Here is a 57,116-nt window from a genome sequence, read left to right on the forward strand (position 1 = left end):
TTTGTCGGTTTTCCGTTGAGCCCGTTCTGGGCGATCGAAACCGGGTACTTTGATCTGGGTCGTTTTGGCTACAGCGGCGCACAGTCTGACATCCCCTGGGCACAATCCCGTAGCAGAGGCCTGAACCTGGATTTGGTGGGCACACTGCCCATTACTGACCGCTGGTCTTTGCTCGGTCGTGTGGGCGCAGCCTATGCAGAAACCAAAGAAAATTACAGCGGCATTGCTTCACAAACCACGCGCGATACCAATTACAAATTTGGTTTTGGTACGGAATACGCATTCACCCCTGCTGTAACCATGCGGCTGGAAGGCGAACGCTACCGCATCAACAAAATCATGGGCAACCGATCTGATGTGGATGTGGTCTCGCTGTCCCTGATTTACCGCTTTGGCGGATCAACCCCCACAACCAAAACAGCGTACACGCCTTATGTGCCCCCAGAGCCCGCCCCCATGGTGGCACAAGCCCCTGTGGTAGCGCCAGAGCCGCCTCCCCCTGCACCAGCGCCTCCTCCACCCAAGCCTTGGGTCAAAGTGAAGCTGGAAGCCGACTCGCTGTTTGGCTTTGATCAGGACAGCTTGCAAGCCGACGGCAAAAAATCTCTGGACAAACTGTTGGATGAGCTGAAAAGCGTCAATCTCGAGATGCTCCAGATCACGGGACACAGCGACCGTTTGGGCAGTAAGGCGTACAACACCAAACTGTCCACACGCCGTGCCGAGGCCGTGCAGAACTACTTGGTGCAAATCGGTGGCATTCCTGCCAGCAAAGTCACTGCAACGGGTGTAGGTTCCAGCCAACCCGAAACCAAGCCCGGCGAGTGCAAAGGCAACAAGCCTACTCAGGCCCTGATCACCTGCCTGCGTATTGACCGTCGTGTAGTCGTGGAAGTCACAGGTTCACAACAACAACCCTGAGCGTTCATGAAAAAGCCTGCACCTTGTCAAAGGTGCAGGCTTTTCTATGGGAACTGCCGTTTGTTGAAGGCCCTGATGGCAACTTGTTAAAGGCGTCTGCCCTGTATCACACGCACCAAAATCACCACCACGGCGATGACCAGAAGAATGTGGATGAACCCGCCCATGGTGTAGGACGATACCAAGCCCACGAGCCACAGCACCAGCAAAATAACCGCAATTGTTTCAAGCATGGTGACAGCTCACTTCTTGGGTTTTGCTTTGGATTTGTCAACTTCATGACCAATCACGCCGCCCACCGCAGCGCCGCCGACTGTACCCGCCGTGCTGCCTCCGGTCAGGATCGAGCCACCAATGCCCCCTACGCCAGCACCAATGGCCGTGCTTTTTTCCTGTTGCGTCATGCCAGCACATGCGGACAGGCCCATGGACGCCATGGCCAGCGCCACAGCGCCCATGTTTCTTGGGGTGTATTTCTTGAACATTGCAGAACTCCTTTTGTCGACATGTGGGATGGCTTGGCCCCTGTCAGCACGGATTCAGTGCAAACAGACCAAGTCAGTTCAGCATAGAAACTCGAGGGGCCCATGTCTGTGAATTGGTTCACGTTGGCCTCTTCAAAGTGAACAAATAGGTCGCGCAGGCAAAGCCGCAAACGTCGCACTCGTCGAGTGCCCAACAGAGAAACTTCAACAAAGGGTGCGATTCATGCGATCGCCCATCGCCCATAAAAAAACGCACCCGAAGGTGCGCCAGATTCTGAATGGACTTGATCAAGTCAGATTCAAAACGGGATGTCGTCATCCATGTCGTCAAAGCTGCTGGCCGCTGGCTTGGGCGCAGGCGCCGGACGCTGTGCGGGAGCTGCGGCTGGGCGAGCGGCCGGGGCCGACTGCCGTGGGGCATAACCGCCGCCACCACCGCCGTCTTCTGCGGGGCCACCCATGCCCTGGCGGCTGCCCAGCATCTGCATGCTGTCAGCACGGATGTCGGTGGCGTACTTTTCGACGCCGTTTTTGTCGGTGTATTTACGGGTGCGCAAGCTGCCCTCGACATACACTTGGCTGCCCTTGCGCAAGTACTGGCCTGCGATTTCGGCCAATTTGGCAAAAAAGCTGATGCTGTGCCACTCTGTGGCCTCGCGCATTTCACCCGTGGCCTTGTCCTTGTAACGGTCGGTGGTGGCCACACGGATGCTGGTGACCGCATCGCCAGAAGGCAAATAACGGGTTTCTGGGTCGGCCCCCAAATTGCCGACGATGATGACTTTGTTGACAGATGCCATGAAAACTCCTCGATGATGTTCGAATTATGCGGCCTTTAATTGGCCTTTGACTCGGCTCAGGCCGCTTGAATAGTGCCTGCAACTCGGCCCGGCGCCTGCATCGGCCACGCCACCACCAACCAGCTCAGCATGGCCACACTGCAACACAAGAACAAGGCCGGACTGCCCCAGGCCTTGACCAAGCCCCCCCCCAGCCAGCCCCCCACAAAAAAGCCCAGCGACTGCAAGGTGTTGTACACCCCCATGGCAGTGCCGCGCACCTCGGCAGGTGCCAGGCGCGAAGCCAGGCTGGGCTGGGTGGCCTCCAGCACGTTGAAGCCGCTGAAAAACACAAACATCAAACCCGCCATGGGCCACAAGCGGGCGGTGGCCGAGGATTGCAGCAGCAAACCCAGCTGCACCAGCGCAATCAGGGCAATGGCCAACAGGAACACCTTTTTCAGGTGCCCACGCCGCTCCATGGCAAACACACCGCCCATCAACACAAACGAGCCCAGCACGGCGGGCAAATAGACATGCCAGTGCTCGGCCTTGGGCAAACCGGCTTGCACCAGCATGGCGGGCACGGCCACCCACATGGCCAATTGCACGGCATGCAACACAAACACCCCGAAATTCAGTCGCAAAAGACCGGCATGGCTCAGCACGGTTTTGAGGCTGCCCCGCGCTTTGGCGGCCACCGGCGCCGGGGCTGCTGGCGCCCCCCACACCACCACGATCACCCCCAACAAAGCCAGGATGCCGGTCAACCCAAACAGGCCCGACAGGCCAATGGCCGCAGCCAGCAAGGGCGCCACCACCAAAGACAGTGCAAACATCAGACCAATGCTGGCCCCCACCAGCGCCATGGCTTTGGTGCGCACCTCGTCGCGCGTCAAATCGGCCAGTAAGGCCGTCACGGCTGCTGACACGGCGCCCGCCCCTTGCAAACTGCGCCCAAGCAGCAAGCCGGTCAGATCGGTGGCGCCAGCCGCCCAAAAACTGCCCAAAGCGAAAATCACCAGCCCCAGCACAATCACCCGCTTGCGCCCGAACCGGTCCGACGCCATGCCAAAAGGCAACTGCAAAAAGCCTTGCGTCAGGCCGTAAATGCCCATGGCCAAGCCCAGCAAAGCCGGGTCTTCGCCTCCTGGGTATTTGCGCGCCTCCAGGGCAAAGACCGGCAAAACCAGAAACAGGCCCAGCATGCGCAGGGCAAAAATCGAAGCCAGCGAGGCGCTGGCACGGCGCTCCAAGGGCGTCATTGCATTGGATGGCGCGGGAGCTGTGGCAGAAATGGCTTGAGAATGGGTCACAAGAACAAGAAGCGGGAGGCTTGTCTGGAAAAGCCGTGATTGTCCCTGATTGACGGGCTGACATGTCAAAAAGAAGGCCGACGGGGATAATCAAAGGTTTTGCTGAACCGACGCGCACCGTGAACCTTGCCCCAACACCCTCTTTGCCTGACGAACCTCAAGAAGCGCGTTATCTGGCGTCAGCGCTGCGGCAAACCCACATCAGCGTGCGCGGTGCCCGCACCCACAACCTGAAAAACATCGACCTCGACATCCCACGCAACCAGCTGGTGGTGATCACCGGCTTGTCGGGCTCTGGCAAGTCGAGCCTGGCCTTTGACACCCTGTACGCCGAAGGCCAGCGCCGCTATGTGGAAAGCCTGTCGGCCTATGCCCGGCAGTTTTTGCAGCTGATGGACAAGCCCGATGTGGACCTGATCGAGGGCCTGTCGCCTGCGATTTCCATCGAGCAAAAAGCCACCAGCCACAACCCGCGCTCCACCGTGGGCACCGTGACCGAGATCCACGACTACCTGCGCTTGCTGTACGCCCGCGCCGGAACGCCCTATTGCCCCGACCACAACCTGCCCCTGCAAGCGCAAACCGTGAGCCAGATGGTGGACGCCGTGCTGGCCCTGCCCGAAGACATCAAGCTCATGATCCTCGCGCCCATTGCGCGTGAGAAAAAAGGCGAGTTCGAGAAAGTGTTTGAGCAGATGCAGGCGCTGGGCTATGTGCGCTTTCGCATCAATGGCCAGACGGTGGAAGTCGAAAACCTGCCCACGCTCAAGAAAACCGAAAAGCACAACATCGACGTGGTGGTGGACCGCATCAAAGTGCGGTCGGAAGAGGATGCGAAGGCACGCGACGCCCTGCGCCAGCGACTGGCCGAAAGCTTTGAGGCCGCGCTGCAACTGGCAGAACACCGCGCAGTGGCACTCGAGATGGACACGGGGAAAGAACACCTGTTCAACGCCAAATTCTCCTGCCCGGTGTGCACGTATTCGATCAGCGAGCTGGAACCACGCCTGTTCTCGTTCAACTCGCCCATGGGCGCGTGCCCGACCTGCGACGGCATTGGCAGCATGGCGTTTTTTGACCCGGAGCGCGTGGTGGCCTTTCCGTCGCTCAGCTTGGCCAGCGGTGCCATCAAGGGCTGGGACCGGCGCAACGGTTTTTATTTCAGCATGCTCGAAAGCCTGGCCAAGCATTACCAGTTCGACATCGAAGCGCCGTTTGAAAAACTCGCGCCGATTCACCAACAGGTCTTGCTGCACGGCTCGGGGCTAGAGGAAATCAAGTTCAGCTACACGATGGAGTCCGGCGCCTCGCAAGGCAAAAAGGTCAGCAAGAAGCACCCCTTTGAAGGGATCATCCCCAACATGACGCGGCGCTACCGCGAGACCGACTCGGCCGTGGTGCGCGAAGACCTGGCGCGTTACCGCAACATGCAGGCCTGCACCAGCTGCCAGGGCACGCGACTGCGCCGCGAGGCCCGCCATGTGCGCATTGGCGAAGGCGCGCAGGCCCGCGCCATCTTCGAGATCAGCCACATCACCCTTGGCGAGTCGCAGCAGTATTTTCAGGGCCTGAAAATGCACGGGGCCAAGGCCGAGATCGCCGACAAGGTGGTGCGCGAGATTGCACTGCGTCTGAAGTTCTTGAACGACGTGGGTCTGAATTATTTGAGCCTGGACCGCAGCGCCGACACCCTGAGTGGTGGCGAGTCGCAACGCATTCGCCTGGCCAGTCAGATTGGCTCCGGCCTCACGGGCGTGATGTATGTGCTGGACGAGCCCAGCATCGGCCTGCACCAGCGCGACAACGACCGCCTGATCGGCACGCTGCAACACCTGCGCGACATCGGCAACAGCGTGCTGGTGGTCGAGCACGACGAAGACATGATCCGCGTGGCCGACCACGTCATCGACATGGGGCCTGGCGCGGGCGTGCACGGCGGGCGCGTGATGGCGCAGGGCACCTGCGCCGACATTTTGGCTGCGCCCGATTCGGTCACCGGCCAATACATGTCGGGTCGCAAAAAGATCGAGATCCCCAAACGCCACAAGGCGGGCAAGGATTTCATCGAGATCGTGGGCGCCAAAGGCAACAACCTGAAAAACGTGAACGTGAAGTTCCCGGTGGGGCTACTGACTTGCGTGACGGGTGTTTCGGGTTCGGGCAAATCGACGCTGGTCAACGACACGCTGTATGCCGCAGCTGCTCACCAGATCCACCGTGCCCACGATGAAGCCGCAGCGCACGAAGAAATCAAAGGGCTGGAGCATTTCGACAAAGTCATCAACGTCGACCAGTCTCCCATTGGCCGCACGCCACGCAGCAACCCCGCCACCTACACGGGCCTGTTCACCCACATCCGCGAGCTGATGGCCGAAGTGCCCGCCGCACGCGAGCGCGGTTACGGCCCCGGGCGTTTCAGCTTCAACGTGACCGGTGGCCGCTGCGAAGCCTGCCAGGGCGACGGCATGGTGAAAGTGGAGATGCACTTTTTGCCCGACGTGTACGTGCCCTGCGACGTGTGCCACGGCATGCGCTACAACCGCGAAACGCTCGAAGTGCAATACAAGGGCCAGAACATCGCGCAGATTTTGAACATGACGGTGGAAGCCGCGCACCAGTTCTTCAGCGCCGTGCCCAACATCGCGCGCAAGCTGCAAACCCTGCTGGATGTCGGCCTGACTTACATCCGTTTGGGCCAAAGCGCGACCACGCTCTCGGGGGGCGAGGCGCAACGCGTCAAGCTCGCACTCGAATTGTCCAAGCGCGACACCGGCCGCACGCTCTACATCTTGGACGAGCCCACCACAGGCCTGCACTTTGCCGATATCGACCTGCTGCTCAAAGTCTTGCACCAGCTGCGCGACGCGGGCAACACCATCGTCATCATCGAACACAACCTCGACGTGATCAAAACCGCCGACTGGCTGATCGACATGGGGCCGGAAGGTGGCGCGGGTGGCGGCACGGTGCTGGGCGAAGGCACACCCGAGAAGCTGGCCAAAAACAAAGCAAGCTTCACGGGGCATTACTTGGCGCGATTGCTCTGTTAATTCGGCCCCAAAATGTTTGCATTAACGCTTTTTTGTGGGAGCGGCGCCCTCGCCGCGATGGCGCATCGCAGACCACCACACATCGCCCCGAGGGCGGGGCTCCCACTCTGATCGTAGAGCTGATCGCCATGCCCAAGACAAGCCTTTCACTTCAAACTTCACAGGGCCGGATCAATAAAACGCTGGCCAGGCCACCCACACCGCTTCATCCATCCCTTTTTTGAAACTTCAAGCCTCCATGAAAACCGTCATCCGTGCTTTTTTCAGAACCTTGCGCACCGTGCTGGGCCCCGTCATGCTGCTCAAAGAGCGCCTGACCCAACCCGCTGGCGTGGTGCGCGAACCAGCGGCGCAAGCCAGCGTAGACCAGCAGTGCCAAAGCCTGGCGCTGTACCAGTTCAGCACCTGCCCGTTTTGCATCAAGGTGCGCCAGGAAATGCGCCGCCTCTCGCTGCCCATTGAAAAGCGCGACGCCCAGCACGACAGCGCCCACCGCGAACAACTGTTGCTAGGCAGCGGGGCCACCAAAGTCCCGTGTCTCCAGATCACCGAAGCGAATGGCCAGATCCGCTGGCTGCAGGATTCGGCCGCGATCGCGGCTTATCTGCGCGAGCGTTTTGCTTGAGGGCGAAACCCATAAAAACCTGCCTCAGGCAGGTTGGTGGCTTCAGCCTCAACATGACTGCGCTGAGCAGATAGCCGTGTCGGACCTTAAAGCTCAAACCCGTTGGACACTTGCGCATCGAAGATTGACAAGGCCGCCCCCATGTACCAAGCACCGAACAGGCTCATTAAAAAAGTGCCCTGTTCGGCAAGCTTGCCAAGACAAAGCACCGTCCAGAAATTACGCATACTGGCGGGATGCAAGAAATGACACCCAAAACAGGTCCGGTAGGACGCGATAAAGCACCCCGCCGCATCTTGATCTGCGTGACTGGGCTATCTCCGCAAATCGTCACCGAAACATTGTTCGCCCTAAGCGTATGCCAAATCCCTCCGTGGATACCCGACGAAATCCGCCTCATCACCACGCAGCGTGGCGCAGACAACGCTCGACTGACCCTGCTGTCGGACAACCCCGGTTGGTTCCACCGCCTGTGCCGCGACTGGCAACTGCCCCCCATTGCCTTTGACGCTTCGCACATCGAAGTGCTTCAAGACGCCCACGGCAAGCCGCTGGAGGACATCCGCGACGACCAAGACAACCAACGTGCTGCCGACGGCATTGCCGACCTGGTGCGCCGCATGACCGAAGACGACAACACCGAAATCCACGCCTCGATTGCAGGTGGGCGCAAAACCATGGGCTTTTTTATGGGCTACGCCATGAGCCTGTGGGGACGCCCACAAGACAAACTCTCGCATGTGCTGATCTCGGCCCCTTTTGAATCGCGGCCCGAATTTTTTTACCCCACGCCCACACCGCACGTCATCCCGGCACGCGCCCCGGGCCAAGACCCCTTGGACGCCAGCACAGCCAAAGTCTGGCTGGGCGACATTCCCTTTGTGCGCCTGCGCGGCCTGTTGCCGACCAGCATCACCCAACAAAACAGCGGCTTTGCCCAAGCCGTGGCAGCCGCTAACCAAGCGCTGGACCAAATCGACCTTGAAATCGACATCGCCCAATCTTGCGTGCGCGTCAACCAGCAAAGCATCGCCCTGCCCCCCATGCAAATGGGTCTGATCAGCCTGCTGGCCTGGCGCTGCCAACAACAACTTCCCCCGCTGACCGCGCCACTCAAAGACATCAACGACCCCGAATGGAAAACCTTGGCACACCACGCGCTGCGTCAAGCCATGGGCGAGATGCACATTCCAGACAAACTCGATGCCCGATTGAGCGACGATAAGCCCATCGGGGACACCTTCATCCAACAGCTTTCCAAAATGGAAAAAACCCTGCGTGACAGCGGCGCACTGCCCCTGAGCGGCCTGATTGCCCGCACCAACATCGGCACCCGAAGCCGCCAACAAGGCTACAGCCTGAACCTGCAAGCCGAGCGCGTGCGCATTACCAAACCCTGACCATGTATCGGCAAGCTTGCCGAACCAAAAAACACCAATTTATTAACTTATAGTCACTTTAATTAATTCATTAGTGACCAAAAAAATGCAAACACGGCAACTCCAAATTCAGTTCCACACCCCCGCGTTTCTGGGCGATGCCACCCAAAGCGGCCGCTGGCGCACCCCGCCCTTCAAAGCTCAATTGCGCCAATGGTGGCGCGTGGCCTATGCGACGCAGCAGCAGTTCGCGGTCAACGTACGAGAAATGCGCGACATCGAAGGGCGTCTGTTTGGGCATGCTTGGCTGGAAGACGACCGGGACGAAGACAACAACAAAGTCGCCGCACGCAAAAGCCTGGTGCGCATTCGCCTGAACCAATGGAGTGAAGGGCAAGAAACACAATGGGCAGGACAAGACCCGCTGGTGCAACACCCGAACGTGCACGACAGAGACGGCAGACAAAAACCTGTAGGTGCACAGCTTTACATGGGCTTTGGCCCCCTGATCTTTGACAGGGGCACCGCCCTGAAGGCGCATGCGGCCATCCAAGCCAATGAGCAAGCCCAACTGTCCATCGCTTTCCCGGACGAGCACGCCAACACACTGGACCAAGCTCTCTGGCTCATGAACCTGTACGGCACCGTGGGTGGGCGCAGCCGCAACGGCTGGGGCGCTTACAGCCTGCATCGCACCGACGGTCAGACCATGCCCAACATCGAAACGCCTGGCCAAGCCCTCGCCAAATGTCTGAGCTTGGACTGGCCTCATGCATTGGGTACAGACAGCCAAGGAGCGCTGGTCTGGCAGACACTGCCCCACAAAGACTGGGCTGGCCTGATGAAAACACTGGCCCAAATCAAGATCGGATTGCGCACCCAATTTGTGTTCACGACCGGCAAAACACAAAACCCAGAAGACCGCCACTGGCTGAGCTACCCCGTCACCAACCACACCGTCACCAGCTGGAGCAACAACGCCCGCCTGCCGAACAGCCTGCGCTTCAAAGTGCGGCCTACATCCGACGGGCAATTGGTCGGGGTCGTCTTCCACATGCCACACAAGCCGCCCGCTGAATTTGGCTCCAGCCCCCAAACCCTCGAACGCATCTGGCGACAAGTCCACAGCCATTTGGACCAAACCGCCACCTTGAAACGCATCGCCGCCTGAACACCATGACCCACCCCACCACACCAGACAACGTTTGGCACACCAAAATTGCCGCCCGCATCCACGACCCGGCCGAAAAAGCGCTGGTCCTCATGCGCGACCCGGCCGGCCACGAAAACGGCACCTCGCTGGCGCTCAGCCGCCTCATGGGCCTGCGCAACTACAGCGAAACCGAAGACGCCGATCAGCGCACGCTCAGCGCCCTGCTGTTCAAAGCCAGCTTGCCCACGGGCATGTACAAAACCGTGCAGCGCGCCGACTGGTGGGCCGCCGCCGCAGACCGCCCGCAATGGCCCATGCAAGCGCTGGACGTCACCACGAAGACGGGCAAAGAAGTCACCCTCAAAGTGGCTCCTGGCTCGCAAGTGCGTTTCAGCAGCCAACCCGTGCTGATTCACCCGCTGACTGGCCAACAAATCGACTTGGGCCAACTCAAAGACACCGAAGTGGCGGACATCAAAGACCGCAGCCTGGACCACCACCTGGGCTTGCTCAAAGCACTGGGCATTCAGGGCGACCAGCCGCACGACATGCGCCGCACCCTGCTGGCCCTGTGGCGCTTTGCCCCCGAAATGAGCGAAGAGCAAAACAACGGCACTTTGGGTGCCCTGTGGCACCAACTGCCCGCCGACACCCGCGTGCCCGACCACAGCATCTGGGACCACCTGGACCTGACCAGCGCCTTTGCCGGAGCCTTCGCGGCCGACTCGCATCAAGAAGTCGCCTTGCTCACCGTCTCCCTCGGCCCGGTGCAAAGCTTCATCGCCGCCGCACGCTCCACCAGCGACCTGTGGGCCGGATCGCACCTGCTGTCTCGCCTGGCTTGGGAATGCATGCGCCCCCTGTGCGAAGCGCTCGGGCCAGACGCCGTGCTGTTTCCCCGCCTGCGCGGCATCCCGCAAGTGGACCAGTGGCTGCGTGACCAAATGCACCTGCCCGCAGACCTGTTCAAAGACTGCGAATGGCAAAAGGGTGCCACCGACGCCAACCCCCTGTTCAGCGCCGCCCTGCCCAACCGCTTTGTGGCCGTGGTTCCCGCATCGCAAGCACAAGCCATTGCCCAGCAGTGCGAACAAGCCGTGCGCGACTGGCTGCAATCCACTGGCCAGGATGTGGTCAAACGCCTGCTCGACGCCGCAGGCCTGAATACTGGGGCCGAGCAGCACTGCCACCAACAAATGCGCGAGCAACTTGCGGGCTTTCCCGAGGTGCATTGGGCCGCCGTGCCGTTTTCGCTCATCCACCCGCGCAACGCCGACAAACAAAACGACCTCGACACCACCCAGCTGAGTGCGGCCATGGCCCCGTTCTTTGGCGTGGCACCCGACCAGCCCAGCGGCTTTCTGGCCAGCCCCGCTTGGCAAGTGCTCAAAGACGACATGGCTTGGGACGACCGCACCACTTTCTGGTCGCCCAACCCCGGCACGCTCTACCCGGCGGTGTTTGACTTGGCCGAACGCGCCCTGGCCGCCGCGAAAGCCTCGCGCACCTTTGCGCAACTGCCACAACACGGATGGCGCTGCTCCCTCACGGGCGAAAGCGAATGGCTCACCACCGACCCGGCGCAATTGCAAAAGTCTTACCGCCAGCAAAAAGACACCCTCTGGGCCAAGGTCCACCAGGCCAAAAAATCCTGGGCCAAAGCCGGTGAACACCTGGGCGGCTTGTCGGCGCTCAAACGCCTGTGGCCTACCGTGTTTGCCGACCAAGTCAGCCAAGCCACGGGCAAGGCTTGCGGGCGTTTTGTGGTCAGCACCCACACCATGGCGCTGGCCAGCCAAATGGAACAATGGCTGCAACGCGGTGCCCACACCGCACCGGGTTTTTCTGACACCACTGAAAAATTTAAAGCCGAACCCGTGGCCCTGCCCAGTCGCCTAATTCGACAAGCCCAGCGAGACGGCTTCAGTGAGAACGTTGTGAGCGACATCAAACGCTTACCCGGCCTGCTTGAAGCGGCCCGTGACCAAGACGATCCACAAGTGCTCATTGAGGTGCAAGGCATCGTCAAAAACACGCTCCAACAAGGCCACGCTGCGAGCGACAAACCATTTCAACTCGAAACCTACTACAGCCTGATCATGATGGACGGCGACCGCATGGGTGCCATCCTCTCGGGCGACACCGCCACCCACACCGCCATCCCCTACCGCGACAGCTTTCACCCCAACGTGCAAAAAGGCTTTGACGCGCAAGCGGCCCAACACAAAGCCCTCAAGGCCTACGGCCAGCAGCCCCGCGCCATCAGCCCCAACCGGCACCTGGCCATCTCGGGCGCACTCAACGACTTCTCGCAAATCGTGGTGCGCCATGTCGTGGAACAAGAACACCTGGGCCGCGTGATTTACGCCGGGGGTGACGACGTGCTGGCCATGCTGCCCACGGCCGACCTGCTCAGCACCATGCAACGCCTGCGCCACGCCTACAGCGGCAGCGCCCCGCAAGACGCGCAAACCGACTGGGGCATGGTGCGTGACCGCCAAGGCGATGTGCGTGAGCGGCTGGTGCTCAACAAAGGTTTTGCCTGGCTCAACGGCCGACTCATGCGCATGATGGGCGAACACGCCACCGCGTCGACCGGCGCCATCGTGGCCCACCACCAAGCCCCGCTGGGTGCTGTGCTGCAAGAGTTACGCGCTGCCGAAAAACGCGCCAAAAACGAGGGCGGCAGAAATGCTTTCTCCATCACCATCGTCAAACGCTCGGGCGGTGCGCTCTACTTGACCGAAAAATGGGGCGAACCCGTCAACCTGCTGCAGGACCTGATCGGCTTTTTGCGTGCTGATGGCACCAGCCGCCGTGCCGTCTACAACAGCCTGGAGTGGATGCGCGACCTGCCCGAACCCACCGGCTCGGCCACAACCGAGATGCTGGCCAGTTTGTTGGCCTACCAACTCGACCGTCAAGCCAAAGGCGATGCGAAGCACAACGCACCCGACTTGGCCCATCGCCTGGCCCAACTCTGCGCCGAACAAAAAAGCAAAGGCCTGAACTGGCTCGCCAACTTCATGGGCGTGGCCGAATTTTTGGCCCGAGAAACCCGCGCAGGCACCACCACGGCCAACACCCACACCACCAACGAATCCACAGAAACCAACGCATGAGCGCCGCCACCCCACACCCCACCGAACACCGCTTCATCGAGCCACTCGACGTGCTCTTTTTGCGCGGCAACAAACTCTTTGGCGACCCCGGCAGCCACGGCGAATCGCTGGTGCCCCCTTGGCCATCGGCCGCTGCAGGCGCATTGCGCAGCCACCTGCTGGCGCAAGACGGCACCGACCTGGCCGCCTTTGCCAAAGGCCAAATCACCCACCCCAGCCTGGGCACACCCGCTGCACCAGGCCCTTTTGCACTCACCGACTTCACGCTGGCCCGCCAGCTTGACGATGGCTCGCTGCAAACCCTGCACGCACTGCCCGCCGACCTGGTCGTGACCGACAAAGACGGTGACGCCAAACACATCCAAAGCTTGCGCCCCCAAACGCCGCACACGGGCCTGCTCAGCTCCAGCGGCTTTGCCCAGGTGCCCGTGCTGGCCGAAACCGAACGGCGCAAAGCCACCAGCGGCCTGTGGCTCAGCCAAACAGGCTGGCAGCGCTACCTGAACGGCCAATTGCCCAACGCCGAACACGACCTCGTCAAAACCAGCGAACTGTGGGCCATCGACTCGCGCGTGGGCATTGGCCTGAACGCCGACACCCGCAGCGCCGACGACGGCAAACTCTTCACCACCCAAGCCGTGGCTTTCAAACCCCGCGTCGGCTTTGTGGCCAGCGTGCGCGGTGCCACCTTGCCCGCGCAAGGCAGCCTGCGCTTGGGCGGTGACGGCCGCGCCGCCAGCAGCCAAAGCGTGGACCACCAAGCCCCGCAGGCCGACCTGCACGCCATCGCCACCCAAGGCCGCTGCCGCGTCGTGCTCACCACCCCCGGCTTGTTTGCCCAAGGCTGGCTGCCCAACGGCTTTCAACTCGAAGCCGACGGCCACCACTGGCTCACGCTGCAAGGCGTGCGTGCCCGCCTGGTCTGCGCCACCGTGCCGCGCTCAGAAACCATCTCGGGCTGGGACTTGGCCGCTAACAACGGAAAAGGGCAACCCAAAGCAGCCCTGCGCAGCGCCCCTAGCGGCAGCGTCTATTGGCTCGACCAACTGCAAGCCACACCCGAAGCGCTCGGCAAGCTTGCCGACAACGGCTTTTGGTCGGATGCCTGTGAAGATACGCACCGCCGCGCCGAAGGCTTCAACCGCTTTGCCTTTGCCGCCTACGACTGCATCTGACCGCCCAACACCTGCCACACCCGCAACACCCAACACCCTCATTTCAAGCTCCAAGGACTTCTCATGTTTGAACAAAAAGCCGCCGTTTTTCTGTACGCCGTCAGCCCCGTGCACATGGGCGCAGGCCAAGCCATTGGCGTCATCGACAACCCCATTCAGCGCGAACGCCACACCGGCCACCCCTGCTTTGCAGGCAGCGGCATCAAAGGCGCGGTGCGCCACAGCTTCAAAAGCCTGGGCGGTGACGAAAACCACATCACCCGCCTGTTTGGTCCCGAATCGGGCAGCGCCGAGCTGCACGCCGGAGCCGTCAGCTTTGGCGACGCCCAAATCGTGGCCCTGCCCGTGCGCAGCTTGAAAGGCGGCTTTGTTTACGCCACCTGCCCCCAAGCCATCGCCCGCGCCCAGCGCCTGCTGGCCCACCTGGGCCTGGCACGCCATTGGCCTACCCTGCCCGAAGTGGCACAAGGCCACTGCCTCACGGTCCACGCCACCCAACTCGGCGGCAGCAGCGGCAACCAACTGCACCTCGAAGCCTTTGAATACGCCGCCGCCGACAAAGCCTGCGCCGCCCTGAACACCATCGCCCAAGATCTGGCAAACGCTGCCATGCCAGCAGGCGACGGTTACAGCTTCTTCCGAGAAAAAATGGCCAAAGACCTGGTCGTGCTCAGCGACAGCGACTTTGACTACTTCAGCCAACACGCCATGCTGATCGAGCCCCATGTGCGCATCGACGACACCACCGGCACCGCCAGCGACGGCGGCCTGTTTTACACCGAAAACCTGCCGCCCGAAGCACTGCTGATCGCCCCGCTCTTGGCCAGCCAAACCCGCAGCGCCAAAGAAGAAAAACTTGACGCCCAAATCGTCATGGCCCACATGAAAGCCGTGCTGCACAGCCAACTGCTGCAAGTGGGCGGCGACGCCACCACCGGGCGCGGCCTGGTGGCTGCCACGGTGCTCACCGCTTAAGCCCAAGGAGCCGAAACATGAACGCCCCCAAAACCCTGAGCCTTGGCAGCAAAACCAGCGGCACTGCCCCAACGCCAACACCCAGCACTCAATCCACCGCCCCCCTGACGCTCGAACAACAGCGTGCGCAAGACGCATGGAACCAATGCGAAAAGTACGAGAAAGAACACGTCAACATCGCCAAAGGCCTGCCCGCGCTCATCATGAACAGCGGCCTCATGCAAGTGCTGGCCTTTTGCCATGAAAAAGGCAAAGCCAATGAACTGGTAGCGACCCACCTGCGCACCTGGCTCAACCAACGCTTCAACGGTGTCGCCCGCGACCCCGGTTTTGAGCTGTTCATGCAATCGCTGCTCAAAGCCAACCCCGCCGACTACCAAGCCATCACCACCGAAGCCTTCGCCTGGCTGCGCTGGATGCGCCAAATGTCTTCAGCCCGCGTGAAGCAAGACCAGAAAGCCTGACATGCCCATTGCCGCCGTACCCGAATACCTGGGCAAAGATTTCAGCCAAGCCTCACCCGGCTTGCGATTTGGCATGTACCTGCCCCTGTGGGGCACCAACCAGCGCAGCAAAGAACTGCTCTGGAGCACCCACGACATCGCCTACGAAGTGCGTGGCCAGCAGCAGCAAGAGCGCGAAGTCAAAAAAGAAAACAAAGTCACCGCCCTGCAACAGGCCTGCGCATTGAGCGCCGCCGACAAGCACATTGGCAAAGCCATGTTTCAACGTCAAAACCAAATCTTTGACCACATGCCCCCTGCTCAAGGCCTGCGCCTGCACGCCACCGCCGTAGCCCCGTTCACCACCGGGCTGGGCAATGAGCACCCGCTCGAAAACGGCTTTGCTTTCCTCAACCCCTACGGCCTGCCTTATTTGGCAGCCAGCGGGGTCAAAGGCGTGCTGCGCACAGCCGCCAAAGAACTGGCCAGCGGCCAATGGGACAGCCAAGAATGGCACCACGCTCAAGATCTGCGCCACGAAGTCCACAACAAACAAGGCCAACGCCTGTTTGACGCCAGCGACCTCGACGTGCTCTTTGGCAGCGAAGCCCTGGACGGTGAAAACCACCTGCGCGGCGTGCTCAGCTTTTGGGACGTGATCCCGCAAATCGAAGGCAACAGCCTCATGGTCGAAATCATGACGCCGCACCAAAGCCATTACTACCAAGACAAAGACGTTGCAGGCAGCAACAGCCCACACGACAGCGGCTCACCCAACCCCATCAGCTTTTTAACGGTGCCGCCCAAGTCGCAATTTGCCTTCCATGTGGTGTGCGACAGCGCCCGCTTGGAACACCTGGCCCCCGACTTGGCCAACAAGGACCGCTGGAAAGCACTGCTGACCGAAGCCTTTGAACACGCCTTTGGCTGGCTGGGCTTTGGGGCCAAAACCTCGGTGGGCTACGGGGCCATGGACCGCGACACCAAGGCCGAAGCCAAACTGGCCAACGCCCAAGTGCAAGCACAAGCCGCCGCCGAGCAAGCCGCCAAAATGGCCAGCCTGAGCGACAACGCCCGCCAAATCGAAACCTTTGTACAAACCTGCCAACAAAAGCTGGTTGCCATGGGTGCCAACGGCAAAAAAGACAAAGCCAACACCGACCTGCACGCCAAAGCCCGCGCCCTGTCCAAAGCCGCCCTTGAGGGTGCCGACTGGACCGCCGAAGAAAAGCGTTCCGCCGCCGAAGCGCTGGCCGAATGGCTGCCCCAGGTTGTCGAAGTGGACATGAAAGACGAGCGCAAAAAGCTCAAACTCGCCGTGCTGCGGGGCGAAGCCTGAGCCCATGACAACCTATTTCATCAGCCGCCACCCCGGTGCCAAGGCATGGGCCGCAGAGCAAGGCCTGCGCATCGACCAGCATCTGACCCATCTGGACACAGCGCTCATTCAGCGTGGCGACACCGTCATCGGCACCCTGCCTGTGCACCTGGCCGCTGCCGTCTGCAGCCAAGGCGCACGGTTTTTCAACCTCAGCCTGGACCTGCCCGCCCACTGGCGCGGACGCGAACTCAGTGCCGACGAACTGCGCCAATGCCATGCACGGCTTGAAGCTTTTCACGTCTCGCCCAGCCCATTGCCCGAATTGACCACTTCACCATGACCACCCCTGCCGCCATCCACCCCATCCAACTCATGCTCGTCTCCGAGCAAGCCGCGCCCAACTTGCTGCCCGCGCTGGACCCGGCCATTAAGCCCCGTGAAGCCGTGCTGCTGGTCAGTCAAAAAATGGCGCACCGCGCCCAGGCGCTGCAAGCTGTGCTGCAAGAGTCGGGCATCAAAACCCAAAGCGTGCCCCTGCCCGACGAGCACAACATGGCCGCACTCGAAAGCATCCTGATGGACGTCGCCACACAACGCGACGGCCAAGCCATCGCGCTGAACGTGACCGGCGGCAACAAACTCATGGCCCTGGCCGCACAAGCCGTGGCCCAGGCGGCAGGCTGGCCCGCGTTTTATGTCGATGTGGACACCGACCAAATCATCTGGCTCGACAAAACCCGGCCCGCCCAAGCCCTGACCCAGCAACTGCGCCTGCGCCACTACCTGCGTGGCTACGGCTTCACCCTGGCCGAAGGCATCGAACGGCCCCAGCCCAACACCGCCTGGCAAACCCTGCTGCAAGACCTGATCATCAACGTCGGCTCACTCGAAGAAGCCATTGGCCAACTCAACCACCTGAGCCAAGAAGCCCAACGCAGCCTGCGCGTCACCCTCAGCCCCCGCCAGCGCGAGCACCACGGCCTGGACGCGCTGCTGCGCAAGTTCGAGCAAGCCCAAGTCCTCAAACGCCAAGGCGACACGCTCGTCTTTGCCACCGAAGCCGCCCGCAGCTTTGCCAACGGCGGCTGGATCGAGCACCACGTCTACCAAAGCGTGAGCCAAGTCACGGGCGACCTGGCCATCCGCGACAAAGCGGCCAACCTGCAAGTACTGGGCGACAGCGGCCAGCCCAACGAAATCGACGTCGCCTTCATGGCCCGCAACCGCCTGTTCATGGTCGAGTGCAAAACCGCCCGCATGAACCACGAAGGTGACCTCAAGGCCAACGACACCCTGTACAAACTGGCCGAAAACTGCCGCCGCATCGGCGGCCTGGGCACACGCGGCATGCTGGCCACCTACCGCCCCCTGCGCGAATCCGAGCAACGCCTGGCCAAAGCCCTGAACATCGAAGTCGTGGCCGGCCGCGACCTGAACCGCCTGGGCGAGCGCCTCAAACAGTGGGTCAAACCCAAAGCCTGACCCGGCACGCCACTCAACAGACTCGCCATGCACAGCATCACCCGCATCACCACCACCCTGCAAGCCACCCAAACCGTGGCCTGGCCCCACTTTGCGGGCAGCACACTGCGCGGTGCCTTTGGCCGGGCCTTGCGCCAAGCCACTTGCATTACCGGCCAAGACAAATGCACAGGCTGCCCCCTGCGCCACAGCTGTGCCTATGGCGTGGTGTTTGACCCTGCGGCCCCTGCCCAGCCGCTGCACCCCTCCTTCAGAGACGGCCTGCCGCGCTATCTGGTGCAACCCCCAGCGCTGGGCGCATGCCAACTGCACGCCGGGCAAACCCAAAGCTTTGATTTGCTGCTCATGCCCGGCACCCAAGCGCACCATGGCCTGATCGAACACACGCTGCGCAACGCCGTCGAAAAAGAACTCTTTGCGCCCGGCGTGTTCAAGTTGCTGGGCATACAAATCAACCCAGTCCCCATGCCGCCAGCATCGGCACAAACACGCGCCCCCTTAAGTGGCCCAGCGGCAACCCACATCATCTTGCGCTGGCTCACCCCCATGCGCCTGCAGCACCAAGGCAGACCCGTCTTCAAAGCCCAACAACTGGATGCGCTCGGCCTGGTGCGCGCCTTGCTGCGCAGGCAATTGCAGTGGCAGCAAATCAGCGTTCAAAAGCCCGAAGCGTGCACGCCAACACCTTCGCAGCAAGATCTGCTGAGCCATGCACAAGCTTGCACGCTCGACACGCGCCAACTGCAGTGGCACGACATCCAAAGGCACTCGGGTCCCCAAAATCAAAAACTGCCTTTGGGTGGGTTGATCGGCAGCGCCAGCTTGAGTGGCCCCACAGCAGACTTGCAGGCATTGCTGCCCCTGCTGCAAATGGGTGAGCAACTGCACATCGGCAAGGAAACCGTCATGGGCTTGGGGCGCTACCGACTCGGCGCTTAAGCCAAAAGGGTTTGTGCCTCTTGCCGTGCTGCATGTTCAAACGCAGGCCTGAAATCTGCAATTTCAGCGGCTTGCAAACCCACATCGGCTGACGTGGCCACCTCTTTCCACCGCACAACAGCAGCCAGCACCTCAGCCAGCACCGTTTGAGCTTGGCCGGGCGTCAACTCAAATCGAAACGCCTGTGCCATCAACTGTTGCACCGAGGTGATCGGCCCCGTGTCCTCGCTCAACCAGGTTTTCGACTCTGGCGCCTTGTCAGGGAACGGATTCAAATCAAACGCAGGCGACAAGTGCCACAAGTTGTAGCCGCTGTACAAAAAGCCGATGTTTTGCAGATGGTCGTCCACATTGGTGATCAGGTGGTTGAACACCAATCTGCGCCACAACTGCCGCGCATCGCGGGTGTAGTCGTCACATTTAGCCCGCATCACATCCAAAATCTCGGTATACGAATGCTCGTCATCACGACGCGCTTGGAGCAAGCTGGCACCCGACATGTAGGGAATGCGCTGATGCTCAGGCGTTCGGTCAAAGCGTTTGACAACCGCCACCGGGGCACCCTGCACCATCACCACCCGCGCCGCAGCGGTGTCGATGCCCGCCAAGCGGGCCAAGTGCAAGGCCAACACCTCGCCACGCGTCACGGCGCGCTCGTCACCCACACTGGGGAATTTGGCCAAACACAACGAGCCATCTGTGTCTTGCAGCGTGCATTTGGGGCGCATACCGCCCAAAGATGTGCCCTTGCCCTGCAGATACGCCAAGTCTGCACTCGTCTCTTGACTCAGCTCCACGGCACGCGATGCGCTCAGGATTTTCTCCAACTCCAAAAACGCGGGTGTGGTGCGCTCACCATCGGCCACGCTGCGCAGGTATTGACCTTGTTCGTTGCGCAAACGCAGCGCCCCCACGCGGCTGAAATCATCCACCGCAGCCAAATAATCCAGTTCGGTCAGTGGTGCCAGTGCCGCATCTTTGGCCCGAGCCTTTGCGTGCGCACGCGCAATCACCCGGCGGCCCCAGGCGTCAGGCTCGGTGTCGGCCAATGCCCCCCAAAAACAGCTGTCGTTTGGGGTTGGTGGCTTGTGTAATTGATAACCCATGGTGCGGCTGAGATCGGGCGACACATCAAAACAGCGTGGGTGCGACAACCACGCAGGGCTGTACGCAAACTGAGAAAACTCGCGTTGTCCGTCTTTGACAAAAATGAGTCGTCCCAGCGGGCTCTCGGCCTGCCCCAAAAAAACATCCAAGTTCTTGCGCACAGGCCCCGATTTGAAAGCACTGGGTGTTGCCATCAAAACGCCCCAGACTCTGGTGTTTTGCGCGACTTGCGCACCCGCTGGGGCAACTGCTCGTCCATCAAGGCCAGACCAATGGTGTCTTGGGGCGTATCGAGCAACTGGTCCAGCTGGCCCAGCTCGCCAAAAACCTGCATCGCCCGGGCGAAATGCACCAGCGCCGTGCCGGGGTGGCCCGCCTCCATGCGTCTGACTGTGGTTACCGACGCACCAATGCGCTCGGCCAAGTCTTGTTGAGAAAAATGCCTGCGCCGCCGCGCCAGCGACATGGCCTGCCCCAAACGCGCAAGGCTGCGCGTGACGGGCAAAGGGAGCGTATCGCGTTCATTCATAAAAAGTATTTTATAACTCTCAAAACAATTTAAGTGTTCATATTAGACGTTTTAAATTTCATTCCTGCAAGGCCTACCCATCGGCAAGCTTGCCAAATTGCGGGCCAGCGCCAAAGCGCCCGACACTGACCGACATGAACACACGCCACCTGTTCCTTGTGGGTTACGACATCCGCGAAAACCCCATCCGCCGCCGCGCACTGCGCGACGTGCAACACCACGCGCTGGGTGGGCAAAAGTCTTTTTACGAATGCTGGCTCAGCGTAGGCGAGTTGCAAACCCTGCTGGCCCAAATGCGCCAGCGCATCCACGACAACACCGACCGCGTGGTCTTCATTCGCCTGGACGGCCGCAGCCAAAGCCTGCAACTGGGCCAAGCCGAGCCCATTGACAGCGCCGACTACTTCCACATCGCCTGAACACCCTCACCGAAAGCCCCGTATGAGCACCCTCTACATCGACCGTCAAGGCAGCCAACTCAACGTTCAGACCGGCGTGCTGCACATCACCACGCCCAACGGCGAGGCCGACCGCCGCCTGCCCCTCAAATACCTGGACCGCATCGTCTTGCGCACCGACACGCAACTCAGCAGCAAAGTGCTGTGCGCCCTGGCCGACAGCGGGGTCAACCTCATTGCACTGGGCGGGCGCGGGGGCCAAAAAATTGCGCAAATCACCGGCACCCCCCACAACGACGCCCGCCGCCGCTGGCAACAAGTGCTAACGCTCAGCCAGCCACAGGCCTGCGTTAAGTTAGCGCACGGCATCATTCACAGCAAAGTCAAACGCCAACGCGCCACGCTGCAACACATGGCAGCGCTCAGGCCCGACATCCGCAAGCCTCTGTTTGACGGGCAGCAGCGCCTGGCGGGCATCTTGGCCACGCTGCAAAGCGCAGACACAAACACCCACTCGCTGGACCAACTGCGGGGGCTCGAAGGTGCCGCTGCTGCCATGTACTTTGAAGCCTACTTCAGCGCATTTGCCCCGGCACTGGGTGCCACGGGCCGCAACCGCCGCCCACCGCGTGACCCGGTCAACGCCGTGCTGTCGCTCAGCTACACCATGCTGTACGCCCAAGCCACCGCCGCCTGCTGGGCCGCTGGGCTGGACCCGGCTTTGGGCGCTCTGCACACCCTGAGCCACGGCCGGGCCGCGCTGGCCTGCGACCTGATGGAGCCCTATCGTCCGCTGATTGACCTGTGGGTCTGGCACCAGTTTCGCCAAGGCAACTTGCGCCCCGAGCACTTTGGCCACGACGGCGCGGGTGCCTGCCTGCTGAGCAAAGCAGGCCGGGGGCACTTCTACCCCGCTTGGGAACAACAAGCCCACCACCACCAACGCAGCTTGCTGCGCTACGCCCGCGCCATGGACAAGGCCCTGCAAAACGGCAGCCCCCAAGCCGCTTGGTCACACCTGTGGGACAGCCCTGCCGACCACGTCGCCGACACCGTCACACAAACCACCCAGCCGAACGGATTGGACTGAACCATGCAACACCACGCCCTGCACACCCCCGCCATGAACGCCCTGCCCCTTTACCTGCACAACGGCAGCGCCCAGCGCTTGGACCTGGACGCTGCCCAGCGCCTGCGCATTGAGCGCAAAGATTTGCCCGAGCGGCGCATTCCGCTGCACCACGTCTCACGAATCGTGTGCAGCAGCACGCTGGACATCAGCGCCCGCGCCCTCATGGCTTGCATGAAAAGCGGCATTCCCCTGGCCGTGGTGGACACCAACGGCGAAACCCTGGGCTGGTGCTTGGGCGCACGCCGCAAAGAAACCAGCTTGCGCCAACTGCTGACCCACGCCCTGGACGACCAAGCCTGGCCCACCCACTACACCGAATGGCTGGCTCAGCAACACGCCGCCACCGCCGCGCAAACTTTGCTTTTGTGCGGCGTACCCACCACCGCCGCTGCCCGCCACAACCCCAGAACCGCGCTGTGCAACGCCCACTTTGTGAAACACAGTCAAGGCTGCGCCCAACAAGTAGACGCCCTGGCATTGCTGGCCCAACACGAGTTGGCCGCTCAACTGGCCCAAGCCACCAGCGCCCCCGAGCTGCTGGCCTGGCACCGCCCGGGGCTCAACCTGATCGAAGACTTGGGGCAAGTCATTGGCCTGCACGCCCACACCGACCTGCACCACGCGCCGCTGTTGCCCGAAGCCGACAAGCTCACGCCCTGGGCGATTCGCCATTACGAGCGCCACGCCGCCCACTGGCAGCAGCGCATCGGGCAGCTCATGTACGCGTTTGAACAATTTTTACGCAGTCACTGGCTGTGAGCCCACCACACGAGCGCCATGACCATGCCCCCAAAAACCCATCTCATTCAACAAATCCCCCACAGCCACGCCCAACGCTGGCTGCTGGCCCACGACATCCGCGATAAAAAACGGCTGCAACGCGTCTGGCGCTTTTTGCGGCAAGAAGGCGTGCGCTTGCAGTACTCGGTTTACCTGCTGGCGGGTACGCGCCAACACGTCGAAACAATCATCGACCGCCTGCGCGAACTCATTGATGAAGGTGCAGACGATGTGCGCATCTACCCCCTGACCGAAAACACCCGCATCTGGGGCCTGGGCACACAATTTAATGATGACGGCAACACGCTGTGCGATGCATTCATGGATAAACTCAAGCAAGCGGATATTGGCGCACCCGAAACGATGGCAAACGACGACCCCAGGCTCAGCTTTTCATGACACGAATTCATTGGCAGGCGATCACGCAAGTGCTTGTTGTCATTCGATTTTTTGACGTGAGGAGCCAAACCGCAGCCCCGAATATCAGGGGATTAAGACATCTTAGCGATCATCCGATTTCGGTCAACATAGCCAAACCGCAGCCCCGAATATCAGGGGATTAAGACGGTTAACCCATTCAATCTTTGCAGCCCAATAGCCAAACCGCAGCCCCGAATATCAGGGGATTAAGACGCTTGGCCGTCGTACAGGTTAAAGAATGCCAGCGCCAAACCGCAGCCCCGAATATCAGGGGATTAAGACAACCGGATGCTGTGCAGCACTGGCTTGCTAGGCTGCCAAACCGCAGCCCCGAATATCAGGGGATTAAGACAATCGCCGGGGTTTTTGCTGTTGCGGTCATGGCCAAACCGCAGCCCCGAATATCAGGGGATTAAGACGCGTTGTCTTTAGCTAGGAGCTGAGCTTTATAGGCCAAACCGCAGCCCCGAATATCAGGGGATTAAGACGCCATGGGCTAGTCCAATCGTTAATCACTGTAAGGCCAAACCGCAGCCCCGAATATCAGGGGATTAAGACGCATGTGGACGCGGTGCCCATGATTGTTAAATTGCCAAACCGCAGCCCCGAATATCAGGGGATTAAGACTCTTGCAACTGTACCATATTGTAAATGATACTAGCCAAACCGCAGCCCCGAATATCAGGGGATTAAGACCCGCCCAGGCCTCCACCGATTTTATTTGGAGCGCCAAACCGCAGCCCCGAATATCAGGGGATTAAGACGCCATGACAAGGGCGATGATGCACAGTGCCACAGCCAAACCGCAGCCCCGAATATCAGGGGATTAAGACCCATGTTGTTTACTCCTATTTGTTGCGTGTGCCGCCAAACCGCAGCCCCGAATATCAGGGGATTAAGACTTCCCTCAAGCGTTGCACTTCTTCCAGGTCTTTTGCCAAACCGCAGCCCCGAATATCAGGGGATTAAGACGTTTTTCTTTGTCGCTAAGATTGTTGCCGCCGCGCCAAACCGCAGCCCCGAATATCAGGGGATTAAGACATCCAGATAGCCAGTACCGTTCGCCCATCGGGCGCCAAACCGCAGCCCCGAATATCAGGGGATTAAGACCCTTTTACCGCGTACCCTACAGCCAGCAGTGTGCCAAACCGCAGCCCCGAATATCAGGGGATTAAGACAGAGAATATATTATCTCAGGCATTCAATATAGGCAGCCAAACCGCAGCCCCGAATATCAGGGGATTAAGACTTCGGGGCTTGAGCAACGGCAACGGCCGAAAAGCCAAACCGCAGCCCCGAATATCAGGGGATTAAGACAGATATCTATGTACTGTCCGTGTTTACCACTCCGCCAAACCGCAGCCCCGAATATCAGGGGATTAAGACCCAAAATCCTGCTGTTCAGACCAACGATAGACGCCAAACCGCAGCCCCGAATATCAGGGGATTAAGACCATAGTTAGTTTTACAGTGATCGATGATTTCTTGCCAAACCGCAGCCCCGAATATCAGGGGATTAAGACAAATTTCATTTGCTTTAATATCGACCAAACCTTGGCCAAACCGCAGCCCCGAATATCAGGGGATTAAGACGCATACTTGGCCATGTTCTCGCGCAGCACCGAGCCAAACCGCAGCCCCGAATATCAGGGGATTAAGACCAAGTTGGTCACACCGGCCACTGCCGAGTTCACGCCAAACCGCAGCCCCGAATATCAGGGGATTAAGACCCTTGGAAAGGTTGGAGACTTGCAATCGCTTGCGCCAAACCGCAGCCCCGAATATCAGGGGATTAAGACTCCGACTGCCGGCCCAATCATCACAATTATCATAAGCCAAACCGCAGCCCCGAATATCAGGGGATTAAGACGCGGGTTGCTTGACACTGATCAACCCCGGTACAGCCAAACCGCAGCCCCGAATATCAGGGGATTAAGACGGCCTCATTTGTTTCATCAATCAGCGAGTTTCTGTCAAACCGCAGCCCCGAATATCAGGGGATTAAGACGTGTGGGGTATGTGAAATCTGCTTTTGTGGTACGCCAAACCGCAGCCCCGAATATCAGGGGATTAAGACGATGCTTTGTTCCCAACTGCCTCAATTTCGTATAGCTAAACCGCAGCCCCGAATATCAGGGGATTAAGACAGCCAAAAGTTTTTGCGCGTCCCCTTTGGAAACAGCCAAACCGCAGCCCCGAATATCAGGGGATTAAGACCTATCAGGCACATTAGCACAATCAAGACTTCCGCCAAACCGCAGCCCCGAATATCAGGGGATTAAGACATTTGCGCACTTTACAGCTTCGTCTGCGAGGTCGCCAAACCGCAGCCCCGAATATCAGGGGATTAAGACACGTCGGCACCCTTCACGTCGCTGAAAAGGTCGCCAAACCGCAGCCCCGAATATCAGGGGATTAAGACCCCAGAACTTTGAGGCTGCTTCATCCATCGCCCGGAACGCCAAACCGCAGCCCCGAATATCAGGGGATTAAGACTTCTGGCCCACTGGCCAGTTGAGTGGTGATGGTAAGGGCCAAACCGCAGCCCCGAATATCAGGGGATTAACAGGCTATTGAAATACCGCCACACAGAAAGCGCCAGTTCAGCACCTGCCCGTTTTGCATCAAGGTGCGCCAGGAAATGCGCCGCCTCTCGCTGCCCATTGAAAAGCGCGACGCCCAGCACGACAGCGCCCACCGCGAACAACTGTTGCTAGGCAGCGGCGCCACCAAAGTCCCGTGTCTCCAGATCACCGAAGCGAATGGCCAGATCCGCTGGCTGCAGGATTCGGCCGCGATCGCGGCTTATCTGCGCGAGCGTTTTGCGGTGCCATTGGCTTGACCCATGTCATTCCGCGTTCATGTTGGACCAGCACAATAGGGTTTTCAGGGAGAACAACATGAACACACCACGCACCCACTACGACACCTTCAGCCGTGCACTGCACTGGCTCACAGCCATCGTGGTCATCGCCGCCTTCATCCTCGGGCCTGAGCACTTTGGCCGCGAAATGCGCCAAGGTCTGGACCCGGCCACACGCTGGGACATCGTGGTGCACGAATCGCTGGGTGTGCTGGTGGTGGTGCTGACGCTGCTGCGCCTGCTGTGGGTGGCGGTGCGCCCAAGCAAACCCCAATTTGAGATGTCCAAGTGGATGCAGCTGACCGCCAAATCCACGCACGGCTTGTTGTGGCTCATGCTCTTGGCCGTGCCGGTGAGCGCCTTTCTGGCCCTGGGCAGTGAAGGCCACCCTCTGACCTTGTTGGGTGGCATCCGCGTCAACGAGATGCCTTTCATTGCCCAGTCACCGCTTGCTGATCTGGCTGATTGGGGTGATGTGCACGGTCTGCTGGGCGACATGATTTTGTGGTTGTCAGGCCTGCATGCAGTGGCTGCGATCTTTCACCACGTTTTGCTCAAGGACGGCGTTTTAATTTCCATGTTGCCTTCACGCCGTTGAGCGCTGCCCCTGCGCATGGAAACCGAACTCAAACTCACCTTGTCCGAGCCAGACCTGCCGCGTCTGCTGGACCACCCATTGCTGACGGCACAAGGCACAAGGCAACACCTGCTCAACACCTATTTCGACACGCCCGATCTGGCCCTGCAACAACGCCGCATGGCCGTGCGCGAAAGGCGGTCAGGCGAGCGATGGCTGTTGACCGTCAAGACCGCAGGCCAAAGCACAGGTGGCTTGTCACGCAGGCAGGAATGGGAAGGTCCGACCACCCCCGGAGCGTTGCAGTTCGATCAGCTGGTGAATGACGCCGCGCTGAGCCAAACGTTGATGACCCTTCGCCCAAGACTGCAAGCCATGTTCTGCACCGACTTTGAACGCCAGCGCTGGCTCATCACCCACGCAGGTGCTGAAATCGAAGTCGCCCTCGACCAGGGCCGCATCCATGTGCCCGGCACCGCTCTGAGCGAGCCGCTGCTGGAGTTGGAATTGGAACTTTTGAGTGGCCCGGAAGAGGCCCTGCTGGCACTGGCCGAGGTGCTGCGCCAGGCACCTCAAGGCCCCGTGACGCTTGCGCCCAGTGATGCGAGCAAGGCGCAGCGGGGCATGGCGCTTTGGCGGCGGGCTTAAAGAGCCAAGTTAGCCGTCGTAGGCACGTCGAAACCTGCAAGTTGCGCCCATGCCCGATAGACCCAAAACGCCTCATCGGTGTTGAAGCCATGCCGCAAGGCCTCGGGGCTGAAGCCGGTGATGCGGCGGGTCTCGCGGATGAAATGGCTTTGGTCAGAAAACCCGTTGTCCAAAGCGATCTGCGCCCAGTCGACACGATCTTCGAGCATGGCCTCCATCACCGCAAAAAATGCAGCCTCACCCCTGACGGAGCCTTGCAACTTGCGCAAGGACCAACCCGTCCACTGCTTGATGCGACGTTCGGACTGTCGCAAGCTGCGCCCCCATCCGGTGCCTGCAGCCCGCATGGCCAAAGACGCCATCCACGGGGCGAACGCTTGCGCCCAGTTGCGCTGCGGGCCTGCAGGTGTGAATCGGTCCACCTCCCGGTCATTCCACAGGGGCAGCAAATCTTCAAAAAAAGTATGCACACGACTGTCGGTGTGACCACCCTCGCGCATGCGCTGACATGCCGCCAGCAAGGCCGCAGGCAAGACACTGCGCGCATCGACGATTTGGTTGCTCAAATCCTGTGGCGACACCCCCGTGAGCGCCCACCAGGCATCCGGATAAAAAAGGACCATCACGCCATCCGCTTGAGGCCCGTACAAAACACTGCGGGGCGAACTGTGTGGGCCTGTCACCGTTATCGCGGGCAGGCTCTGGCGAGGAGCCTGGGGGTCAAATGGCGTACTGGCATCCAACACTTCGGCCGAGCCCTCGAACATGCAAGCGATCGCACAGATCGGACCGGCAGGGTAGTGCCCCCAGCGCTGTGACGCATTCAAACCCACCGCGCTGCGGGCTATCGCCGCACGCACACAAGCACTCAGGCCCCATGGCGGCAGCCAAGTTTGTAGGGGTGCAAAGTTGTGAGCAGGGGCATCGCAAGACATATGCAAAGTATAGGTAAGACAACATTCATGCAAAACCAATACCCCCAAGGTGTCGATTCGATTCAAGACGGCCAGCCAGTGACCGCGCAAGATCAGGCCATGGACACCACACACACCCCCCATCACCACACATCCCCCACCCAGCCCATGCACACCATCCCCCCAGGCCCAGCTGCCCGCTTATGGGGTTTGAACCACCTGCGCACCATGCGAGCCGACTATTTGGGGTTTGTCGGGCGCTTGCAAAGCCAGCACCCAGACATCGCGCATGTGCAAGTCTTGAACGAGCACATCGTCCACGTCTTTCATCCTGACTGGGTCCGCGAAGTGTTGGTCGACCAATCCGATGCACTGATCCGCTGGGAACGTGCGACCGAAATCTTCAGTGTCGCCATGGGGCAAAGCGTGCTGGTGACCGAAGGCACCTCATGGCAGCGCCAGCGCCGCATGCTGCAGCCGGGCTTCACCCCCAAGCGGGTGACAGGCTACGCCGCGTTGATGACGTCCGCAGCGCAAGACGCGCTGGCCGACCTGGCCCAACGCCCGACAGAACAAAGCGTGGACATGGATGCGCTCATGACCACCATGACGCTGGATGTGATTTTGCGTGCCTTATTCGGCTCGCACCTGGTCAGGGATGCCCGCACTATTGCCGAGGCCATCCAGACCTTGAGCCATTCGGGCATCGAGGAGATGTTCAAACCGTTTTCATGGCCGCTTTGGATGCCCCTGCCTTCGGTGCGCAAAGTGCGCCATGCCAAACAAACGCTGGACCGCGTGATCCAGCAACACATTCAGGCCCAACCATCAGCGCAACAGCAAGACAGCGAAGACCTGCTGACCATGCTGCAACAAGCCCGCGACCCCGTGCACCCAGAACAAGGTCTGAGCGCGCAAGAACTGCACGATCAGACCATGGTGATGTTCCAGGCCGGTCATGAAACCACGGCCACGGCCATGACCTGGTGGAGCGGGCTGATCGCACGTCACCCTGAAGTGGCCGAGCGCATCCACGCCGAAGTCGATGCGGTGTTGCAAGGCAAAACCCCAACGCCTGACAGCTTGCAGCAACTGCCGTGGCTGCAAGCCAGCCTCAAAGAAGCCATGCGCCTGTACCCACCCGCAGCGGTCTTGATGACCCGACGCGCCATCAAGGATGTGAAGGTCGGGCCATGGACATTGCCAAAAGGTCAGTTGATCGCTTTCACCCCCTACGTCATTCAACGCGATCCACGCTGGTTCGAATCTCCCGCTGAATTCAAGCCAGAACGCTTTTTGCCCGGCGCACCCACCATGCCTCGCGGTGTGTGGATGCCCTTTGGCACCGGCCCCCGGGTGTGCATTGGCCAGCACTTTGCCCTGCTCGAAATGGGTCTGATCGCGGCCATGCTGATGCAGCGTTTCCGATTGGAATGGCCTGAAGGTACGCCATGGCCCCAAGGCGATTTGGCGGTGACTTTGCGGCCTGCGCAAGCCATTCGGTTGAAACTGCATCCCAGAATGTCACAGCCCCGTTGAGAGGAACACTCTGGAGGCGGTCTACCCGCCTCGAAACATCATGCCCCCTGAACCACGGTCAGCAAAGTCTGACCATTCGCCACCAGCTTCTCGCCCTCTGAATCCACCGTAAACAAATCACAGCTGGTGAACACTTGTGCTTTGCCGGGTTTGACCACCCGCGCTCGGGCAATGAACTTCTGACCCACGGCAGGGCGCAAGCAGTTGACTGAAAAGTTGGCGGCCAACAAATTCGGCCCCGCCACGGTTCCGGCTGCAAAGCCGCAGGCGGTGTCGATGAGTGTGCCGATCAGGCCTGCATGCAAATAACCCGAGTACTGCCCCACCTCTGCACGCCAGGGCATCTGGATCTCGACAAATCCAGGTTCGGCCACCGTCACCTCGATGCCGCACCAGCGGTTGAACTCGGCCATGGCGTTGATTTTTTTCAGCATGTCCAGTGGGCTCATGGTTTTTTCCTGGCTTGGGTTTTGAACCATCCGATGTGGTCCATCAGTTTTTGGCGCAGTGCTTGTTGCTCGTTCAAGAGCTGGTCAATCTCGGCGACACGCTTCAGGATCGCGTCGATCATGTCTTGCGCTGACAGCTTGCCCGTTTTGAAGCGCGGCAAATACTCGGCAATGAAGGGCAGCGAGAACCCCATCTCCCGCGACATGGCAATGAAGATGACGTGATTCACGGTTTTTTCGTCGTACACACGGTAGCCATTGGCCAATCGCTGGCTTTCAATCAGGCCGTCGGCCTCGTACCGCCGCAAGCGGTGCACCGACACCTGGGTCTTGGCAGAGAGTTCTGAAATGCGCATGAATTCAGTCTAGCAACGCTTGCACAGCGCAAGGGTTATGGCCTTTGACGCATGGGCGACAAGCCAAAGCGACCGCTGCGCTCCAGGTGATACCCCCTCAGCAGTCACTGGTGTACAAAACACACTTCAACCGGAGCCCCGATGACTGCACACACTGCCTTGCCCCACGCCCAACCCGCCGATGTGGGCTTGTGCCCCGAGCGCACCCAACGATTGATGGACGTGCTGCGCCGCGAAGTGGCCAGTGGCAGGTTACCCGGTGCCGTGGCCATGGTCGCTCGGCGCGGCCAGATCGGGTTGTTCGAGGCCGTGGGCCAGCAAGACCCCGCCACGGGCGCGCCGATGAAAACCGACAGCATCTTCCGCATCTATTCGATGACCAAGCCGGTCGTGTCGGTGGCAGTGATGATGCTGGTCGAGCGCGGGCAGCTGCTCTTGAGCGACCCGGTCAGCCGCTGGTTGCCTGAATATGCCAACCAGCAAGTGGCCACGGCCCAAGGCTTGGAACCCGTGCGGCAAGAAGCCACGGTGCAAGACCTGCTGCGCCACACGGCGGGGCTGACCTATGAATTTTTGGGTGACTCGGCCGTGCAGCGCCAATACGGCGAGGTGAAGATCGCCTCACGCGAGCGGACCAATGCCGAGTTCTCGCAAACGCTGGCCTCTGTGCCGCTGCAGTTCCAGCCCGGCACCGTGTGGGCCTACAGCCGCGCCACCGATGTACTGGGCAGGCTGGTCGAGGTGGTCAGCGGGCAAGGCTTGGGCGCATTTTTGCAAGCTGAAATCTTTGGCCCGCTGGGCATGGTGGACACGGGCTTTGCCGTGCCGCCTGATCAGCAGCACCGAATTGCCGAGCCCTTTGCGCACGACCCCGATGGCGGTGTGCCGATGAAAGTGCTGGAGCCGCGCCAAGTGCCCGCCACGGAAGGCGGCGGCGGAGGCCTGATGTCCACCGCCATTGACTACACCCGCTTTTTGCAGTGCCTGCGCAACCGGGGTGAATTGAACGGCGTGCGCCTGCTCGGCCCCCACACGGTGGACTACATGACCGCCGACCATTTGGGCGGCATGCCGTCCGACGGCACCTTGCTGCCACCGGGCCACGGCTTTGGCCTCGGGTTTGCGGTACGCACCCATTTGGGCTTGTCGCCTGTGCCTGGCTCGGTGGGCTTGTATTACTGGGGCGGCATCGCGGGCACCACCTTTTTTGTGGACCCGGCGCTCGACATGGTCGCCATGCTGATGGTCCAGGCGCCCAACCAAAGAGATTACTATCGACCCCTGTTTCGTGACTTGGTGTATGCAGCGCTGGTTTAACGGCAGCCGAGCATCATGGACTTGAAAAAAATGTTCTGAGATGCCCTCGGACCATAGCGATCATTTCATCCATCATGATCCGCTCAACCCGCCCGCCAATCTCAACGGACACGCGTGTCATGTGCGCGCCTGTTTCAATGCAGGTCAGAAACACATTCTGTGCCCTATCAGCTCTGAGATTTGGAACGAACTGACTGACTTTGTCCACCCATTCCTGGGCATGACGCAAGTTGTCTTTTCTGTCTATGGCCCTCAACTCTGACCAACCTTGAGAATCCATCCAGATGGCTCTGTAAGTGGCATTGGTTTTGACATAGTCGTGGTAGCCATACACAACGTCCTCGATATAGACAAGAAACGACTCAACACTGTCAACCTGACTCAGGAGTTGCGTGTTTTGCTCATAAAAATAATCCAGATATCTTTCCAATAGCGCTTGGATGATTTCTTCCCGATTGCTGAAGTACTGATACACGCTGGCATTGGCCATGCCTGATGCGGCAGCAATGTCGGTGATTTTTAGGTTTGCCGCCCCCACCTCCAGAATGCACGCCTCTGCTGCGGCCAGGATTTTCTCCAAGCGTTCTTTGGATCGATCCTGCGAGGGCTTGCGCCTTGAAGTGCCATCGCTTTTTGGTGGCGAAGAACTCTCGTCAACCGAGGCGGAATCCGACGCCAATTTTTCGGAATCTCTTGTGCTGTTGACCATAACTATCTCACCCTCCTGAATCAAACAAATCTTTCAAGCGTGTTGATCGTATGGGCAGTGGGCACATCGGGTATTCAGACGTGTGTGAAATCCACATTTTTTTCATGACATACCCCCACATATTTCAAAAAATTTACCATATTAGACAGAAATTTCGGGCTTTTCTACTCTTCAAATTAGTCATAAATGACACTTCATACACCTTCAACTATCTTTAGAAATAAGGGAAAACAACTATTCATGACTACTTGTCACGTTAATACTTCGCGGCTAACATCAACATGACAAGTTGTCGCATTTGAAGGTATTCCAGTATGGTCGACCGGTAAATTGCCCAACTGTGCACACAAGAACACGTCTGCAGCCCAAGCCTTCAGGGCTGACGACTGTCAACACGACATACCTGCCGCGCAAGCGCGCAAAGCCGGATACGCATACAACGCAAGGAGACCACCGATGAAATTGAAGACCCCAAGCCCTTGGCGCACACTTGCCCTGACTGTCAGCCTGAGCCTTGGCACGAACGCCGTGATGGCCGCCGTAGGTGAACAAGAGGCAGCCAAATTGGCTAAAGAACTCACGCCAATTGGCGCTGAAAGGGCGGGAAACAAAGACGCCAGCATCCCGGAGTGGAGTGGCGGATTACCCAAGGGCAAACACAAAACAGGTGAGCCACGCAACGATCCTTTTGCCGCAGACAAGCCGCTCTACAGCATTGATGCGAGCAACGTCGAAAAATACAAAGACAAGCTGTCTGCGGGTCAAATCGAGTTGATCAAAACCCGCAAGGGTTACCGCATGGATGTTTATCCCACCCGTCGCAGTTGCGGTTATCCGGAAGCGGTCTACAGCCAAACCAAAAATAACGCCACTCAGGCCAAACTCACATCCGATGGCCTGGACAATCTTGCGCAAGCTGTAGGTGGTGGCTTCCCGTTTCCGATACCAACCAACGGCGCTGAAGCGGTTTGGAATCACCGATTGCGCTGGCAAGGAGAGGGACGCATCGAACACTACCAAACCAACTTCATCAATGCAGACGGCAGTTTTTACAGCCTGGCTCAAGATCAATGGGTAACGATGCCCTTTGCATCGAGTAAAGCCAAATCACCCGAGGATGTTCAGGATGTTTTGCAGAAACTGCTGAACGTGGCCACCAGCCCCGCGTCTCGTGCTGGCGAGGTCATTCTGGGGCACTTCTTCATGTCAAAGCCCAACGATGCATGGATGTATTTCCCGGGTCAAAGGCGGGTGCGCCGTTTGCCGAACTTGGCTTATGACAATCCGATTCCTGGCTACGAGAACCTCGAAACGGTTGATCAATACCCCATGTTCTCGGGTCAACTGGACCGCTACGACTGGAAGTTGGTCGGTAAAAAAGAGATGTACGTGCCCTACAACAATTTCAAGTTGGTGGCCAAGCGCCCCATCAAGGACATCTATGAAGGGCAGTATCCCAAGCGGGATTTGATGCGCTACGAACTCCACCGCGTCTGGAAAGTCGAGGCCACAGTCAAGGCCGGCAAACGACATGTGTTTGCAAAGCGCGAGTTTTACCTGGACGAAGACACCTGGATGCTCCTCAATGCCGATCAGTACGACGCGCAAGGCAAGCTGTGGCGCGTAATGGAGGCCTCGATCTACCCCGCTGTTGAATTGGGAGCGTGCGTGAGCCAGGAATTCATGTCTTGGGATCTGAATGTCAACCGCTATATCGCCGAGAACGCCACACAGGAGTCCAAAGCCACGGACTGGTTGGCGGGTGCCGAAGGCCGCATTGACCCGAAACGCTTTGAATCCGAAGAGCTGCGCCGCTTTGGTGATCGGTAAAAAATTCCCAAATCAAAATCAGGAGACAAGCCATGCATAAAAAACACAAGTTCACCCATAAGAAATTGGCCTGGGTGTGTGCGGCATTCACGGCCAGCATGAGTCCGCTGGCACACGCTGTAAAGTTTGAAATGGACAACGGCATCACCGGCAGTTTTGATTCCACCCTCAGCTTTGGCATGCAGCAACGCCTGAAATCGCCCAATACCCGGATGATCGGCAACGACAGTGGCGGAACTGGCGCCACCTCAGGTGCACTGGGCACTTTGGTCAATGGCGATGCAAGCACTGCCAACCCGGACATCAATTTCACCAACTCTGACGACGGCAACCTGAACTACAAGAAAGGGGCTGTGGTTTCATCTGTGGTCAAAGGAACGCATGAATTGTTTTTGCGGGAGCAAGGCAATTGGTCCATGTTGGGACGGTTCACCTGGTCAAGTGATTTGTCTGCTCGCAACACCAGTCGAAGCCCTCTGGATAATGAGGCGGCCAATGCCCTGAAAAAAGACATCAGTCTGCTTGACCTCTGGATTGCCAAAGATCTCGATTTGGCTGGGAATTCAGCCAAGCTGAAGCTGGGCAATCAAGTCATCAGTTGGGGCGAAGACATCTTCATCCTGGGCGGCATCAACTCGATCAACGCACTGGACTTGCGCAAATACCATATCCCCGGTACGCAATTGAAAGAAATCTTCATCCCTGCCCCGATGGCCTCGCTGAGCACAAGCCTGGGCAAAGGATTCTCTACAGAAGCCTACTACCAGTTTGCATGGAACGGCATGAAGCTCGACCCGGCAGGCACATTCTGGTCAACCGCAGACTTTGTCGGAGCTGGTGGAAGACGCGGAGGCTATTTTCCAACCAGCTCGTTTTTGGGTGTTGGTGATTTTGATCCGACACGCGCCAGAGATCTCGCCAGTGTTGCGGCAGGTCGTGTTCCGATTGAAACGCAAAAGCCACAAAGAGGGGGACAGTACGGCGTGAACCTGCGGTACAAACCCACCTCAGCTGATACAGACTATGCGGCTTATTACATGCGGTATCACGACAAAATGCCCTTCATCGGCTACAAATCCAATGGTCTCGGAACACCCAACGCCATTGGCCTTTCAGCCCTTGAGCAATACGGCGAGAACCTGGATCTGTTTGGCGTTTCGATGAATACCAAGATGGGTGACTGGGCTTTCGGTGCAGAGTTGTCATACCGTCCCAAGGACAGTGTGGCGATTGACCCCACGGTGCCATTTTCCGGACGTCATAGCCTTTATGAGAAATCCAATGGGTACACAACTGCTGCGCTGGCAAACGGTTATGTGAGTGAAAAGAAATACCAGCTGCAAGCCACTGCATTCCGATTTCTACCCACTGAGTTGACCAGGGCGCTGGGCGCCTCCGAAGGCTACATGATGGCGGAAGTGGCCTATACAAATTACCCTCAGCTGGATCTTTCTGGCGCAGTGCCTTATTACATCACCGACTATTCCCTGCCCACCAAAAGTTCTTGGGGCTACGTCGCTGAGATCGGTCTGAGCTACGCCAACTTCATGAATTCAGGTTGGACCATGAGCCCGGTTGTGGATTTCTTTCATGATGTAAGAGGCACAAGTCCCAATGCCATTCCCTTTGTGCAGGGTCGAAAAGCCCTTGCATTGGCAATGAACTTCGACTACCAGAACAAGATCAAAGCCAGCATTGGCTACACCACGTTCTTTGGTGGTGGAACGAAAAACCTGATGAGCGACCGCGATGTCATGAGCGTCATGATGTCCTATTCATTCTGAGCTGAATGAGCCCGATTTTTCCGGCATGAGGGCCGGAAAAATTTATTCCCCCTATGACTTGACATGTGAACCGGCCTTCGGCTCGGTGGAATGCGAACGTGACAACACAAACAAGCTTGATGCAAAGACTGGAAGATTTCTTCTTCCACTTCAGAAAGACCATCCTTGCTGCGCTGGCCGTTTTCACGGTGTTGATGGGTGTGTTGGCTTCACAGCTGCACATGACAGCCGGTTTTGACAAGCAGCTGCCGCTGGGTCACGAATACACCGACACCTTCTTTCAATACCGCGATCAACTGTTCGGTTCAAACCGCATCATGGTCGCGGTGAGGTCAACCCAAAAAGACATCTGGGACGCAGCTTCGCTGAAAAAGCTGCACGAGGCCACACAAGCCTTGATGAATTTGCCCGGCATCGACAAACGCTCGGTTCAATCGCTGTGGACACCCAACACCCGGGTCTATGAATTGACAGAAGAAGGGTTTGAAGCCGAAGACGTCATTGACGGCAATGTGACACCCGACCGGCTGGATGCGGCACAAATTAACCGGATCAAAGCAAGGGTTGTCCGTGGGGGATATATCGGCAACCTTGTGGCCAACGACGGCACGGCCGCCATGATTGTCGCGGACCTGCTTGAAGAAGATCCACAAACGAAGCAAAAGCTCGACTATCTGAAACTGGCGCATCAAATCGAACAAGAAGTTCGCGTGCCACTGCAAACGCCTGAACATGCCATCCACATCGTTGGGTTTGCCAAACAAATTGGGGACATCGCCGACGGTGCCAAAGGGGTCCTGGTCTTTTTTGCATTGGCCATTGTGCTGACGGCCCTGTCGGTTTACTGGTACTGCCGATCCGTTTCATTGACGCTTTTGGCCCTGGGCTGTTCGATGGTCTCCGTGATCTGGCAGTTTGGCACCCTGCGTCTGCTGGGCTTCGGGCTCGACCCCCTGGCCATTCTGGTGCCCTTCCTGGTCTTTGCCATCGGTGTGTCCCACGGCATCCAGCAAATCAATGCCATTGCCAAGGCCTTGGCGTCTGGCGCCCATCCGATGGCGGCGGCCAAAGCCAGTTTCACGGGCCTGTTCATACCCGGAAGCTTGGCTCTTGTGACCGCTTTTGTGGGCTTCATCACCTTGATCATCATCCCCATCCCGATGATCAGGGAGTTGTCGATTGCCGCGTCGATTGGGGTCGGCTACAAAATCGTGACCAATCTGATCATGCTGCCTTTGGTGGCTTCTTACATCCAATTCCCAAGCACCTACGCTCAGCAACAGGAGGCACTGCAAAATCAGCGCAGCCGTCTCGTTGAAAAACTCGGCTGGATGGCCGAACTGCGCAACGTGCGCTATGTGATGGCTTTGACAGCGGTGCTCTTTGGCGTGGCCGTTTGGCAAAGTCAGGGCCGACACATCGGTGCCTTGCAAGCAGGTGCCCCGGAATTGCGCAGCGAGTCGAGATACAACCAAGACATCGATGCGATTGTTCAACGCTTTGACCTCGGCATGGAAGTGTTGACGGTGGTTTTTGAAACACCCGCCGATTCCTGCAATCAATACGAGGTCGTGAACTACATCGACCAATTCACGCAGCACATCTCGCAGGTACCCGGCGTGCTGACGGTCTCATCCATCTCGAGCTTGGCCAAGTTCGCCAACGCCGGCCTGAACGAAGGTCATCCGAAAATGACCGCCCTGCCCAGAGACAGCCAAGCCTTGCAAATCGCCGTGGGCTACTTGCCAGAAGCCGGTGGTTTGTTCAACCGGGCATGCACCATGATGGCGGCCAACATCTACCTGAGCGACCACAAAGCCACCACCATCCAACCCGTGATGGAAGCGGTCAAACGTTTTCGCACGGATTTCGATGGCCAAGACCAAGGCGTCAAGCCTCGCCTGGCCTCGGGCAATGTCGGCTTGATGGCCGCGATCAATGAAGAGGTCGAGCAGCGCGAAATCGCCATGATGCTGTATGTCTACGCCGCCATCGTGGGCCTGGTTCTGCTGGCCTACAGGGACTGGCGTGCCATGCTCGCTTGTTGCCTGCCTTTGACCTTGGCCACATTCCTGGGTTACTGGTTCATGAAGTCACTCGACATTGGCCTGACCGTGGCCACCCTGCCAGTGATGGTTCTGGCGACAGGCATTGGCGTGGACTACGCCTTCTACATCTACAACCGCTTGCTGGCCCATTTGGTGGCAGGCGCCAACATGAAGTCCGCAATTCAGGGGGCGCTGCGCGAAGTGGGCATTGCGACCATTTTCACGGCCATCACCTTGTCCGTGGGCGTGGCCACATGGGCTTTCTCTGACCTCAAATTCCAAGCGGACATGGGCATCTTGCTGACCTTCATGTTCATGATCAACATGATCATGGCCATCACCGTACTGCCCGCTTTTGCTGTCGCACTCGATGCACTTTTCCCACGCACGAAGCCGATCAAAGCAACGGCCCTTGCCCATTGAAAGCCTATCCATGAAACATCCACTCGCAATGCTTGGCCTGTGGCTGGCCATCGCCTCATCCGCTTTCAGTGCACAAGGGCAGAACACACCCGTGAAAGAAGATGCACAACACCGATGGACCCACGCCCCCTCAAAGGTGGATCCGATGCGCGGGGTGTTTTTTGCCGCCACCCAGGCTGGCCAACGCATCGTGGCCGTGGGTGATCATGGGCTGGTGGTTTTGTCAGAAGATGGCAAAACATTCAAGCAAGCTCAAAAAGTACCCACCCGATCACCCTTGACCTCGGTGCATTTCCACGATGCCAAGCAAGGGTGGATCACTGGACACGATGGCACCATCCTGGGCACACGCGATGGCGGCGAGCATTGGGACATCTTGCGACAAGAGCGCGGTAAAGACGAGGTTTTGCTGTCCATCTGGTTTGCTGACGCACAACACGGCTTTGCTGTGGGGCAATTCGGTCTTGCACTCGAAACCCAAGATGGCGGCAAAACCTGGGAAAGACGAACCCTCTCCACACAAACGCATGTGGCTGAAAAACATTTGATCCATCTGTTTCCCGGACGCCAAGGCATGCTGTTCATCGCTGCAGAGTCGGGCACCATTTTCCGATCTGCCGATTCAGGCAAAACCTGGCAAGCCATTCAAACCGCGAACAAAGGCTCTTTCTGGACCGGCAAGGCCTTGAGCGATGGCAGTCTGCTGGCAGCGGGCATGCGCGGCCATGTCTACCGCAGCCAAGACCAGGGCTTGAGCTGGACTGCCGCTGTCAGTGGCACGCAGCAATCCCTGACCGTCATTCATGAGCGCCAGGACGCCAGTGTGCTGATCACCGGAACCGGTGGCACGCTGTTGCAGCGCGCAGGGGTTCATCAAGACTTCAAGCTTCAAACCCGGGGGGACAACGCCAGCCTGACCGGCGTTGTGAGCCACGCCTCTGGCGACGTCTTTGTCTCGACTGCAGGCATTTTGCGCAACGATTGAACAACCCAGCCCCCCTTCCAACACACCGAACAACGCCCATGACCGAAGCCACACCCGCATCCGATTCACAAACCCTGTCCATTGAGCGCATCCAAGCTGTTTTTCAGGCACAAAAATCGGCCTTTGACAAAGCCCCTTACCCCAGCGCACTCCAACGACGCCAACAACTCAAGGCCATCAAGAAACAAATCAGCCGCTACCAGGATGTGCTCGCGCACGCGATGCATCAGGATTTTGGTTGCCGCTCGCATGCCGAATCCAAGATGCTGGATTTGCTGGGTTCCACGTTGGAGGCCAATCACGCCATCTCGCATGTCAAGCACTGGATGAAACCCAGTCGACGCGGCACAGAGCTGCTTTTTCTTACCAACAAACTGGAAGTGCGATATCAACCCAAAGGTGTGGTTGGCGTCATCGTGCCGTGGAATTTCCCTGTTTACCTCGCGCTGGGACCCTTGATTGCAGCCATCGCTGCGGGCAACAGGGTGATGGTCAAAATGCCGGAAATCACCCCCCACACCAACGCGGCCCTGGAAAAAATGCTCACCGACATATTCTCGGAAGACGAGGTCTTTTTGATCGGAGAAGAGTTGAGGACGCCAGGTGATTTCACCGCCTTGCCTTTTGACCACCTGATCTTCACAGGCTCACCTGCAGTGGGAAAAATCGTGATGCGCCAGGCGGCCGACAACTTGACGCCCGTCACACTGGAGCTCGGTGGCAAATCACCTGCTGTTGTGAGCCGCCACTACCCCATTGCCGATGCCGCCAAACGCATTACCCATGGCAAAGCCACCAATGCCGGGCAGATCTGTGTCTCGCCCGATTACGCCATGGTGCCGCGCGAGAGCATGGGGGCATTTGTCGAGGCCGTCCAGGCCAGCTATGCCCAACTGTTTAAAGGCTCCGTCCGGGACAACCACGACTACACCTGGATCATCAACGATCGACATTTGGCCCGCATCCAGGAACTGCTGGCCGATGCCGTGAGCAAAGGTGCAACCGTTGTCGCTTGCGCCGCGTATGACTCGGCACAGGACCGCCGCAACATGCCCCTGCATGTGGTGACCGATTGCACGCACGACATGCGCATCATGCAAGAAGAAATCTTCGGTCCTGTTTTGCCTGTGGTGTCTTATGACACAGCCCAAGAAGTGATCGCCTTCATCAACGCCAGGGCACGTCCCTTGGCCTTGTATTGCTTCAGTCACAACCAGGCTGAACGTCGTCAGTTGCTGGAGCAAACCCATTCTGGCGGCGTCACCATCAACGACTGGGGGTGGCATGTGGTTAACCATGACGCCCCATTTGGCGGTGTCGGCAATTCCGGCATGGGGACCTACCACGGCGAAGAGGGTTTTTGTGAACTCTCACACGCCAAAACGGTTTTCAAGCGGCACCGATTTTTCCCCATCGGCCTGTTTTATCCCCCTTACGGAAATTTTGTTCAGCGCCTGGCCCTTCGACTGTTTTTGGGCTCGGCCGATCCCAAGCTGTAACCGGTCGTGCTGATCGTTCCACCATTCAACTTCTCTTAACGCCATGAAACATTCACCCCTCTTTACGAAGCGGCGCTTCTTGAAATTTTCGCTATTGGGCGTTGCTGGCGCAGCCACCTTGGTGGCGGGTGCCGGGGCCTACATCACTCAGACCAACCGCTACCGACAACGCTACGGCAGGTTGCTGGTGCTCGATGGCCATCTGGCAGACATAGCCCACACACTGGCCGAAGCTTGTGTGCCAAAGCGGCCAGGTTTTCCAGACATCGAGCAAGCTGAAGTAGTCAAACGGCTCGATGAGGAATTGTTTTTTGTGAGCGACAACATCAGCAGCGATCTCAAAGCTGCCTTTTACCTCCTTGAGATGTTTCCTCTTGCGTATGGTCACCTGTCGCGCTTTTCAAGGTTGACGGTTGAGGAGCGTAAACAAGTGCTCTCGGCAGCATCCGACACCCAGGACGACACGCTGCGCGCAGTGATTGCCAACCTGTCGGCCATGATGCGTTGGTACTACTACGGCCACCCGTCCACATGGAAAGTCATTGGCTATGACGGCCCCTTCGCCAACCTGCCAGAAAAACACAGCGAACAGCGCGTTCTCTATGCCAAGCTGGTCCACGAAACTGACTCTACTATCCAAGCGAAAAAGCCATGACAAATAAAGTTCACCAATACACCGATTACGGCCAACTGACTGAAATCGTGGCCGAGGTCTGCATCATCGGATCAGGATGCGGAGGCGCCACTGTGGCGCATCGACTGGCAGAGGCTGGCATGGATGTGGTCATTCTTGAAAAAGGCGGTTACTACCCTGCATCCACCTTTGACAACAGAGAACTCAACCAAGCCGGCAAAGTCGATGCTGAGCGTGATCTGTCCACAGATACCAACGGGTCCACCATGTTGACCTATGGTGAGTTGGTGGGAGGCACATCGGTTCATTACTGGGCCGACAGTTATCGAACCCCCGCAGACCGTCTTGAATTGTGGCGAACACGCTATGGCATGACAGGTCACAGCGCAGAAGTGCTTGATCCAATTTTTGCGGATATCGAAAAGCGTCATCACATCGAGGAAGCTGAGCCCTTTCGTTACAACCGCATGAACCAGTTGTTCAAGGAAGCTGTCGATGCCCTTGGCTGGGAAAGTGCCCCCATCAAACAAGCCCGAAAGGGCTGCGCTGGTTCGGGCCATTGCATGCAAGGTTGCGCCATTGATGCCAAGCAAAGTCAATTGGTCACCAACATCCCTTCTTCCATGGCTTTGGGTGCAAGGGTCTACGCAGACCTGAAAGCCGAAGACTTTGTGTTTGAGGGCCATCACATCACGCAACTGAATGCGCAGGTAATTGATCGCGCCCGGAATCGACCCAGCGGCCAAAAGATCACCGTCAAAGCCAAGCATTTTGTGGTGGCAGCAGGCGGCTTCAATTCACCCGCATTTTTACTGGCACAACCTCGGCTGCGTGACACATTGCCCGCATTGGGCAAGCATTTCGGCATGAATCCCTGCACCTACGCGCACGGCCTCTACGATGAACCGATCATCTTGTGGCGCAACATACCTGCAGCCTATGGCGTTGAAGGTTTCCGCCAAGCCCGCTACGACGCGAAAGGACAATACATTGAAGGGGGGTATTTGCTGGTACCGGATCAAATTCAACCGGCTCTGATGGCTTACACCATCCCGGGCTTTGATGACGGTGCGGCTGAATGGATGGAAAAGCTGCCCAATGTAGGGGGCGCCATTGGCTGGCTGGATGACCACCCGGATGAGTTGGGAGAAATGAAACTGGACAGCAACGGCGTTCGGCAAATTCACTACCCATACGGACCCACAACCCAAAAAATGTTGCGTGACTTGATGAAAAAAGCCGCCATTGTGAATTTCAAGGCAGGCGCCAGAAAAGTCATGCTCGGTGATTTGAAGCGAACCACGCTGACATCCCTGTCGGAACTGGACCGCATTGACAGCATCGAGATCAAGCCTGGCAGCTTGACGCTGGTTGCACCTCACCCATTTGGCGGTTGCCGCATGGGGCCAGACCCCAAAACGTCCGTCACCGACTCCAATCACCGGGTGCATGGCGTCGACAATCTTTTTGTCGCCGATCCATCTGTTTTCCCGACAGGCCCCTCTGTCGATCCAAGTGTCACGATCATGGCCTTCAGCTACATCGCAGCTGAACAGATCGCACAAGCCATGGGTAAAAAAACACTCCCTGTCAAGACCTCCTGATGTGCGCCTGTTTCTCGTTGAATCGGCTCAGGATTGGCGAGTCAAACCGATTAACATCGACTGGATGAGGCTTTGGTGACCTCGTGCCGTTAATCGGCTGTTGACCGTCATGCCCCTGGACTCATGCCGGGGCTGAAGCGGCCGACCTAAGAGCAACGCTGATCTGCAATCATTTGAAAATTTTGGAAACAAAACCATGACCACATCCGGCCTCATGATGAACCGCCCTTTGCTCATTTCGGGCATCCTCGAACACGGCGCGGCCCAATTCGGCGACCAGGAAATCGTCTCGCGCGAGACCCACGGCCCACTGCACCGCACCACCTATGCCGAGACCGCGAGGCGGGCGCGGCAGCTGGCCAACGCTTTGGCCCAGATGGGCCTGAAAGCAGGCAGCGCGGTTGGCTCCATCGCCTGGAACAACCACCGCCACCTGGAAGCGTATTACGCCGTTTCGGGCAGCGGCATGGTCATGCACACCTGCAACCCGCGCCTGCACCCCCAGCAACTGATCTATGTGATCAACCACGCCGAAGACGAGGTGGTGCTGTTTGACGCCACCTTTGCGCCCCTGGTCAAAGGCATTGCTGCGCATTGCCCCAAAGTGCGCGCCTGGGTCTGCCTGGCCGATGCGGCCAACACGCCCGCCATCGAGGGCGTGGCCAATGTGATGAATTACGAAGGCCTGATCACCGGGCACAGCGACAGCTTCGATTGGCCCGAGCTGGACGAGCAAACCGGCGCAGCGCTGTGCTACACCTCGGGCACCACCGGCAACCCCAAAGGCGTGCTGTACACCCAACGCGCCATCGTGATGAACGCGACCACCGCCTGCCTGCCCGATGTGCTGGGCTTGTCCACGCAAGAAACTGTTCTGCCCGTGGTGCCCATGTTCCACATCAACGCCTGGTGCATCCCCTACGCCGCGCTGGTGGCGGGCACCAAGCTGGTCTTGCCTGGTCCCAAGCTCGACGGTCCGAGTTTGTTCGAGTTGATGGACACAGAGCAGGTCACCATCAGCGCAGGCGTGCCCACCATCTGGATGGGCTTGATCCAGCACGTCGAACAAAACAACTTGCGCTTTGCCCACATGAAACGCACTTGCGTGGGCGGCTCGGCCATGCCCATGGCCCTGATCGCCAAGTTCATGGACAACTATGGCGTGGAAGTGCGCCACGGCTGGGGCATGACCGAGACCACCGCGGTGGCCACCATGAGCAACCTGGGCCGCGCCGACCGCTTGCGCCCCGCCGCCGAGCAGCACGCCATCGTGGCCAAGCAGGGCAAAACCGTCTCAGGCATCGAGATCAAAGTGGTCGATGAGAACGGTGTCACGCTGCCCCGCGACGGCACCTCCCAAGGCGAGCTGATGGTGCGCGGCCAGTGGATCGTGGAGCGCTATTTCAAGGCCGAGAAAACTGCGCTGGTCGACGGCTGGTTCCCCACGGGTGACATCGCCACCATCGACGCGCACGGCACCATGCAGATCCGCGACCGCACCAAAGACGTCATCAAAACCGGTGGCGAATGGATCAGCTCGATCGACCTGGAAAACGCTGCTGTGGGTCACCCCGCTGTGGCCATGGCCGCCGTCATTGGCGTCAAGCACCCCAAGTGGGACGAGCGTCCATTGCTGTTCATCGTGCGCAAACCGGGCCAAGCCGTCGAGAAGCAAGAGATCCTCGACTACTTGGCCACCCAAGTCGCCAAGTGGTGGGTGCCAGACGATGTGGTCTTTCTCGAATCCCTGCCCGTGGGCGGTACAGGTAAGGTTCAAAAGAACGACTTGCGCAAGGACTACGGCGGCGTGTTCAGCTGATCACGCCTTGTTGAGCAAGGTTGTGCCCTGTGGGAGCCCCGCCCTCGGGGCGATCAGTGGTGATCTCATGGGCTTGATCGCGGCGAGGGCGCCGCTCCTACAGAGGCGCGCCTGAAACAATCATCAGCACTTAGCCTCAGCCTGCGGCTCAAACTTTGGCGCTTGGCCGATCGTTCATGCGGTCGCGCCAGCCCTGCAAGGCGTGCATGCCCTCGTCGCCGGGCACGAACTTCATCAGGCCGCGCGCAAATTCCAGCGCGCAAAACGCGGTGATGTCGGCGATGGTGAAGCGCTCGCCCGCGATGAAGGGCTGGCTTTGCAGGCTTTGGTCAAACCAGCGGGCGACCTCGCGCACCTTCTCGGCCTGCGAACGGCCAAATTCGGCGAACTGCGGTTTTTCCAACGCTGCCAAACCCGGGTGGCTGTGTCGGATCGCGTTGGCGATGCCACCCAGCAGATACAGCTCCACACGTCGGTCGGCCATCTCGATGAAGCCACGCTCGTCGCCGTCCACGCCCATCAGGTTGGGCGCGGGGTAACGGCCTTCCAGCAAGGTGCAGATCGCCCGCGTCTCGGTGATCACGCGGCCGTCGTCCAGCTCCAGCGCAGGCACTTTGGCCAGCGGGCTTTTGGCCAGGTACTCGGGCTGACGGTGCTCGCCGCCGTTCAGGTCCATGTTGACCATCTCGATGTTCGTGATGTTTTTCTCAACCAGGAACATCAGCACCCGGCGGGGGCTGGGGGCGCGGTGGGCGGTGTAGAGCTTCATGGCTTATCCTTGCTGGCGGCGCTTTGGTTTTGGCCCATCTCGACCATCTTGCGGGCCTCTTCAGAAAACTTCTTGGCGGCATCGTCGCCGTCTTTGGTCAAATTGATGCGCGACGGTGGCGCTTCGATGCCGCGCAGCACCGCAGGGCGCTGCCGAATCGCATCGAGCCAGCGCTTGAGGTGCGGCAGGTCATCCACTTCGACACCCGACCAGCGGTGCGTGCGCACCCAAGCCCAGTTGGCGATGTCGGCGATCGAATAGTCACCCGCCAGGTATTCGTGGTCTTTCAGGTGGCTGTCGAGCACCGTGAACAGGCGCTTGCTCTCGCCTTGGTAGCGGTCGATCGCGGGCTGGATCTTTTCCGGAAAGTAGCGAAAGAACACATTGGCCTGCCCCATCATCGGCCCGATGCCGCCCATCTGGAACATCAGCCACTGCAGCACACGCGAACGGCCCTTGGCATCGGTGGGCATGAGCTGGCCGGTTTTTTCGGCGAGGTAAATCAGACAAGCACCCGACTCGAACACCGCAAAGTCATCAGCCTCACGGTCCACGATGGCGGGGATGCGGCCATTGGGGCAGATGGCCAAAAAGTCAGGCAGCTTTTGCTCGCCCTTGGACAGGTCCAGCACCTTGAGCGTGTAAGGCAGCGCCAGCTCTTCGAGCGCGATGGAGACTTTGTGCCCGTTGGGCGTGGCGGCGGTGTAGAGGTCGATCATGGGGGAAGGCTAACAGGTAGGCCCAGGCCATGCCAGCGCTTGCTGCCACCTGCAAGACAGGTGGCCCCATGAATCACAACTGTACGAACGCTTAAAAGCGGTAGGACACGCCCAGCGTCACCTGAGGCAACACGTTCAATTTGGACACGCTTTTTCGCACATCGGCCAGCTCCTTGTCCACATCGGCCTGAGGCACATTGGCCAACTGACCCGTACGCGTTTCGGTGACGCTGAAGCTGCCAATGATCACACCAATATCCGAATGGAAACCCCAGCCCTTTTGGGTGGATTGGTGGCCAAATCCAAAGCCGATATAGGGTGTGGTGCTGGGCATTTTGACTTGCACGTTCATGCTGTCGCCAGCCACCAGCGTGTGGGGACTACCATTGATGTCCACAGTCTGACCGCTCGTATTGGCCATCAGATTGAATTTCAACTGGTTGAACGTGACGCCGGTGGTCAACCTGAAGGAGCCCTGAAAGGGGAACCAATCAGCCAGCAAAGCGGTACGGCTCAGATCAATGTTTGCCTTGTAATCCGTTCCCGACTGGTTGTTTGTTTTTTCGATATTGCCCATGGTCATGTAATCGGCTCGCACATTAAAGGACGAGTTCAGGGCATGCGAGTAACCCAGCTGGACACCAAACAAACCAGCCCCTGCATAAACCTCCTGAGCTTGTGCTGCATGCATGGAAACACCCAAACCCAGCGCAGCAGCGACAACGGCTGCAATTCGACTCTGCTTCATAAGAACCCCCTGTTAAAAGCATTCAATAATACACAAATGAATACCTAATATTTCAATAAATGTCCATTTTCCATTACATATTGCGTACTTGGTTTCAAAACTGCACCTGTTCGATCGTGGCTGTGTTGGGCCTGTTCCCTGCAGGCGGCCAGATCGTCTCGCGCCATGGGAAATATTGATCCGGCCCTGTGAAATTTGCAGGACCCATGTGTTTGTCAGCCATGCGCTTATTTTTGTTGCCGTAGGAGCCCACCCCCTGTGTTCGATGGCTTGCAGGGCGTGTGCCACGCCCATCGCCCACAGGTGTGGGCTCCTACAAAAATCCAGCCATCGCCTGTTACTCAACACCTCAATGGGCTGGATCACTCGTCAAATTGACTCACTTTCGGCTCACATTTCACATCCATGATGAGACACATCAAGGTGGGTCACTTGGTAGAATTTGCTTTAAACGGTTCGAGAGCGAGTGAGTAAACGAACCAGCCGCCTACACCAACACAGGTCTGCATACCAGCATGGGAAACGGAAGCTCGCAAGATTTTTGGCAACAAGAATCAAGAAGAAGGCCTTGAGGGCCTTTTTTCTTTTCACCACACCAAGTTCTGAACCTGCATCAATTTTTCAGGCATGGGCGCCAGACCGAATCAACACTGCGCTGCATCCATTCATGCCCGACCACCCCAGCTCGCATTGAATCGCCTGTTGCAGTTTCAAATCAGGGCTGCATAACCACGTAGGCCGCTTCGATGTTCGCGTGGAACGCCTGTGGCAAGCGCGACCACACATGCACGTCCACCAACATGGGAAGCTCGCTGTCTTGCAGGGCAAGTTTCAGCGCATCCCAACCTGGCACGTCCAGGGTCAGGTCTGCCCGGTTGCGCAGAACCAAGTCCAGGTCACTGCCTTCGTGGGACTGGCCTCTGACACGGCTGCCATAAGCCCATACTTGTGCCTGTGGCGTGTGTTGGGTCAGCAAGGTTTGCAGCATGTGACGGTGGCGCTCAGACAAGTCGAGCGCAGCCAAATCAAGCGCTGGCATCAAACACCTTTTGTAAGGCCAGCGCCAAATTGCGCACATCGTGCAAATACGCAGGCAACAGCTGCAGCGTGTCGTTGGCGAAACCCGCGCCGTAGTCGTGCGCCGTGCTGTTTCGGTTGGCGCGATAGGCCAGCCAGCGTTCCACCTCGGCGCTGGTCAAAACGCCATGTTTGCCTGCGTGGCGCAACACATCGTTGAACACCCAGGCATCTACGGTGCGCGGTGAGGCCTCAAACGCCTTGAGGGCCTTTCGCAACAGTTTGCCTGCCGTTTCCAACGACAACTCAAAGCTTTTGATGGCAGCGTTGCGGTACAGGTCAAACAACACGCCATGTGTGGATTCAGGGTGCTGCTCGATCGCAAGCAGGGCTTGCTCCAAGGTGTCACACCTTCTGTAGAGGTGTTCCACACTCAAAGTCATGGCTTGTTTCTGTTGGCGCTTGCTGGTTCAGCCCTTGGCCGCTTCCAGCATGTCCCGTGTCTGCATGGCCACCTTGCGCGCCGCAGCTTCAAAGTCTTCCCCGCTCGATGCATACAACACCGCACGCGATGAATTGACGATGATGGCCCCTGCGCTGGAGCCGTCGGCATTCGCACGCCAGCCGGCCTTGACTGTGGCCACGGCGTCGCCGCCTTGTGCGCCCACACCGGGAATCAGCAGGGGCACGGTGGGGGCGATTTCGCGCACGCGCTCGATTTCTGCGGGATAGGTCGCGCCCACCACCAGGCCCAGTTGGCCGTTCAGGTTCCAGGGGCCTTGGGCCAGTTGGGCAATGTGTTCGTACACACGGGGTTGGCCATCCACCGACGCGAGGCGTTGGTTTTGCAGGTCGTCACCGCCGGGGTTGGAGGTGCGGCAGAGCAAAAACGCGCCTTTGCCGTGGTACTTGAGGTAGGGGGCCACCGAGTCCCAGCCCATGAAGGGCGAGAGGGTCACGGCGTCGGCGCCGTAGCGCTCAAAAGCCTCTTTGGCGTATTGCTCGGCGGTGCTGCCGATGTCGCCGCGCTTGGCATCCAGGATGATGGGCACATGGGGGGCCACGCGGCGCATGTGTTCCATCAGGCGTTCGAGCTGGCCTTCGGCGCGGTGCGCGGCAAAGTAGGCAATTTGGGGTTTGAAGCTGCTGACCAGGTCGGCCGTGGCGTCGACGATGCGGGCGCAAAAGTCGTAGATCTTGTTGGCGTCGCCCTTCATGCCCGCAGGGAACTTGGTGGGTTCGGGGTCCAGGCCCACACAAAGCATGGAGCCGTTTTGGCGCTCGGCGGTGCGCAACATGTCGAGGAAGGTCATGCGGGGATTTTAAGGGTCCGGGAGAGGACCACTTTTCTGGCTTACGGACAAGATGTCGGACTCTTCGCGTGCCGACCTACGGAAGCGGTGTCTTGTAGGTCGGTGGTCGAAGACCCCGACATGGCGCTTGTAAAGGCCGCTTGTCGGGATTTACCAGGCCGGTTGCAGAGCCGCAAAACCTTTAGGGGCCTGGCTGGATTTGTCGAACGTCACCACTTCGTAGGCATCGGGTTGGGACAGCAACTCGCGCAGCAGCAGGTTGTTCATGGCGTGCCCCGAGCGGAATGCGCTGTAGGCGGCCAGCAAGGGTTTGCCCACGATGTACAAGTCACCCATGGCGTCGAGGATTTTGTGTTTGACGAATTCATCGTCGTAACGCAATCCGTCTGAGTTGAGCACTTTGTAGTCGTCCATGACGATGGCGTTGTCCAGGCCGCCACCCAGGGCCAGGCCGTTGGCGCGCAGCATTTCCACATCTTTGGTGAAGCCGAAGGTGCGGGCTCGGGCGATGTCCCGGGCATAGACGCCTTCAGACATGTCAAATACGACTTGCTGACCCGTGGAGTCCACAGCGGGGTGATGAAAGTCGATTTCAAAGCTCAGTTTGTAGCCGTGATAGGGCTCCAGGCGCGCCCACTTGATGTTTTCGCCGGTACCCTCACTGACCTGCACCGTCTTGAGCAGGCGGATAAAGCGTTTGGGGGTCTGTTGTTCTACGATGCCCGCGCTTTGCAGCAAGAACACAAATGAGGCGGCCGACCCGTCCAGAATGGGCACCTCTTCGGCAGTGATGTCGACATACAGATTGTCAATGCCCAAGCCTGCACAGGCCGACATCAGATGCTCCACCGTGTACACCTTGGCCTGGCCCACTGAAATCGTGGAAGCCAGTCGGGTGTCGGTGACCGACTCGGCCCTGACCGGAATGTCCACCGGTTCAGGCAAATCGATACGGCGAAACACGATGCCCGTGTCGGGCGGCGCAGGCCGCAGCGTCAACTCGACCCGTTGGCCACTGTGCAAACCCACGCCGACGGCCTGGGTCAAGGATTTAAGGGTACGTTGAGCGAGCATGTTTGAATTTTAATTGGCAAGGCTTTGTGTCGTCCTGACAAGGTATAGGCTGATATCAGCCCCCGCGCCACATAAAAATGAGGCCTGACAGGCCAAGCCTGTCAGGCCTCAAAGCACCTGTGACCGACAGATCAGGTCATCAATCTGCCTGCTTGCGCAAGAAAGCGGGAATCTCGATGTCGTCCATGCCCGCAGCTGACATGCCGTCCACGCGGGTGGCTGCGTGGGTGCGGTTGCTGCGCCAGATGGCGGGTGTGTTCATGCCATTGGTGGCCGATGGCACTGCAGTGTGCATCGACGAAGCCACGGCATCATGTCCGCCCATCATGAAAGGCACGTTGTCGGTGCCTGTGCGGATCACTTGCATGGGGGCGCTGCGGCGTGCGCCTTGCTTGGACAAGCCTGTGGCCACGACGGTCACGCGGATTTCGTCACCCAGGCTTTCGTCGTAAGCCGTGCCATAAATCACATGGGCGTTGTCAGAGGCATAGGCGCGGATGGTGTTCATGGCCTGCTTGGACTCTGTCAGCTTCAAAGAGCCTTTGGCTGCACTGATCAGCACCAGAACGCCCTTGGCGCCCGACAGGTCTACACCCTCAAGCAATGGGCACGCGACGGCTTGCTCGGCTGCGATGCGGGCACGGTCCGGGCCGCTGGCAGCAGCGGTGCCCATCATGGCTTTGCCAGGCTCACCCATCACGGTGCGCACGTCTTCAAAGTCGACGTTCACATGGCCTGGCACGTTGATGATCTCGGCAATGCCGCCCACGGCGTTTTTCAGCACGTCGTTGGCGTGCGCAAACGCCTCGTCTTGCGTCATGTCTTCGCCACCGGGCAGTTCCAGCAGTTTTTCGTTCAACACCACGATCAATGAATCGACATTGGCTTCGAGTTCGACCATGCCCTGATCGGCATTGCTCATGCGGCGACCGCCTTCAAACTCGAATGGCTTGGTCACCACACCCACGGTGAGGATGCCCATTTCTTTGGCGATGCGGGCAATCACGGGCGCGGCGCCTGTGCCGGTACCGCCGCCCATGCCGGCGGTGATGAACAACATGTGCGCGCCTTCGATGGCGGTGCGGATGTCGGTTTCGGCGCTTTCTGCCGCTTCACGGCCTTTGTCGGGCTTGCTGCCAGCGCCCAGGCCGGTTTGACCCAGCTGGATGAAACGGTGCGCCGCGCTGCGGGCCAATGCCTGCGCATCGGTGTTGGCGCAGATGAACTCCACGCCTTGAACTTGACGCTCAATCATGTGCTCCACGGCATTGCCGCCGCCGCCGCCGACACCGATCACTTTGATCTGTGTGCCTTGATTGAATTCTTCGGTTTGAATCATTTCGATGCTCATGGTGCTCTCCTAAATCTGAATATCTGCAGTTGCCTGAAATTTTGAGTGTTTGCCTAATGGGGATGTTTCAACATCGCCTGGGCCTGAAAGGGAGTGGACTGCCTCTGGCCTGAAATCGGTTTTTCCAGTTCATCAGAAGTTCCCCACAAAAAAATCACGAAGACGACCAAATGCGTTGTTTACTGAACTTTGCTTTTGGGTCACTTTGTAGCCACGCAAGCGCGCCAGGCGGGCTTCTTCAAGCAAGCCCATCACGGTGGCTGCGCGTGGCTGGCTGACCATGTCGGCCAGTCCGCCTCTGTATTTGGGCAAGCCACGGCGCACGGGCTTGAGGAAGATGTCTTCACCCAACTCGACCATGCCAGGCATGACCGCGCTGCCGCCTGTGAGCACGATGCCCGAGGACAGCACTTCTTCATAACCTGACTCGCGGATGACCTGGTGCACCAGCGAGAAGATTTCTTCGATGCGCGGCTCGATCACGCCCGCCAGCGCTTGCTTGCTCAGCATTCGGGGGCCGCGATCACCCAGCCCCGGCACTTCCACTTGCGCGTCCGGGTCGGCCAGAAGCTGCTTGGCATAGCCGCTTTCGACCTTGATGTCTTCGGCGTCTTTGGTGGGGGTGCGCAAGGCCATGGCGATATCGCTGGTGATCAGGTCGCCCGCAATCGGAATCACCGCCGTGTGGCGGATGGAGCCGTTGGCAAAGATCGCCACATCGGTCGTGCCTGCACCAATGTCCACACAGACCACGCCCAATTCACGTTCGTCTTCGGATAACACCGCCAGGCTCGATGACTGGGGGTTGAGCAGCAATTGGTCCACTTCCAGGCCGCAGCGGCGCACGCACTTGATGATGTTCTCGGCCGCACTTTGCGCACCGGTGACGATGTGCACTTTGGCCTCCAGGCGCATGCCGCTCATACCTATGGGCTCTTTGACTTCCTGGCTATCGATCACGAATTCTTGGGGGGCCACCAGCAGCAAACGCTGGTCGGTCGAGATGTTGATGGCACGCGCCGTCTCCATCACACGGGCCACATCGGCGGGCGTGACTTCCTTGTCCTTGATGGCCACCATGCCACTGGAATTGATGCCTCGGATATGGCTGCCCGTGATGCCGCAATTGACACGCGTGATCTTGCAGTCCGCCATCAGCTCGGCCTCTTTGAGCGCCTGCTGAATGCTTTGCACAGTGGCGTCGATGTTGACCACCACGCCGCGCTTGAGGCCATTGCCAGGCGCGATGCCCAAGCCCGCGATCTTGAGTTCGCCATCGGGCATGACCTCAGCCACCACCGCCATGACTTTGGAGGTGCCAATGTCCAACCCGATGACCAGATCTTTGTACTCTTTTGCCATTTGACTCACCGTTTCCGTTTCATGTTCCGTTGCCTGATTGCTCAGGGCTTTTTCTTGCTGTCCACATCGACCGTGCTCACACCGCGCAAGCGCAGCGCGTAACCGTCCTTGTGGCGCAAATCTGCGGCCAGCAAAGCCGTTGGCGTTCTGCCATACCGTGACGTGACCTGTGACAGCGTTCTGAGAAAGCGCTGCACAGTCAGGCCGATTTCAGCTTCTGTGCCACGGCCCAATTCAATCTGCGCACCGCCTTGCAGCAAGACGCGCCAGCTGCCTCTCGGGGTCAACTCCATCTGTTCAATGTCCATGTCCAAGGCTTGAAACAAGGGCTGCAGATAGCGGTACATGCGCATCACATCGGCGGACAAACCCACTGGCCCTTTCATGCGGGGCAGTTGCTCCACATCGGCGTCTTCCACATTGGCCTCAAACACTTGGCCCTGTTCGTTGACCATGGTGTTGGCGTCTTCTTCGCCCCACAAAGCCACCGGGTGGTGCTCTTGCAAAATGGTCCGTAATCGATTGGGGAAATCTCGTTGCACCACCGCTGTACGCACCCAGGGCACGTCTTCAAAGGCATCACGGGCTTGCGCCAGGTCGAGTGTGAAAAAGTTGCCACTCAACTTGGGCATCACATTGGCACGCAAGGTGACGGCGTTGTTATGACCCACTTCCCCTTGTACGGTGATGGACTCGATGGCAAACATGGGATGACGAATCAACCACCAGACCCCTGCGGCGACGGACAGCCACACCAGCACGGCCACCAGCAAAGCGGTGGTCATGTTCATGAGCCGGACATCCAGCGGCAAGGGCAGGGTCTTGTTCATCCCAGGCGCTCCTTGACGTTGTCCAACGTGGCCGACGCCAGCAGTTGCGTGCACAAGGCCTCGTAGCTGATGCCCGCAGCGCGAGCCGACATGGGCACCAGCGAATGCCCCGTCATGCCTGGCGATGTGTTGATTTCCAACAGATACGGCTGGCGCGTGGCGGCATCGATCATCACGTCGATGCGGCCCCAGCCCCTGCAGCCCAACACCTGATAAGCCTTGACCACCAAGGCCTCTATTGACGCCTCTTCGGCAGCAGACAGACCGCTGGGCACCAGGTATTGGGTGTCGTCGGTGAAGTATTTGTTTTGGTAGTCGTAGTTGCCCTCAGGCGCCACGATGCGGATCACAGGCAAGGCGCGGGCGCTGTCGCCTTCGCCCAGAACCGGGCAGGTCACCTCGTCACCCACAATGCATTGCTCGCACAGGATGTCGGCATCGCACTGTGCAGCGGCTGCCAATGCGGCAGGCAAGTCCTGCACATTCAGCACCTTGGTCACGCCAATCGACGAACCCTCGCGGGCAGGTTTGACGATCATGGGCAAGCCCAGCTTCTCGACCAGATCAGCCCCATTCACGGTGGCCAGTTGCGCTCGGCGCACCAGCACATAGGCGGGGGTAGGCAAGCCCTCTGCCAGCCAGACCCGTTTGGTCATGGTCTTGTCCATCGCAATGCTTGAAGCCATCACGCCCGATCCGGTGTAGGGGATGCCTAGCAACTCCAGTGCGCCTTGCACCGTGCCATCTTCCCCATAACGGCCATGCAGGGCGATGAAGCAGCGCGCAAAACCTTCGCGCTGCAACGCGCTCAGGTCCCGTTCGGCGGGGTCAAATGCCTGCGCGGTCACCCCCTCGGCCTGCAAGGCTTTGAGCACGCCCTGGCCGGACATGAGAGAGACTTCGCGCTCTGCCGAGCGCCCGCCCATGAGGACCGCCACTTTGCCAAAGTTGGATGTGCTCACACCGCACCTCCCGTCTCGACCACTTTGGCGGGCACACCGCCGATGGAGCCTGCGCCCATGCAGATCAGCACATCGCCATCGCGGGCGTTGCCCAGCACGGCTTGCGTCATGTCGGCGATGTCATCGACAAACACCGGCTCCACCTTGCCTGCCACGCGCAGGGCCCGCGCCAAAGACCGACCATCCGCAGCCACAATCGGTGCTTCGCCAGCGGCATACACCTCGGACAAGAGCACGCTGTCGCAGCCCTGGCCAATGACCTTGACGAAGTCTTCAAAACAATCGCGTGTGCGGCTGTAGCGGTGCGGCTGAAACGCCAGCACCAGTCGACGCCCCGGAAAGGCACCTCGCGCAGCGGCCAGCGTTGCGGCCATTTCCACTGGGTGGTGCCCGTAGTCGTCAATGACCGTGAAGCGCCCAACGCCGCCAGGCACGGCCACATCGCCATAACGCTGAAAACGTCGGCCCACGCCCTTAAAACCTGCCAGTGCCCGTTGAACGGCGGCATCGTCCACGCCCAGCTCCACCGCCACGGCCACGGCGGCCAAGGCATTGAGCACGTTGTGCAGGCCCGGCAGGTTCAGCACCAGGTCCATGTCGGGCAGAGTGACGCCGTTGCGCCGTTGCACCGTGAAGTGCATCTGACCGTTCTCGGCGCGCACATTCACGGCACGCACCTGAGCGCCTTCGTTCAGGCCATACGTCGTTACGGGGCGGGCGATCTCGTCCACGATGGATTGCACACCCGGGTCGTCACTGCAAACAATCGCAGTGCCATAAAAAGGCATGCGGTGCAGGAAGTCCACAAAGGCTGCTTTCAGCCGAGCCAAGTCATGGCCATAGGTTTCCATGTGGTCGGCGTCGATGTTGGTGACCACCGCCATCACCGGCAACAGGTTCAAAAACGATGCATCCGACTCGTCAGCTTCGACCACGATGTAGTCACCCGTGCCCAGCTTGGCGTTGGCACCTGCACTGTTCAGGCGCCCACCGATCACAAAGGTGGGGTCCAACCCGGCTTCGGCCAGCACACTGGCCACCAGGCTGGTGGTAGTTGTTTTGCCGTGCGTGCCGGCAATGGCCACGCCTTGCTTCATGCGCATGAGCTCGGCCAGCATCACTGCACGCGGCACGATGGGAATATGACGTTCGCGGGCAGCCAGCACTTCGGGGTTGTCGGCTTTCACGGCGGTGGAGGTCACCACGGCGTCAGCATCCTTGACGTTGGCAGCGGCATGGCCCACATGCGTTTCAATGCCCAGAGCCGCCAAACGGCGCAAGGTGGCGCTGTCGGACAGGTCAGACCCCGACACCTGATAGCCCAGGTTCAGCAGCACTTCGGCAATGCCGCTCATGCCCGATCCACCGACACCGATGAAATGGATTTTTCGGATGGCGTGTTTCATGCAGTCAACTCCTCACAAGCCATCACAAGCTCTTGT

General features: G+C 59.0%; 54 protein-coding genes and 1 CRISPR repeat array (2 of these 55 running past the window's edge). Of the genes, 30 read left to right on the forward strand and 24 right to left on the reverse strand.

All coding sequences use genetic code 11. From position 1 onward, the window contains the following. Positions 1-921: the 3' portion of an OmpA family protein gene (locus B9Z51_RS04480; RefSeq protein WP_108372126.1), read on the forward strand. 216 nt of this gene lie to the left of the window's left edge; 921 of the gene's 1,137 nt are visible here — the last part of the coding sequence; its start codon lies beyond the left edge, outside the window; the stop codon is at positions 919-921. A gap of 86 nt (positions 922-1,007) precedes the next feature. Here the strand turns inward: B9Z51_RS04480 and B9Z51_RS04485 are convergent, their stop codons facing one another. The 4 genes from B9Z51_RS04485 to B9Z51_RS04500 form a co-directional block, all read right to left on the reverse strand. Next, positions 1,008-1,154: a lmo0937 family membrane protein gene (locus B9Z51_RS04485; protein WP_108372128.1), complete on the reverse strand. Its 147-nt coding sequence runs from the start codon at positions 1,152-1,154 to the stop codon at positions 1,008-1,010. Positions 1,155-1,163: 9 nt separating this feature from the next. Beyond that, positions 1,164-1,406: a glycine zipper 2TM domain-containing protein gene (locus B9Z51_RS04490; RefSeq protein ID WP_108372130.1), complete on the reverse strand. Its 243-nt coding sequence runs from the start codon at positions 1,404-1,406 to the stop codon at positions 1,164-1,166. Positions 1,407-1,705: 299 nt separating this feature from the next. Further along, positions 1,706-2,206 carry a single-stranded DNA-binding protein gene (ssb, locus tag B9Z51_RS04495; RefSeq protein WP_108372132.1) on the reverse strand — a complete coding sequence of 167 codons (501 nt, stop codon included), beginning with the start codon at positions 2,204-2,206 and terminating at the stop codon, positions 1,706-1,708. A gap of 56 nt (positions 2,207-2,262) precedes the next feature. Next, entirely contained in the window at positions 2,263-3,450 is a 1,188-nt protein-coding gene (locus B9Z51_RS04500; RefSeq protein ID WP_108372133.1) for an MFS transporter, read from the reverse strand. Between the two features lie 194 nt (positions 3,451-3,644). Between B9Z51_RS04500 and uvrA the strand changes: the two genes are divergently transcribed. Both uvrA and B9Z51_RS04510 read left to right on the forward strand, forming a co-directional pair. Then, positions 3,645-6,551, forward strand: coding sequence for an excinuclease ABC subunit UvrA (uvrA, locus tag B9Z51_RS04505; protein WP_233254815.1), 2,907 nt, complete (start codon positions 3,645-3,647; stop codon positions 6,549-6,551). Between the two features lie 238 nt (positions 6,552-6,789). Beyond that, the gene (locus tag B9Z51_RS04510; RefSeq protein WP_108372135.1) at positions 6,790-7,176 is read left to right on the forward strand and encodes a glutathione S-transferase N-terminal domain-containing protein; all 387 of its coding nucleotides are present in this window, start codon (positions 6,790-6,792) and stop codon (positions 7,174-7,176) included. An 86-nt stretch (positions 7,177-7,262) separates the two neighbouring features. Here the strand turns inward: B9Z51_RS04510 and B9Z51_RS18775 are convergent, their stop codons facing one another. After that, positions 7,263-7,403 carry a hypothetical protein gene (locus B9Z51_RS18775; RefSeq protein WP_233254816.1) on the reverse strand — a complete coding sequence of 47 codons (141 nt, stop codon included), beginning with the start codon at positions 7,401-7,403 and terminating at the stop codon, positions 7,263-7,265. Positions 7,404-7,421: 18 nt separating this feature from the next. Between B9Z51_RS18775 and csm6 the strand changes: the two genes are divergently transcribed. From csm6 to cas6, 10 genes are all read left to right on the forward strand, one after another. Continuing rightward, complete coding sequence (csm6, locus tag B9Z51_RS04515; protein ID WP_158272822.1) at positions 7,422-8,576, forward strand: CRISPR-associated ring nuclease Csm6; 1,155 nt, start codon at positions 7,422-7,424, stop codon at positions 8,574-8,576. Positions 8,577-8,661: 85 nt separating this feature from the next. Next, positions 8,662-9,726 carry an RAMP superfamily CRISPR-associated protein gene (locus B9Z51_RS04520; protein WP_146187684.1) on the forward strand — a complete coding sequence of 355 codons (1,065 nt, stop codon included), beginning with the start codon at positions 8,662-8,664 and terminating at the stop codon, positions 9,724-9,726. 5 nt (positions 9,727-9,731) lie between these two features. After that, on the forward strand, positions 9,732-12,830 hold the full coding sequence (cas10, locus tag B9Z51_RS04525; RefSeq protein ID WP_108372141.1) for a type III-B CRISPR-associated protein Cas10/Cmr2: 3,099 nt from the start codon (positions 9,732-9,734) through the stop codon (positions 12,828-12,830). After that, positions 12,827-14,005: a type III-B CRISPR module-associated Cmr3 family protein gene (locus B9Z51_RS04530; protein ID WP_108372143.1), complete on the forward strand. Its 1,179-nt coding sequence runs from the start codon at positions 12,827-12,829 to the stop codon at positions 14,003-14,005. The genes cas10 and B9Z51_RS04530 overlap by 4 nt, the downstream gene beginning before the upstream one ends. Before the next feature lie 63 nt (positions 14,006-14,068). Beyond that, positions 14,069-14,980 (forward strand): type III-B CRISPR module RAMP protein Cmr4, encoded by a 912-nt coding sequence (gene cmr4 / locus B9Z51_RS04535; RefSeq protein ID WP_108372145.1) that lies wholly within the window; start codon positions 14,069-14,071, stop codon positions 14,978-14,980. 17 nt (positions 14,981-14,997) lie between these two features. Then, complete coding sequence (locus B9Z51_RS04540; RefSeq protein ID WP_108372147.1) at positions 14,998-15,444, forward strand: type III-B CRISPR module-associated protein Cmr5; 447 nt, start codon at positions 14,998-15,000, stop codon at positions 15,442-15,444. A 1-nt stretch (position 15,445) separates the two neighbouring features. Beyond that, positions 15,446-16,762: a type III-B CRISPR module RAMP protein Cmr6 gene (cmr6, locus tag B9Z51_RS18510; RefSeq protein WP_199227446.1), complete on the forward strand. Its 1,317-nt coding sequence runs from the start codon at positions 15,446-15,448 to the stop codon at positions 16,760-16,762. 4 nt (positions 16,763-16,766) lie between these two features. Beyond that, complete coding sequence (gene csx16 / locus B9Z51_RS04550; protein ID WP_108372149.1) at positions 16,767-17,084, forward strand: CRISPR-associated protein Csx16; 318 nt, start codon at positions 16,767-16,769, stop codon at positions 17,082-17,084. Beyond that, positions 17,081-18,226, forward strand: coding sequence for a Card1-like endonuclease domain-containing protein (locus B9Z51_RS04555; protein ID WP_108372151.1), 1,146 nt, complete (start codon positions 17,081-17,083; stop codon positions 18,224-18,226). The genes csx16 and B9Z51_RS04555 overlap by 4 nt, the downstream gene beginning before the upstream one ends. Positions 18,227-18,253: 27 nt before the next feature. Further along, complete coding sequence (gene cas6, locus B9Z51_RS04560) at positions 18,254-19,165, forward strand: CRISPR system precrRNA processing endoribonuclease RAMP protein Cas6 (RefSeq protein ID WP_108372153.1); 912 nt, start codon at positions 18,254-18,256, stop codon at positions 19,163-19,165. Here cas6 and B9Z51_RS04565 read toward each other — a convergent pair. Together B9Z51_RS04565 and B9Z51_RS04570 are read right to left on the reverse strand one after the other, a co-directional pair. Further along, on the reverse strand, positions 19,162-20,466 hold the full coding sequence (locus tag B9Z51_RS04565) for a type II toxin-antitoxin system HipA family toxin (protein ID WP_108372155.1): 1,305 nt from the start codon (positions 20,464-20,466) through the stop codon (positions 19,162-19,164). The two genes, cas6 and B9Z51_RS04565, sit on opposite strands and share 4 nt — an antisense overlap. After that, entirely contained in the window at positions 20,466-20,801 is a 336-nt protein-coding gene (locus tag B9Z51_RS04570; RefSeq protein WP_108372157.1) for a helix-turn-helix domain-containing protein, read from the reverse strand. The genes B9Z51_RS04565 and B9Z51_RS04570 overlap by 1 nt, the downstream gene beginning before the upstream one ends. A 134-nt stretch (positions 20,802-20,935) precedes the next feature. Here B9Z51_RS04570 and B9Z51_RS04575 point away from each other — a divergent pair, with 134 nt between their 5' ends. From B9Z51_RS04575 to B9Z51_RS04605, 7 genes are all read left to right on the forward strand, one after another. Then, positions 20,936-21,220 (forward strand): CRISPR-associated endonuclease Cas2, encoded by a 285-nt coding sequence (locus tag B9Z51_RS04575; RefSeq protein WP_108372159.1) that lies wholly within the window; start codon positions 20,936-20,938, stop codon positions 21,218-21,220. 22 nt (positions 21,221-21,242) lie between these two features. After that, positions 21,243-22,289, forward strand: a complete 1,047-nt coding sequence (gene cas1 / locus B9Z51_RS04580; RefSeq protein ID WP_108372161.1) for a CRISPR-associated endonuclease Cas1 — start codon at positions 21,243-21,245, stop codon at positions 22,287-22,289. A 3-nt stretch (positions 22,290-22,292) separates the two neighbouring features. Further along, complete coding sequence (locus B9Z51_RS04585; protein ID WP_108372163.1) at positions 22,293-23,090, forward strand: CRISPR-associated endonuclease Cas1; 798 nt, start codon at positions 22,293-22,295, stop codon at positions 23,088-23,090. 24 nt (positions 23,091-23,114) lie between these two features. Beyond that, positions 23,115-23,510 (forward strand): CRISPR-associated endonuclease Cas2, encoded by a 396-nt coding sequence (gene cas2 / locus B9Z51_RS04590; protein ID WP_108372736.1) that lies wholly within the window; start codon positions 23,115-23,117, stop codon positions 23,508-23,510. 63 nt (positions 23,511-23,573) lie between these two features. Next, a CRISPR array of direct repeats spans positions 23,574-26,100; the repeat unit is 36 nt; unit sequence GCCAAACCGCAGCCCCGAATATCAGGGGATTAAGAC. A 9-nt stretch (positions 26,101-26,109) separates the two neighbouring features. Then, on the forward strand, positions 26,110-26,373 hold the full coding sequence (locus B9Z51_RS04595; protein WP_255419292.1) for a glutaredoxin: 264 nt from the start codon (positions 26,110-26,112) through the stop codon (positions 26,371-26,373). A gap of 58 nt (positions 26,374-26,431) precedes the next feature. Further along, positions 26,432-26,992 carry a cytochrome b gene (locus tag B9Z51_RS04600; protein ID WP_108372164.1) on the forward strand — a complete coding sequence of 187 codons (561 nt, stop codon included), beginning with the start codon at positions 26,432-26,434 and terminating at the stop codon, positions 26,990-26,992. Between the two features lie 15 nt (positions 26,993-27,007). Continuing rightward, entirely contained in the window at positions 27,008-27,619 is a 612-nt protein-coding gene (locus B9Z51_RS04605) for a CYTH domain-containing protein (protein WP_108372166.1), read from the forward strand. On the opposite strand, the gene B9Z51_RS18370 is transcribed toward B9Z51_RS04605, so the two are convergent. After that, positions 27,616-28,242: an AraC family transcriptional regulator gene (locus tag B9Z51_RS18370; RefSeq protein WP_158272823.1), complete on the reverse strand. Its 627-nt coding sequence runs from the start codon at positions 28,240-28,242 to the stop codon at positions 27,616-27,618. The two genes, B9Z51_RS04605 and B9Z51_RS18370, sit on opposite strands and share 4 nt — an antisense overlap. A gap of 339 nt (positions 28,243-28,581) precedes the next feature. Here B9Z51_RS18370 and B9Z51_RS04615 point away from each other — a divergent pair, with 339 nt between their 5' ends. Continuing rightward, positions 28,582-30,072 (forward strand): cytochrome P450, encoded by a 1,491-nt coding sequence (locus B9Z51_RS04615; protein WP_233254818.1) that lies wholly within the window; start codon positions 28,582-28,584, stop codon positions 30,070-30,072. Positions 30,073-30,110: 38 nt separating this feature from the next. Here the strand turns inward: B9Z51_RS04615 and B9Z51_RS04620 are convergent, their stop codons facing one another. Both B9Z51_RS04620 and B9Z51_RS04625 read right to left on the reverse strand, forming a co-directional pair. Further along, positions 30,111-30,521, reverse strand: a complete 411-nt coding sequence (locus B9Z51_RS04620) for a PaaI family thioesterase (RefSeq protein ID WP_108372172.1) — start codon at positions 30,519-30,521, stop codon at positions 30,111-30,113. After that, positions 30,518-30,877: a MerR family transcriptional regulator gene (locus tag B9Z51_RS04625; protein WP_108372173.1), complete on the reverse strand. Its 360-nt coding sequence runs from the start codon at positions 30,875-30,877 to the stop codon at positions 30,518-30,520. Before B9Z51_RS04625 ends, B9Z51_RS04620 begins: the two co-directional genes overlap by 4 nt. A gap of 141 nt (positions 30,878-31,018) precedes the next feature. On the opposite strand from B9Z51_RS04625, the gene B9Z51_RS04630 reads away from it, so the two are divergent. After that, the gene (locus B9Z51_RS04630; protein ID WP_108372175.1) at positions 31,019-32,194 is read left to right on the forward strand and encodes a serine hydrolase; all 1,176 of its coding nucleotides are present in this window, start codon (positions 31,019-31,021) and stop codon (positions 32,192-32,194) included. 13 nt (positions 32,195-32,207) lie between these two features. Here B9Z51_RS04630 and B9Z51_RS04635 read toward each other — a convergent pair whose 3' ends face one another. Beyond that, positions 32,208-32,774 carry a TetR/AcrR family transcriptional regulator gene (locus tag B9Z51_RS04635; RefSeq protein WP_233254819.1) on the reverse strand — a complete coding sequence of 189 codons (567 nt, stop codon included), beginning with the start codon at positions 32,772-32,774 and terminating at the stop codon, positions 32,208-32,210. A gap of 585 nt (positions 32,775-33,359) precedes the next feature. Between B9Z51_RS04635 and B9Z51_RS04640 the strand changes: the two genes are divergently transcribed. The 8 genes from B9Z51_RS04640 (at position 33,360) to B9Z51_RS04675 (ending at position 45,529) form a co-directional block, all read left to right on the forward strand. Beyond that, the gene (locus tag B9Z51_RS04640) at positions 33,360-34,733 is read left to right on the forward strand and encodes a DUF1329 domain-containing protein (RefSeq protein WP_108372179.1); all 1,374 of its coding nucleotides are present in this window, start codon (positions 33,360-33,362) and stop codon (positions 34,731-34,733) included. 32 nt (positions 34,734-34,765) lie between these two features. After that, the gene (locus tag B9Z51_RS04645) at positions 34,766-36,517 is read left to right on the forward strand and encodes a DUF1302 domain-containing protein (RefSeq protein ID WP_108372181.1); all 1,752 of its coding nucleotides are present in this window, start codon (positions 34,766-34,768) and stop codon (positions 36,515-36,517) included. A gap of 119 nt (positions 36,518-36,636) precedes the next feature. Then, positions 36,637-38,988, forward strand: a complete 2,352-nt coding sequence (locus tag B9Z51_RS04650; RefSeq protein ID WP_108372182.1) for an RND family transporter — start codon at positions 36,637-36,639, stop codon at positions 38,986-38,988. 10 nt (positions 38,989-38,998) lie between these two features. After that, positions 38,999-39,973, forward strand: coding sequence for a YCF48-related protein (locus B9Z51_RS04655; RefSeq protein ID WP_158272824.1), 975 nt, complete (start codon positions 38,999-39,001; stop codon positions 39,971-39,973). Positions 39,974-40,011: 38 nt separating this feature from the next. Next, positions 40,012-41,472, forward strand: coding sequence for a coniferyl aldehyde dehydrogenase (locus B9Z51_RS04660; RefSeq protein WP_108372186.1), 1,461 nt, complete (start codon positions 40,012-40,014; stop codon positions 41,470-41,472). 43 nt (positions 41,473-41,515) lie between these two features. Further along, on the forward strand, positions 41,516-42,127 hold the full coding sequence (locus tag B9Z51_RS04665) for a hypothetical protein (protein ID WP_108372188.1): 612 nt from the start codon (positions 41,516-41,518) through the stop codon (positions 42,125-42,127). Further along, positions 42,124-43,710, forward strand: coding sequence for an FAD-dependent oxidoreductase (locus B9Z51_RS04670; RefSeq protein WP_108372190.1), 1,587 nt, complete (start codon positions 42,124-42,126; stop codon positions 43,708-43,710). The genes B9Z51_RS04665 and B9Z51_RS04670 overlap by 4 nt, the downstream gene beginning before the upstream one ends. Before the next feature lie 196 nt (positions 43,711-43,906). Further along, positions 43,907-45,529, forward strand: coding sequence for a long-chain-fatty-acid--CoA ligase (locus B9Z51_RS04675; RefSeq protein WP_108372192.1), 1,623 nt, complete (start codon positions 43,907-43,909; stop codon positions 45,527-45,529). A gap of 148 nt (positions 45,530-45,677) precedes the next feature. Here the strand turns inward: B9Z51_RS04675 and B9Z51_RS04680 are convergent, their stop codons facing one another. The 13 genes from B9Z51_RS04680 to murG form a co-directional block, all read right to left on the reverse strand. Next, positions 45,678-46,298, reverse strand: a complete 621-nt coding sequence (locus tag B9Z51_RS04680) for a glutathione S-transferase family protein (protein WP_108372194.1) — start codon at positions 46,296-46,298, stop codon at positions 45,678-45,680. Continuing rightward, positions 46,295-47,017 carry a glutathione S-transferase family protein gene (locus tag B9Z51_RS04685; protein ID WP_108372196.1) on the reverse strand — a complete coding sequence of 241 codons (723 nt, stop codon included), beginning with the start codon at positions 47,015-47,017 and terminating at the stop codon, positions 46,295-46,297. The genes B9Z51_RS04680 and B9Z51_RS04685 overlap by 4 nt, the downstream gene beginning before the upstream one ends. Positions 47,018-47,108: 91 nt before the next feature. Next, the gene (locus B9Z51_RS04690) at positions 47,109-47,765 is read right to left on the reverse strand and encodes a hypothetical protein (RefSeq protein WP_108372198.1); all 657 of its coding nucleotides are present in this window, start codon (positions 47,763-47,765) and stop codon (positions 47,109-47,111) included. Between the two features lie 715 nt (positions 47,766-48,480). Beyond that, a complete protein-coding gene (locus tag B9Z51_RS04695; RefSeq protein ID WP_108372200.1) occupies positions 48,481-48,804 on the reverse strand; it encodes a nucleotidyltransferase family protein in 324 nt (107 codons plus the stop codon). After that, on the reverse strand, positions 48,791-49,225 hold the full coding sequence (locus B9Z51_RS04700) for a nucleotidyltransferase substrate binding protein (RefSeq protein ID WP_108372202.1): 435 nt from the start codon (positions 49,223-49,225) through the stop codon (positions 48,791-48,793). The genes B9Z51_RS04695 and B9Z51_RS04700 overlap by 14 nt, the downstream gene beginning before the upstream one ends. 27 nt (positions 49,226-49,252) lie before the next feature. After that, positions 49,253-50,095: an orotidine-5'-phosphate decarboxylase gene (pyrF, locus tag B9Z51_RS04705; protein WP_199227447.1), complete on the reverse strand. Its 843-nt coding sequence runs from the start codon at positions 50,093-50,095 to the stop codon at positions 49,253-49,255. A gap of 150 nt (positions 50,096-50,245) precedes the next feature. Continuing rightward, entirely contained in the window at positions 50,246-51,169 is a 924-nt protein-coding gene (gene lpxC / locus B9Z51_RS04710) for a UDP-3-O-acyl-N-acetylglucosamine deacetylase (protein ID WP_108372204.1), read from the reverse strand. A 139-nt stretch (positions 51,170-51,308) separates the two neighbouring features. Continuing rightward, entirely contained in the window at positions 51,309-52,520 is a 1,212-nt protein-coding gene (ftsZ, locus tag B9Z51_RS04715) for a cell division protein FtsZ (protein ID WP_108372206.1), read from the reverse strand. A 132-nt stretch (positions 52,521-52,652) separates the two neighbouring features. After that, complete coding sequence (gene ftsA / locus B9Z51_RS04720) at positions 52,653-53,882, reverse strand: cell division protein FtsA (protein WP_108372208.1); 1,230 nt, start codon at positions 53,880-53,882, stop codon at positions 52,653-52,655. 41 nt (positions 53,883-53,923) lie between these two features. Beyond that, complete coding sequence (locus B9Z51_RS04725; protein WP_108372209.1) at positions 53,924-54,712, reverse strand: cell division protein FtsQ/DivIB; 789 nt, start codon at positions 54,710-54,712, stop codon at positions 53,924-53,926. Further along, positions 54,709-55,674, reverse strand: coding sequence for a D-alanine--D-alanine ligase (locus B9Z51_RS04730; RefSeq protein WP_108372211.1), 966 nt, complete (start codon positions 55,672-55,674; stop codon positions 54,709-54,711). Before B9Z51_RS04730 ends, B9Z51_RS04725 begins: the two co-directional genes overlap by 4 nt. Beyond that, a complete protein-coding gene (gene murC / locus B9Z51_RS04735) occupies positions 55,671-57,080 on the reverse strand; it encodes a UDP-N-acetylmuramate--L-alanine ligase (RefSeq protein WP_108372213.1) in 1,410 nt (469 codons plus the stop codon). The genes B9Z51_RS04730 and murC overlap by 4 nt, the downstream gene beginning before the upstream one ends. After that, positions 57,077-57,116 carry the end of an undecaprenyldiphospho-muramoylpentapeptide beta-N-acetylglucosaminyltransferase gene (gene murG / locus B9Z51_RS04740; RefSeq protein ID WP_108372215.1) on the reverse strand. The gene runs 1,025 nt beyond the window's last position, so 40 of the gene's 1,065 nt are visible here — the last part of the coding sequence; its start codon lies off the right edge, out of view; its stop codon occupies positions 57,077-57,079. Before murG ends, murC begins: the two co-directional genes overlap by 4 nt.

This window comes from Limnohabitans sp. T6-5 (assembly GCF_003063315.1).
Lineage (GTDB): Bacteria > Pseudomonadota > Gammaproteobacteria > Burkholderiales > Burkholderiaceae_C > Limnohabitans_A.

Excerpts from the sequence above, each read along its gene's own strand:
- B9Z51_RS04690 (WP_108372198.1), bottom strand. The coding sequence starts at position 47,765 with ATGAAGCAGAGTCGAATTGCAGCCGTTGTCGCTGCTGCGCTGGGTTTG.
- pyrF (WP_199227447.1), bottom strand. The coding sequence starts at position 50,095 with ATGACCTTCCTCGACATGTTGCGCACCGCCGAGCGCCAAAACGGCTCC.
- cas6 (WP_108372153.1), top strand. The coding sequence starts at position 18,254 with ATGCACAGCATCACCCGCATCACCACCACCCTGCAAGCCACCCAAACC.
- B9Z51_RS04565 (WP_108372155.1), bottom strand. The coding sequence starts at position 20,466 with ATGGCAACACCCAGTGCTTTCAAATCGGGGCCTGTGCGCAAGAACTTG.
- ftsZ (WP_108372206.1), bottom strand. The coding sequence starts at position 52,520 with ATGAGCATCGAAATGATTCAAACCGAAGAATTCAATCAAGGCACACAG.
- cas2 (WP_108372736.1), top strand. The coding sequence starts at position 23,115 with ATGCCCCCAAAAACCCATCTCATTCAACAAATCCCCCACAGCCACGCC.
- B9Z51_RS04530 (WP_108372143.1), top strand. The coding sequence starts at position 12,827 with ATGAGCGCCGCCACCCCACACCCCACCGAACACCGCTTCATCGAGCCA.
- lpxC (WP_108372204.1), bottom strand. The coding sequence starts at position 51,169 with ATGCTCGCTCAACGTACCCTTAAATCCTTGACCCAGGCCGTCGGCGTG.
- B9Z51_RS04680 (WP_108372194.1), bottom strand. The coding sequence starts at position 46,298 with ATGAAGCTCTACACCGCCCACCGCGCCCCCAGCCCCCGCCGGGTGCTG.
- B9Z51_RS04575 (WP_108372159.1), top strand. The coding sequence starts at position 20,936 with ATGAACACACGCCACCTGTTCCTTGTGGGTTACGACATCCGCGAAAAC.
- B9Z51_RS04685 (WP_108372196.1), bottom strand. The coding sequence starts at position 47,017 with ATGATCGACCTCTACACCGCCGCCACGCCCAACGGGCACAAAGTCTCC.
- B9Z51_RS04700 (WP_108372202.1), bottom strand. The coding sequence starts at position 49,225 with ATGACTTTGAGTGTGGAACACCTCTACAGAAGGTGTGACACCTTGGAG.
- B9Z51_RS04650 (WP_108372182.1), top strand. The coding sequence starts at position 36,637 with ATGCAAAGACTGGAAGATTTCTTCTTCCACTTCAGAAAGACCATCCTT.
- B9Z51_RS04725 (WP_108372209.1), bottom strand. The coding sequence starts at position 54,712 with ATGAACAAGACCCTGCCCTTGCCGCTGGATGTCCGGCTCATGAACATG.
- B9Z51_RS04540 (WP_108372147.1), top strand. The coding sequence starts at position 14,998 with ATGAACGCCCCCAAAACCCTGAGCCTTGGCAGCAAAACCAGCGGCACT.
- B9Z51_RS04655 (WP_158272824.1), top strand. The coding sequence starts at position 38,999 with ATGAAACATCCACTCGCAATGCTTGGCCTGTGGCTGGCCATCGCCTCA.
- B9Z51_RS04645 (WP_108372181.1), top strand. The coding sequence starts at position 34,766 with ATGCATAAAAAACACAAGTTCACCCATAAGAAATTGGCCTGGGTGTGT.
- B9Z51_RS04660 (WP_108372186.1), top strand. The coding sequence starts at position 40,012 with ATGACCGAAGCCACACCCGCATCCGATTCACAAACCCTGTCCATTGAG.
- B9Z51_RS18370 (WP_158272823.1), bottom strand. The coding sequence starts at position 28,242 with ATGGTCCTTTTTTATCCGGATGCCTGGTGGGCGCTCACGGGGGTGTCG.
- ftsA (WP_108372208.1), bottom strand. The coding sequence starts at position 53,882 with ATGGCAAAAGAGTACAAAGATCTGGTCATCGGGTTGGACATTGGCACC.
- B9Z51_RS04485 (WP_108372128.1), bottom strand. The coding sequence starts at position 1,154 with ATGCTTGAAACAATTGCGGTTATTTTGCTGGTGCTGTGGCTCGTGGGC.
- B9Z51_RS04520 (WP_146187684.1), top strand. The coding sequence starts at position 8,662 with ATGCAAACACGGCAACTCCAAATTCAGTTCCACACCCCCGCGTTTCTG.
- cmr4 (WP_108372145.1), top strand. The coding sequence starts at position 14,069 with ATGTTTGAACAAAAAGCCGCCGTTTTTCTGTACGCCGTCAGCCCCGTG.
- B9Z51_RS04630 (WP_108372175.1), top strand. The coding sequence starts at position 31,019 with ATGACTGCACACACTGCCTTGCCCCACGCCCAACCCGCCGATGTGGGC.
- B9Z51_RS04605 (WP_108372166.1), top strand. The coding sequence starts at position 27,008 with ATGGAAACCGAACTCAAACTCACCTTGTCCGAGCCAGACCTGCCGCGT.
- cas10 (WP_108372141.1), top strand. The coding sequence starts at position 9,732 with ATGACCCACCCCACCACACCAGACAACGTTTGGCACACCAAAATTGCC.
- B9Z51_RS18775 (WP_233254816.1), bottom strand. The coding sequence starts at position 7,403 with ATGCGTAATTTCTGGACGGTGCTTTGTCTTGGCAAGCTTGCCGAACAG.
- B9Z51_RS04510 (WP_108372135.1), top strand. The coding sequence starts at position 6,790 with ATGAAAACCGTCATCCGTGCTTTTTTCAGAACCTTGCGCACCGTGCTG.
- B9Z51_RS04555 (WP_108372151.1), top strand. The coding sequence starts at position 17,081 with ATGACCACCCCTGCCGCCATCCACCCCATCCAACTCATGCTCGTCTCC.
- B9Z51_RS04570 (WP_108372157.1), bottom strand. The coding sequence starts at position 20,801 with ATGAATGAACGCGATACGCTCCCTTTGCCCGTCACGCGCAGCCTTGCG.
- B9Z51_RS04675 (WP_108372192.1), top strand. The coding sequence starts at position 43,907 with ATGACCACATCCGGCCTCATGATGAACCGCCCTTTGCTCATTTCGGGC.
- B9Z51_RS04670 (WP_108372190.1), top strand. The coding sequence starts at position 42,124 with ATGACAAATAAAGTTCACCAATACACCGATTACGGCCAACTGACTGAA.
- B9Z51_RS04600 (WP_108372164.1), top strand. The coding sequence starts at position 26,432 with ATGAACACACCACGCACCCACTACGACACCTTCAGCCGTGCACTGCAC.
- cmr6 (WP_199227446.1), top strand. The coding sequence starts at position 15,446 with ATGCCCATTGCCGCCGTACCCGAATACCTGGGCAAAGATTTCAGCCAA.
- ssb (WP_108372132.1), bottom strand. The coding sequence starts at position 2,206 with ATGGCATCTGTCAACAAAGTCATCATCGTCGGCAATTTGGGGGCCGAC.
- murC (WP_108372213.1), bottom strand. The coding sequence starts at position 57,080 with ATGAAACACGCCATCCGAAAAATCCATTTCATCGGTGTCGGTGGATCG.
- csm6 (WP_158272822.1), top strand. The coding sequence starts at position 7,422 with ATGACACCCAAAACAGGTCCGGTAGGACGCGATAAAGCACCCCGCCGC.
- B9Z51_RS04585 (WP_108372163.1), top strand. The coding sequence starts at position 22,293 with ATGCAACACCACGCCCTGCACACCCCCGCCATGAACGCCCTGCCCCTT.
- B9Z51_RS04620 (WP_108372172.1), bottom strand. The coding sequence starts at position 30,521 with ATGAGCCCACTGGACATGCTGAAAAAAATCAACGCCATGGCCGAGTTC.
- B9Z51_RS04640 (WP_108372179.1), top strand. The coding sequence starts at position 33,360 with ATGAAATTGAAGACCCCAAGCCCTTGGCGCACACTTGCCCTGACTGTC.
- B9Z51_RS04625 (WP_108372173.1), bottom strand. The coding sequence starts at position 30,877 with ATGCGCATTTCAGAACTCTCTGCCAAGACCCAGGTGTCGGTGCACCGC.
- B9Z51_RS04665 (WP_108372188.1), top strand. The coding sequence starts at position 41,516 with ATGAAACATTCACCCCTCTTTACGAAGCGGCGCTTCTTGAAATTTTCG.
- B9Z51_RS04500 (WP_108372133.1), bottom strand. The coding sequence starts at position 3,450 with ATGACGCCCTTGGAGCGCCGTGCCAGCGCCTCGCTGGCTTCGATTTTT.
- cas1 (WP_108372161.1), top strand. The coding sequence starts at position 21,243 with ATGAGCACCCTCTACATCGACCGTCAAGGCAGCCAACTCAACGTTCAG.
- csx16 (WP_108372149.1), top strand. The coding sequence starts at position 16,767 with ATGACAACCTATTTCATCAGCCGCCACCCCGGTGCCAAGGCATGGGCC.
- B9Z51_RS04615 (WP_233254818.1), top strand. The coding sequence starts at position 28,582 with ATGCAAAACCAATACCCCCAAGGTGTCGATTCGATTCAAGACGGCCAG.
- B9Z51_RS04695 (WP_108372200.1), bottom strand. The coding sequence starts at position 48,804 with ATGCCAGCGCTTGATTTGGCTGCGCTCGACTTGTCTGAGCGCCACCGT.
- B9Z51_RS04490 (WP_108372130.1), bottom strand. The coding sequence starts at position 1,406 with ATGTTCAAGAAATACACCCCAAGAAACATGGGCGCTGTGGCGCTGGCC.